Genomic DNA, 57,671 nt, shown 5'->3' with positions numbered 1-57,671 from the left:
CTTTGTCATACATCTCCTGAACGATGATACTGCGTTCAGCCGACTTCGCCAGCGCCGTCAGCGGGTTATCAAAGAACGAGCGATACACGCGGGCGTTGATCGGATAGATGTCATGGCCCGGGATCAGCACGGTGGCGTTAACTGTCATCACCATCTGATACTCCGCGGTACGACCGTTCTGGAAGACCGAGGCGGTATCCTGAGAAATACTCGAGCTGCCGATACGCAGCGACGGAATATCCTGACGAACCGAGCTCGCCTCGACAATCTCCACGCCGTTCAGACGCAGCTGGTTACGCACCGCGCGCGTCAGTGGGCCGTTCGGATCGCCGGAATTAAGGATTAATGTATGCATTTGCTCCGGCACCTGCGTGGTATTGCGCAGATGCCAGCCGCAACCGGCGGTGAGCATCACCGCCAGGCCTACAAACAGAGTAATCAGATGTCGCACGCTTCCTCCTGCGCTTAGCCCACAACCAGGTTAAGCAGTTTACCCGGTACGTAAATCACTTTACGCACGGTCACGCCGGCGAGGTATTTCGCCACCAGATGTTCCTGAGCGGCGCGCTCGCGCACCTGCTCTTCGGTCGCGTCAGCCGCCACGGTGATTTTACCGCGCACTTTACCGTTGACCTGAACGACGACCAGCGTCGTATCTTCCACCATCGCGCTGTCGTCCGCCTGCGGCCACGGCGCGTTGTCGATATCGCCTTCGCCTTTCAGCTCCTGCCAGAGCGTAAAGCTGACGTGCGGGGTGAACGGGTTGAGCATACGCACCACGGCCAGCAGCGCTTCACGCATTAAAGCACGATCCTGCTCGCCTTCCTGCGGCGCTTTCGCCAGTTTGTTCATCAGTTCCATGATGGCGGCGATAGCGGTGTTAAAGGTCTGACGGCGGCCGATATCATCGGATACTTTCGCGATGGTTTTATGAACGTCGCGACGCAGCGCTTTCTGATCGTCGTTCAGCGCATCGACATTCAGCGCTGGCGCGTCACCGAGCGACGTGTGCTCGTACACCAGACGCCAGACGCGTTTCAGGAAGCGGTTTGCGCCTTCTACGCCGGACTCCTGCCATTCGAGCGTCATATCCGCCGGAGAGGCGAACATCATGAACAGACGCACGGTATCCGCACCGTAACGCTCAACCATCTCCTGCGGGTCGATGCCGTTGTTTTTGGACTTCGACATTTTGCTCATGCCGGTATACACCAGCTCATGGCCCGCGGCGTCGCTCGCTTTCACGATGCGGCCTTTCTCGTCGCGCTCGACGATGGCGTCTTTCGGGGAAACCCAGTTACGTTCGCCATTCGCGCCCACGTAGTAGAACGCGTCCGCCAGCACCATTCCCTGACACAGCAGCTGTTTCGCCGGTTCGTCAGAGTTCACCATGCCCGCGTCACGCATCAGCTTGTGGAAGAAGCGGAAGTAGAGCAGGTGCATGATGGCGTGTTCGATGCCACCGATATAAATATCGACCGGCAGCCAGTAGTTGGCGGCTTTTTCGTCCAGCATGCCTTCTTTGTACTGCGGGCAAGTGTAGCGCGCGTAGTACCAGGAGGATTCCATGAAGGTGTCGAAGGTGTCGGTTTCACGCAGCGCAGGCTGACCGTTAACGGTGGTTTTCGCCCATTCCGGGTCTGCTTTAATCGGGCTGGTGATGCCGTCCATGACCACATCTTCCGGCAGGATAACCGGCAGTTGATCGGCAGGCGTCGGCATAACGGTGCCGTCTTCCAGGGTCACCATCGGGATTGGTGCGCCCCAGTAACGCTGGCGGGAAACCCCCCAGTCGCGCAGACGATAGTTCACTTTGCGCTCGCCCACGCCTTTCGCGGCGAGTTTGTCGGCAATGGCGTTAAAGGCGGCTTCAAAATCAAGACCGTCAAACTCACCGGAGTTGAACAGCACGCCTTTTTCGGTGAGCGCTTGTTCGCTCAGATCCGGCGCGGTGCCTTCTGCGGTCAGGATAACTGGCTTAATCGGCAGGCTGTATTTGGTCGCGAATTCATAGTCGCGCTGATCGTGACCCGGAACGGCCATGACGGCGCCGGTGCCATATTCCATCAGCACGAAGTTCGCCGCCCATACCGGGATAGCTTCGCCGGTTAGCGGGTGAATCGCTTTCAGGCCCGTATCGACGCCTTTTTTCTCCATCGTCGCCATATCGGCTTCAGCAACTTTGGTGTTGCGGCATTCGGCAATGAAATCGCCCAGCGCCGGGTTAGCGGCTGCCGCGGCCTGCGCCAGCGGATGACCCGCCGCCACGGCCAGATAGGTGACGCCCATAAAGGTGTCCGGACGGGTGGTATAAACCGTCAGCTTTTCGTCGCTGTTCTGGACGTCAAAGGTGATTTCTACACCTTCAGAGCGGCCAATCCAGTTGCGCTGCATGGTTTTAACGGTGTCCGGCCAGTGATCGAGCTTATCGAGATCGTTTAACAGCTCGTCGGCATAGGCGGTGATTTTAATAAACCACTGCGGGATCTCTTTACGCTCGACTTTGGTATCGCAGCGCCAGCAGCAGCCGTCGATAACCTGTTCGTTGGCAAGCACGGTCTGGTCGTTCGGGCACCAGTTCACCGCAGAGGTTTTCTTATACACCAGGCCTTTTTTGTAGAGCTCGGTGAAGAACTGCTGTTCCCAGCGGTAATATTCCGGCGTACAGGTCGCCAGCTCGCGGCTCCAGTCATAGCCGAAGCCCAGCATTTTGAGCTGGTTCTTCATGTAGTTGATGTTGTCGTAGGTCCACGGGGCCGGCGCGGTGTTGTTTTTCACCGCCGCACCTTCCGCCGGCAGGCCGAAGGCGTCCCAGCCGATGGGCTGGAGCACGTTTTTACCGAGCATACGCTGGTAGCGCGCAATCACATCGCCGATGGTGTAGTTACGAACGTGGCCCATGTGTAGTCGGCCAGAAGGATAGGGAAGCATCGACAGGCAGTAATACTTCTCTTTGCTCTCGTCTTCGGTCACTTCAAATGTGCGCTTCTCTTCCCAGTGAAGCTGTACTTTGGATTCTATCTCTTCCGGGCGATATTGCTCTTGCATGGCAGCCAGTAGTCCTGTTTTCAATACAGCTACAAATGTAGCCTTAACGTGTGTTATTTCAGATCCGCATAGCATAGCCGATTAGACCGCCGCACAACAGCCTTTCAGCGGAGGGGGCGCGAATAAGGAAATACAGGCTTTTACACGGCGCTGTGCGCTGGCTGACAAAGCGCTGCGGGATTAACGTCTACAATAAGAAGAGGTTACCCATTCAGGAGGAAAAGGCGATGAACAAGGTTGCGCAATATTACCGTGAACTGGTGGCCTCGCTCACCGAACGCGTCCGCAACGGGGAGCGGGATATCGATGCGCTGGTGGAGAGTGCAAGACGGCATATTGCCCGCACCGGCGAACTTACCCGCACGGAAGAAGAGGAAGTCACCCGCGCGGTGCGACGCGATCTGGAAGAGTTCGCCCGCAGCTATAAGGAAAGCCAGGAAGAACTCACAGACAGCGTCTTTTTCCGGGTAATCAAAGAGAGTGTCTGGCAGGAGCTGGCGGATATTACCGATAAAACCCAGCTGGAGTGGCGCGAAGTGTTCCAGGATCTCAACCATCACGGTGTTTATCACAGCGGCGAGGTAGTGGGCCTTGGCAACCTGGTGTGCGAAAACTGCCATCACCATCTGGCCTTTTACACGCCGGAAGTGCTGCCGGTTTGCCCGAAATGCGGCCATAACCAGTTCCAGCGTCGGCCGTTTGAGCCTTAATAAAACAACGCGCGGGCCGAAGCCCGCGCTGTTGTCGTGCTGTTTTAGTGAAGGATTTTCGCGAGAAAGTCTTTCGCACGTTCCGATTTCGGGTTCGCGAAGAACTCTTCTTTTGGCGAATCTTCCACAATCTTGCCTTCATCCATAAAGATAACGCGGTGCGCCACTTTACGCGCAAAGCCCATCTCATGCGTCACCACCATCATCGTCATCCCTTCCTGCGCCAGCTCTACCATCACGTCCAGCACTTCGTTGATCATTTCCGGATCGAGCGCGGAGGTGGGTTCGTCAAACAGCATCGCGACCGGGTCCATGCAGAGCGCGCGGGCAATCGCCACACGCTGCTGCTGGCCGCCGGAAAGCTGCGCCGGATATTTATTGGCGTGCGCGGATAACCCGACGCGCTCCAGCAGTTTCAGCCCTTTTTCACGGGCGGCGGCTTTGTCGCGCTTGAGCACTTTGACCTGCGCGAGCGTCAGGTTTTCGATAATAGAGAGATGCGGGAACAGCTCGAAGTGCTGGAACACCATGCCGACGTGTGAGCGAAGCTGCGCCAGATTAGTTTTTCTGTCGTTGACTTTCGTGCCGTTGACGACGATTTCGCCCTGCTGAACGGGTTCAAGGCCGTTGACGGTTTTAATCAGCGTCGATTTGCCGGAGCCGGAAGGGCCGCACACCACCACGACTTCGCCTTTGTTCACCGCCGTGGAGCAGTCGGTAAGCACCTGAAAGTGACCATACCATTTTGAAACGTTTTTCAGGGTAATCATTATACAGTCCTTTTCTTCAGCCAGCTGACCAACAGCGATGCGCTTAAACTAATGACAAAATAAACGGCGCCTGCAAACAGGATCATCTCCACCTGGGTGCCGTCGCGCTCGCCGATGGTGGACGCGGTGCGGAAGAAATCCGCAAGGCTCAGCACATAAACGAGCGAGGTATCCTGAAAGAGCACGATGCCCTGAGTGAGCAGCAGGGGCACCATGGCGCGAAACGCCTGCGGCAGGATAATTAGCTTCATGGATTGCCAGTGCGTCATCCCGAGCGCCAGCGCGGCACTCGACTGGCCGCGGGATATGCTCTGAATACCGGCGCGGATAATCTCCGAATAATAGGCGGCTTCAAACATCGAGAACGCCACCATCGCGGAGATCAGACGGATATCGGTTTTCGGCGAAATCCCCAGCACGTCCTGTAACAGCCCCGGCACAATCAGGTAAAACCACAGCAGCACCATGACCAGCGGGATAGAGCGAAACACGTTCACGTAGGCGGTGGCAAACCAGGCCAGCGGCTTAAATGCGGAAAGCCGCATCACAGCCAGCAGCGTGCCCCAGACGATACCGAAGATAACGGCAGTGACGGTGATTTTTAAGGTAATGACCAGGCCCGCCAGCAGATAAGGCATGGAGGGAACGATGGAGCTCCAGTCAAATTCGTACATTATTTGCTCCCCATGTTGCCCGGCAGGCGAACCTTACGTTCCACCAGATTCATCACCAGCATAATGACCGCATTGATAAAGACATAAGCGAGGGTGATGGCCGTAAAAGACTCCCAGGCGTGCGCGGAGTAGTCGAGCAGTTTGCCAGCCTGCGCCGCCATATCCACCAGACCGATGGTGGAGGCGATGGCCGAGTTTTTCACCAGGTTCATCATCTCTGAGGTCATTGGCGGCACAATCACGCGGTAGGCGTTCGGCAACAGCACATACCGGTAGGTTTGCGGCAGCGTCAGCCCCATCGCGAGACCGGCGTTTTTCTGGCCGCGCGGCAGCGACTGGATAGCGGCGCGCACCTGCTCGCAGACGCGGGCGGCCGTAAAAAGCCCGAGGCAAATCATCGAGGAGAGGAAAAACTGCACATTCGGATCGAGCTCCGCTTTAAACCACATGCCGAGATTTTCCGGCAGCAGTTCCGGCACGACCAGATACCAGGTAAAGAACTGGACGATCAGCGGAACGTTACGGAAAAGCTCGACATAGCAGGTGCCGATGCCGGAGAGAAAACGGTTCGGTACGGTGCGCAGAATGCCGAACAGGGAGCCAACGAGGAAGGCGATTATCCAGGCGCTTATCGACAGCGCGACGGTCACCTGGAAGCCACTCCATAGCCAGCCTAAATAGGTGGTGTTGCCGAACGGCGCATCCTGCAAAAAGATGCCCCAGTTCCAGTCTATAGACATAACGTACTCCGAAAAAAAAGAAGGGTAGCAGCGCTACCCCCTAAGATTGATGAGAAGCCTCTTTGTTCGCGCCGGTTGGGGAACGGCCAACCGACGTATAGTCTGTCCGGGCTTGCTTCTTCAATCATGAGGGCAGGGTGACCCGCCCCTTAATGGTTGTAATTAGTTAAGCGCTTTATCGTTAGGCTCTTTGAACAGGGCTTTCATGTCGTCAGAAAGCTCAAAGTTCAGGTTAAGGTTTTTCGGTGGGATCGGGTTTTTAAACCATTTATCAAACCACTTCTCTGCGTCGCCTGAGGTCTGTGCTTTGGCGATGGTCTCGTCTACCAGCTTTTTGAAAGACTCGTCGCCTTTACGCAGCATGCAGCCATAGGCTTCTTTGGACTGCGGCGTGCCGACGATTTCCCAGTTGTCCGGTTTCTTCGCCTTCGCGCGCTCGCCAGCCAGCAGGGCGTCATCCATCATAAACGCCACCGCGCGGCCGCTTTCCAGGGTACGGAAGGAGTCGCCGTGATCTTTGGCGCTGATGATGCGCATGTCCATTTTCTTCTCGTCGTTCAGCTTATGCAGCAGCACTTCTGACGTCGTGCCGGAAGTCACAACGACCGCTTTGCCTTTCAGATCCGGGAAGTCTTTAATCGGGCCGCCTTTTTTCACCAGCAGGCGGGTGCCCACGACGAAAATGGTGTCAGAGAAAGCCGCCTGTTTCTGGCGCTCCAGGTTGTTGGTGGTGGAGCCGCATTCGAAATCAAAGGTGCCGTTTTGCAGCAGCGGGATACGGTTCTGCGAGGTAATCGGGATCATTTTGACCTGCAGATCCGGCTTGTTGAGCTGTTTCTTCACGGCTTCAACGATAGCGTTGGAATAATCCTGCGAATAGCCGACCACTTTTTGCTGGTTGTCGTAATAGGAGAAAGGAACTGAGGATTCGCGATGGCCGACAACAATAACGCCGTTCGCTTTGATTTTATCCAGCGTGCTTTGACCGCTGCTTGCGTCTTCCGCATGGGCCAGACCTGCGCTCAGACCCATTACCAGCATTGCTGCGGTCAGTTTACGTAACTGCATATCCAACTCCTTTATCGCGGCGTCAGAAACGCCATTGATACCCAATTGTGAATGTGTGTTGTTATATCCTGCCGTCCCGCCAGCAGCGTTAGTACCGTGTTGGTACCATTTAGCCTGGCTGGATGTAAATAATTTGCTGTGAATTTGTTTATTTTTGCGAAGCGCGCCGCACCAATGAGAGGCAAAAATGCGGTGTTGCACTAAAGTGGTGCCGCAAAAGATCGCTGCTGGTGCATCTAACACGCCTGCGCCGCCCGATTAGGCGTTTCAGCTAAATCATTGGGTTAACTAAAGCAAAGGGTGTGCCAGAAAAGGAAAAGGCCAGCATAGCTGACCTTTTTAGGGGAAATGGAGCGGTAATTTACGAACGTCTGAGTCTGCCGAGGCTCATCAGCACAGAGATGAAACCGCCCAGCGCGACGATAATCCAGATAGTGGCATTGCCAAAACGGGCATACGGCGTCAGCCCGCTGGTGGGCGTAACGGAGGCGTTTAAGACCTCACGGGTGAACTGCGGGATGATCGACTGAACATTACCGTTAGCGTCAATGACCGCCGTGACGCCGTTATTGGTGCTGCGCAGCAGCGGACGCGCCAGCTCCAGCGCACGCATACGCGCCATCTGGAAGTGCTGCCACGGGCCGATAGAGTGGCCAAACCACGCGTCGTTCGAGATAGTCAGCAGGAAGTCAGTATCCGGGCGGAAGTTATCACGAACCTGTTCGCCGAGAATAATTTCGTAGCAGATCGCCGCCGTGAGCTTCATGCCGTGTGCCTGTAACTGCGGCTGCATATACGGGCCGCGGCTGAACGAGGACATCGGCAGATCGAAGAACGGCGCGAGTGGGCGCAGAATCGATTCCAGCGGCACGAACTCGCCAAACGGCACCAGATGGTTTTTATGGTAGCGGTTGGCGGAGTTATAGCTGTACGGCGTACTGGCACCGAGGGTAATGATGGTATTGTACGTGTCGTAACGGTTTTTCTCGTTAAGACGCGCATCCACCACGCCGGTAATCAGCGTCGCGTCGTTATCGCGCAGCACGGTGTCGAGATCGTGCAGGAACGGCTGCTGGTTGCTCTCTAAATCGGGAATGGCGGATTCCGGCCAGATAATCAACCCGGCTTTACCGAGCTGCTCGCGCGTGGCGTTAAAGTAAATCCGCAGCGTGTTCATCAGCTCGCGCTCATCCCATTTCATCGACTGTGGAATATTGCCCTGCACCAGCGCGACGTTTATCGCGCGTTCGGCATGCGGCTGATACCACTGGATATAGCGCAGCGGGAAGGGCAGCGCGAACAACACGAGCGCGCAGACGGCAGGCTTCCAGGCGCGATGCACGATCGCCAGCACCAGCAGGCCGCTCACTGCCATCAGTAAAAAGGTGATGGCTTCAACGCCCATCACTGGCGCCAGGCCTTTCAGCGGGCCGTCTATCTGGCTGTAGCCAAACTGCAGCCACGGGAAGCCGGTCAGCACCCAGCCGCGTAAAAACTCGGTGAGATGCCAGACGACCGGCGCGGCAATCGCCAGGCGCAGCCAGCTGGTTTTCGGCCACAGGCGCGAGAGGACGCCTGCGAAAAGACCGGTATAGAGCGACAGATACGCGGCAAGCAGGACGACCAGCGCCACGTTGACGGGCCCCGGCATGCCGCCGAACTGGGCGATGCTGACATAGACCCAGTTCACGCCGCTGCCAAACAGGCCAAGCCCCCAGAAGAAACCAATCCAGGCGCTTTGCATCGGGCGACGGTTAAGCGTAAGCCCCTGTAAGCCCATCAGCGAAATAAGGGCGGCGGGCCAGAAATCGTAAGGGGAAAAGGCCAGCGTTCCGCTGGCACCAAAAAGCAGCGCCAGCAGCAGACGCACGCGCTGGCGTTCAATCATTGAGGCAAGAGCCATTCCATTAGTCTTCCAGTTTAGGCTGCGGCGAGTTTTCCGGCATTCTGACGTGGACCTGGATAATACGACGGCTGTCCGCCATGGCAACTTTAAACTGGTAACCATCGATGTCGATGGTTTCTCCGCGCGCAGGCAGATGACCGAACGCCTGCATCACCAGACCGCCGATGGTGTCGACTTCTTCATCGCTGAACTGGGTGCCGAAGGTATCGTTAAAATCTTCAATGGACGCCAGCGCGCGCACGGTCCAGGTGTGGCGGCTGAGCTGACGGAAATCGATATCTTCTTCGTCGTCGTATTCATCTTCGATTTCGCCGACGATGAGCTCAAGAATATCTTCGATAGTCACAAGCCCCGATACGCCGCCGAATTCATCAATCACGATAGCCATGTGATAACGCTGTGAGCGGAACTCTTTCAGCATCCGGTCAACCCGTTTGCTTTCCGGCACGACAACCGCCGGGCGCAGCACTTTATCCATGCTGAAGGCTTCGGCATCGCTGCGCATAAACGGCAGCAGATCCTTGGCCATCAAAATCCCTTCTATGTGATCTTTGTCTTCGCTGATCACCGGGAAACGTGAATGCGCCGATTCGATAATGACGTCAAGACATTCATCAAGGCTCTGGTTGCGTTTCAGGGTGACCATTTGAGAGCGGGGGATCATGATGTCGCGCACGCGCTGGTCGGCGATATCCATTACCCCTTCGAGCATGTCGCGCGTATCCTGGTCGATAAGCTCGTTCTGCTCGGAATCACGGATAAGCTCTAGCAGTTCGTCACGGTTTTTGGGTTCACCGTGGAACAGCTGGCTTAAGAGGAGGGAGAAAAATCCCTTTTTGTTAAGTGAGTCGCTACTGTGTGAGTTGTCGTCGCTCATGGCGTTAATTCAGGGTTCTCATGTTGGTTTATGTCTCGCTCGTGGCGGAAAACTCACGCCACGGCGGTAGAAATCACTGGCGGCAGCGGGCTGCCGCACAGATTACGCTTTCTCGGCAATGTACGGATCGTCAAAGCCCAGGGCAAGCATTATCTCGGTTTCGATGCCTTCCATCTCTTCGGCTTCGTCATCCTCGATATGGTCATAGCCCAGAAGATGCAGACTGCCGTGCACCACCATATGCGCCCAGTGGGCTTCCAGCGGCTTTTCCTGTTCACGCGCTTCGCGCTCGACCACCTGGCGACAGATAATCAGATCGCCAAGCAACGGCATGTCGATGCCGGGCGGCGCTTCGAACGGGAACGACAGCACGTTGGTGGGTTTGTCCATACCGCGATAAGTCAGGTTTAAATCATGGCTTTCCGCTTCATCCACCAGACGCACCGTGACTTCTGATTCTTCCTGAAACTGCGGCACAACGGCATTCAGCCATGTCTGAAACTGCGCCTCGTCCGGTAAACCGGTGGTGTCTTCGCAGGCCACCTGCAAATCAAGGATCACCTGACTCATTTACTCTCCTGCGCGCCCGCGGCCAGCGCCTGGGCTTCACGTTTACGTTCCGCGGCCTGTTCGGCTTTGCGTTTCTGGTCAGCCTCTTCCCACGCTTCATAGGCGGTGACGATGCGCGCGACAACCGGATGGCGCACCACGTCTTCGCTGTGGAAGAAGTTAAAGCTGATCTCTTCGACTTCCGAAAGCACTTCAATGGCGTGACGCAGGCCGGACTTCAGGTTTCGCGGCAGGTCAATCTGCGTGACGTCGCCGGTGATCACCGCTTTGGAGTTAAAGCCGATACGGGTCAGGAACATTTTCATCTGTTCGATGGTGGTGTTCTGGCTCTCATCGAGAATAATGAACGCGTCGTTAAGCGTACGGCCGCGCATGTAAGCCAGCGGCGCGACTTCAATCACGTTGCGCTCCATCAGCTTTTCCACACGCTCAAAGCCGAGCATCTCAAACAGCGCGTCATAGAGCGGACGCAGGTAGGGGTCGACTTTCTGGCTGAGATCGCCTGGCAGGAAGCCCAGTTTTTCACCGGCTTCCACGGCCGGACGGGTCAGCAGAATACGGCGAATCTCCTGGCGCTCCAGCGCGTCCACGGCGGCCGCGACCGCAAGATACGTTTTACCCGTACCGGCAGGGCCGATACCGAAGGTGATGTCGTGGTCGAGAATATTCGCGATGTACTGCGCCTGGTTTGGCGTGCGCGGTTTAATCACGCCGCGTTTGGTCTTGATATTGACCGCTTTGCCATACTCCGGCACGCTTTCGGCGCTCTGCTCAAGCACGCGAAATTCTTTAATGGCCAGATGAATTTGTTCCGGCTCAATCTCTTTGATTTCGCCGCGCATCGGGGCGGTATCGACGTACAGATGGCGCAGAATATCCGCCGCCGCGCTGACGCAAATCGTGCGGCCGGTCAGTTTAAAGTGGTTGTCGCGACGGGCGATTTCGATGCCGAGGCGGCGTTCAAGTTGTTTGATGTTGTCATCAAAGGGTCCACAGAGGCTAAGCAGACGAGCGTTGTCTGCCGGTTCCAGCGTAAATTCACGAGTTTCGATATTCAAACTTGTCCTCTTGGTCACTCAGGGCCAGTTAAGGTGAGTAAAAATGCCTGCTGATTTTCTCAGGGCCTGAGAGAAATTATTCACGGCGAGGGAAAAAGGCGCAAGCGACAACCCGGATATTTGGGTGACGCCTTCAGAATACAAGCACGGATGGTGTAAAAATAAGCGTATGCCGCGCCGGGGCGGCATACGTGAGAGAACGGATTATGGCTGGAAAATCCCGACGCCGAGTTCGTTTTCTTTGCGGGTGCGGGCGATGATCGATTCCGGCGATTCCACCACGCGCAGGCCCATCTCGTCTTCGGTGCGGATAACCTTGCCGCGCAGCGAATTCGGGAACACTTCCGTGATTTCCACATCGACGAATTTACCCACCATATCCGGCGAGCCCTCGAAGTTCACCACGCGGTTGTTTTCGGTACGCCCGGAAAGCTCCATGATGCTCTTACGCGACGTGCCTTCCACCAGAATGCGCTGGGTTGTGCCGAGCATACGGCGGCTCCACGCCATCGCCTGCTGGTTGATGCGCTCCTGAAGGATGTACAGACGCTGTTTTTTCTCCTCTTCCGGCACGTCATCCACCATGTCGGCGGCAGGCGTACCCGGACGCGCGGAGAAAATAAAGCTGTAGCTCATGTCGAAATTCACCTCGGCAATCAGCTTCATGGTCTGTTCGAAATCCTGCTGGGTTTCGCCAGGGAAGCCGACAATGAAGTCGGAGCTAATCTGAATATCCGGACGCGCGGCGCGCAGCTTGCGGATAATGGCTTTATATTCCAGCGCCGTGTGGGTGCGTCCCATCATGTTCAGCACGCGGTCGGAGCCGCTCTGTACCGGCAGATGCAGGAAGCTCACCAGCTCCGGCGTGTCGCGATAGACTTCGATGATGTCATCGGTAAATTCAATCGGGTGGCTGGTGGTGAAGCGGATGCGGTCAATACCGTCAATCGCCGCGACCAGACGCAGCAGGTCGGCGAACGTGCCGGTAGTGCCGTCGTAGTTTTCGCCGCGCCAGGCGTTTACGTTCTGGCCGAGCAGGTTAACTTCACGCACACCCTGGGCGGCGAGCTGGGCGATTTCCAGCACGATGTCGTCGCTCGGACGGCTCACTTCTTCACCGCGGGTATACGGAACCACGCAGTAGGTGCAGTATTTATTGCAGCCTTCCATGATGGAAACGAACGCCGTCGGGCCTTCCGCGCGCGGCTCAGGCAGGCGATCGAACTTTTCGATTTCCGGGAAGCTGATGTCCACAACCGGGCTGCGCGTGCCTTTCACCTGGTTGATCATTTCCGGCAGGCGGTGCAGGGTCTGAGGCCCGAAAATGATGTCAACGTAGCGGGCGCGATCGCGAATATGGTCACCTTCCTGAGACGCTACACAGCCGCCCACGCCGATAATCACATCCGGGTTCTTTTCCTTTAACGTTTTCCAGCGACCTAACTGATGGAAAACCTTCTCCTGTGCCTTCTCGCGGATTGAGCAGGTATTCAGCAGCAGAATATCTGCTTCTTCCGCCACGTCGGTCAGCGTAAAGCCGTGCGTGGTTTCCAGCAGATCGGCCATCTTCGATGAATCGTACTCATTCATCTGACAGCCCCAGGTTTTAATATGGAGTTTTTTTGTCATTGACTTGCCATTGCTCAGTTAAAGCCACTCATTTTGGCCGCGTATTGTAATGCTTTGACGGGTTCGTGACCAGTGGCGAGGCAAAGACGTCAGGCGGCGAAAAATCCGGTAAACTGAAGGGAGATTGCTTAAGGATGAAATGACCATGACAAATCAACCAATTGAAGTCGTCGTTGTCGGCGGGGGCATGGTGGGTGCCGCCGCCGCGCTTGGGCTTGCGCAAAATGGCTTTCAGGTCGCCGTCGTGGAACATGCCGCGCCGCCGCCGTTTTCACCGCAAAACCCGCCGGACGTGCGGATCTCGTCGATCAGTTGCGCGTCGGTGGATCTGCTGCGCGGGCTGGGCGTCTGGCAGCAGGTGCTTGAGATGCGCGCGCATCCTTATCGCCGCCTCGAAACCTGGGAGTGGAACGATGCGCGGGTTGAATTCAGCGCCGATGAACTGCAACTGCCGGAGCTGGGCTATATGGTAGAAAACAGCGTGCTGCAACGCGCGCTGTGGGAGGCGCTGGAGGCGCATCCGGCGGTGCAACTGCTGTGCCCGGCGACGCTCACGCAGATGACGCCGTCGCAAAACGGGTATCAGCTCACTCTCACTAATGGCGACACATTACAGGCGCGCCTGGTGATCGGTGCGGACGGTGCCAGCTCGCAGGTACGTAAATGGGCAGGTATCGGCGTTAACGCCTGGCAGTATCAGCAGTCATGCCTGTTGATTAGCGTGGAATGCGAGCAGCCGCCCGGCGACAGCACCTGGCAGCATTTTACCCCGAACGGGCCGCATGCGTTTTTACCTCTGTTTGATAACCGTGCGTCGCTCGTCTGGTATGACCGCCCGGCACGTGTTCGTCAGCTTCAGGCGATGACCATGACACAGCTTGGGCGAGAGATTGCCGCCGCATTTCCTGCCCGGCTTGGCCGCGTGACGCCGGTCGCCTGCGGCGCGTTTCCGCTGGTGCGTCGCCATGCGCTGCGTTATGTGCTACCGGGCGTCGCGCTGATTGGCGACGCCGCGCATACCATTCATCCGCTGGCGGGGCAGGGGGTGAATCTCGGTTATCGCGATGTGGACGCGCTGCTGAAAGTGGTGATAGATGCCCGCAATGCGGCGGAAGACTGGGCTTCCGGTGCGGTGCTTAAGCGCTATCAGCGTCGTCGTATGCCGGATAACCTGCTGATGCAAAGCGGTATGGATCTTTTCCATGCTGGGTTTACTGCGAAACTGAAACCGCTGCGCGTGCTGCGCAATCTTGGGCTTATTGCCGCCCAGCGCTCAGGCGTGCTGAAACGCCAGGCGCTGCGGTATGCGCTCGGTTTATGACGCCTTAGTTACAACATGCTTTAAGGTGCATTAAGGGTTGATAACCGGGGCGTTGTCGTCGTTGTCGCCTTACAGTGAAAATTTGCTTATTTAAGAAGCCTGCCTGTGCAGGCTTTTTTATGGGGATTGCGTGTCTGAATGGCAACGTGACTTTGTTGTACGTATAGACAGGAAGAGGAAACGCAGAAAAGAAAAAAGCCTGCGAGAGCAGGCTTTTAAAGAGTGGCTGGGGTGCAGGGATTCGAACCCCGGAATGGCGGAATCAGAATCCGCTGCCTTACCGCTTGGCGACACCCCAACAAAATGTTGGTGCTGAATTGTTAGTTAAAGGAAGAAATAAATAACCTTTAACCAGCGCGTTTAGCTTCTTGCCAACCGCTTCTTCAAAGTGGCTGGGGTGCAGGGATTCGAACCCCGGAATGGCGGAATCAGAATCCGCTGCCTTACCGCTTGGCGACACCCCAAGAAACTCTTGCGAATTTTACTTCGCGCTATCCCGCATAAAAAATGCAAGACGCTTTAAATATGGTGGCTACGACGGGAATCGAACCTGTGACCCCAGCATTATGAGTGCTGTGCTCTAACCAGCTGAGCTACGTAGCCAAAGTGTACTGCTTTACCAGACATAACGACTGGCTGGGGTACCTGGATTCGAACCAGGGGATGCCGGTATCAAAAACCGGTGCCTTACCGCTTGGCGATACCCCAACGACTGCTGCGTAAAACGCAAAAGTCGAAGAAATATGGCTGGGGTACCTGGATTCGAACCAGGGAATGCCGGTATCAAAAACCGGTGCCTTACCGCTTGGCGATACCCCATCCGTGCAACGCAATTACGAAGTGGTGCGGGAGGCGAGACTTGAACTCGCACACCTTGCGGCGCCAGAACCTAAATCTGGTGCGTCTACCAATTTCGCCACTCCCGCAAAAAAGATGGTGGCTACGACGGGAATCGAACCTGTGACCCCATCATTATGAGTGATGTGCTCTAACCAGCTGAGCTACGTAGCCATCTTTTTTCGCGTTACCTTATCGGCGTTGCGGGGCGCATTATGCGTATTGGGCCTGGAAGCGTCAACACCTTTTTTGGCGAAAATCGACGTAAAGTGACTGTTTGACTAGCTTGCGAACAGCTTGATGCAATATTCGGCGATTCCAGGCGAATTATCCACTAATTCAATAGAAACAGCGTCCCTGGCCGCGCATCTTTACACCCATAAAAAACGGGCCCGAAGGCCCGTTATTCTTTTGGCAGCGCTTACTTGTAAGCAGACTGGTGTACGCCCACCGCGCGGCCTGACGGATCGTTCATGGTTTTAAACGCTTCGTCCCATTCGATGGCTTTCGCAGAAGAGCAGGCGACAGACGGGCCGCCAGGCACGCACTCCGCCGCACTCGGCACCGGGAACAGCTCTTCGAAAATTTCGCGGTAGAGATAAGCTTCTTTTGAGGCTGGTGTGTTGTACGGGAAGCGGAAGCGCGCAGTTTCCAGTTGCTGATCGGAAACCTGTTTTGCCGCCACTTCTTTCAGCGTATCAATCCAGCTGTAGCCCACGCCGTCGGAGAACTGTTCTTTCTGACGCCACGCCACGCTCGCCGGCAGATAAGACTCGAAACATTCACGCAGGATATGTTTTTCCATCTTGCCGTTGCCGCACATTTTATCCTGCGGGTTAATGCGCATCGCCACATCAAGGAATTTCTTATCGAGGAACGGCACACGCGCCTCAACGCCCCAGGCTGACATCGCTTTGTTGGCACGCGCACAGTCAAACATATGCAGCGCCTGCAGCTTGCGCACCGTTTCTTCGTGCAGCTCTTTCGCGTTCGGCGCTTTGTGGAAGTAGAGATAGCCGCCGAACACTTCGTCTGAACCTTCGCCGGAAAGCACCATTTTAATGCCCATCGCTTTGATTTTACGGGACATCAAATACATCGGCGTTGACGCGCGAATCGTGGTCACGTCATAGGTTTCGATGTGGTAAATCACATCGCGGATCGCATCCAGGCCTTCCTGCACGGTAAAGTGAATTTCATGATGTACCGTGCCGAGATGGTTGGCGACTTCCTGCGCGGCTTTCAGATCCGGTGAACCTTCAAGACCTACGGCAAACGAGTGCAGTTGCGGCCACCAGGCTTCGGAGCGTTCCTGATCTTCCACGCGGCGCGCTGCGAATTTCTTGGTAATGGCCGAAATAATGGAAGAATCGAGACCGCCAGAGAGTAGTACGCCGTAAGGCACGTCAGACATCAGGTGGCTTTTGACCGCATCTTCCAGCGCCTGGCGCAGCTCGGCTTTGTCCGTCACGTTATCTTTTACCGTGTCATACTCAAACCAGTCGCGCTGATAGTACTGGCGAATTTCGCCGTCCTGGCTCCAGAGATAGCTGCCCGCCGGGAACTCTTTAATGGTGCGACACACCGGCACCAGCGATTTCATTTCTGAAGCGACATAAAAGTTGCCGTGCTCATCGTGACCCATATAGAGCGGAATGATGCCGATATGGTCACGGCCAATCAGGTATGCGTCTTTTTCGCTGTCATAGAGCACAAAAGCGAACATGCCCTGCAGTTCGTCCAGAAATTCCGGCCCTTTTTCTTTATACAGCGCCAGGATGACTTCGCAGTCAGAGCCGGTCTGGAACTGGAAACGATCGCCATATTCCGCGCGCAGCGCCTGGTGGTTGTAGATTTCACCGTTAACGGCCAGCACGTGCGTTTTTTCAGTGTTGTAGAGCGGCTGCGCGCCTGCGTTGACGTCCACGATGGAAAGACGCTCATGCGCGAGAATGGCTTTGTCGCTGGCGAACACGCCGGACCAGTCCGGGCCGCGGTGACGCATCAGGCGCGACAGCTCAAGCGCTTTTTTACGCAGTTCGACCGCGTCGGTTTTGATATCCAGAACACCAAAAATAGAACACATAGAGAACTCCGTTAACCCTGGCGGTAATGTTGTGTTGTCTGTCTGCGAGGCGTTGCGGTTTATGCAATTTTTTCGCTTCGGCCTCTGTCGTTGTTTAAGAAAATGCCGCAAAGCGTGCAGGTTGTGCAAGCGTTTTAGCGTTCAGACCATAAATAGTTCAATGAGCGTTAGCGATAATTTAAAAATGGTCAGTAAAGCAGGGCGGTTTTTAGCGAATCGGCAAAAAAAGAGCACTTTTGCTAAACGAGGGGTTTGTCTGAAGGGCAAAAAAAACGGCCATCGTTAATGGCCGTCAGGTTCAGATTACGTCGATTTCGGCGACGGAAGGATAAATCCAGCTCGGCCGGAACGGCATGGCGTCGATGTCATTTATCGTCGAAACGCCCGACAGCACCAGAATCGTCTCCAGGCCTGCCTGGAAACCGGCCAGAATATCGGTGCGCAGATTATCGCCCACGATCACGGTATGTTCGGAGTGGGCCTGCATTTTGTTGAGCGCTGCGCGGATTATCCAGGGGCTTGGCTTGCCGACATAAAACGGCTTACGCCCGGAAATTTTCTCAATGCCCGCGCACAGCGCGCCGCAGGCCGGGTAAAAACCGCGCCCATGGGTGTCCGGGTTAGTGGCGATAAAGCGCGCGCCGTTGGCGACGAAAAAGGCGGCCTTATGCATCATCTCCCAGTTATAGGAGCGGGTTTCGCCCACGATAACGAAATCGGGATTGATATCGGTAATGGTAAAGCCCGCTTTATAAAGTTCGTGAATTAATGCCCCTTCGCCGACGACATAGGCCTTTTTACCTTCCTGACGACGCAGAAAATCGGCGGTGGCCATCGCGGAGGTGTAAAACACGCTGTCCGGCACGTCGATCCCGGCGGAGGCAAAGCGGTTGGCCAGATCCTGGCCCGTCTGTGACGGGTAGTTGGTCAGCAGAACCAGCGGAAACCCTTTCTCAAGAATGCGGGTCAGAAATTCGCTGGCGCCGGGCACCGCAACGTTATCGTGCATCAGCACGCCATCGATATCGCAAATTACGTTCTGAATGGTCATGGACTACTCTGGCTCAGGGAACAGAAAGGCGTAACTATAGCGCAAACCGCTACAGTCACTCGTTAACTTTCCAGCAAACGCTGTAATAACAATCCGTTAAGCATGGCGCGTTTTACCAGGGCAAACGCGCCGATAGCCGAGCGGTGATCGAGTTGCGAAGGCACGACCGGCAGATTTTTACGAAATGCTTTCAGCGATTGCGTGTTGATACAGCTTTCGATAGCGGGCAGCAGCACTTTCTGCGCTTCAACGATTTCACCGGCGATCACCACTTTTTGTGGGTTAAACAGGTTGATAGCGATAGCGATAGTTTTACCGAGCTGACGACCGACGCGCTCGATAACTTCGCAGGCCAGCGCATCGCCCCGGTTCGCGGCTTTGCAAATCGCTTTGATATTGCACTCATCGGGCGTCAGGCGGCTCTGATAGCCCTGTTCAAGCAGCTGGCGCACGCGCTGTTCAATCGCAGCGTTTGCGGCGACGGTTTCAAGGCACCCGAAATTGCCGCAGTGACAGCGCTCGCCAAGCGGATCGACCTGAATATGGCCAATCTCGCCGACGTTGCCGTTACGGCCAATGAATATGCGGCCGTTCGAGATAATGCCCGCGCCGGTGCCGCGGTGAACGCGCACCAGAATGGAATCTTCACAGTCGCGCGTTGCACCGAAATAGTGCTCCGCCAGTGCCAGGCTGCGAATGTCGTGACCGACAAAACAGGCGACGTTAAAGCGCTTTTGCAGCGCGTCCACCAGCGGCCAGTTTTCCACATTAATGTGCGGCATATAGCGAATAACGCCGCTTTCCGGATCGACCAGACCCGGCAGGATCACCGACACGGCGATAAGCTCGCGGATTTTACGCTGCCAGGTGTCAATAAACTGCGCAATGGTGTTCAGGAGCGCATGTTCAAGCGTTTCCTGGGTGCGTTCGGGCAGCGGAAAATGTTCTTCGGCCAGCACTTTACTGCTGAGATCGAACAGCGTCAGCGTGGCATCATGGCGGCCAAGCCGCACGCCAACGGCCTGAAAATGCCGGGTTTCGGTAACGATGGAGATAGCGCGGCGGCCTCCTGTCGAGGCCTGCTGATCGACTTCTTTAATCAGACCGCGCTCAATAAGCTGGCGGGTAATTTTGGTGACGCTGGCGGGCGCAAGCTGGCTCTGTTCGGCTATCTGAATGCGCGATATCGGCCCCTGCTGGTCGATAAGACGGTAAACCGCCGCGCTGTTAAGCTGTTTTACGAGATCAACGTTGCCAATTTGAGCCTGTCCGCCAGTCGTCATGCCTTTATTTACTCAGTAACGACCTCGTTACCATTAACGATGGTCTTGATGATTTTATAGTCGCGGGTAAAAGCGGTAAGGTTCGCCACTTTGCCCGCTTCAATGCTGCCAAGCCGGTGCGCCACACCCATGGCGCGAGCTGGATAAAGCGTCGCCATACGCAGCGCTTCATCCAGCGCGATATTGACATGCTCAACCAGGTTGCGCACGCCTTCTATCATGGTCAGCGCCGAGCCGCTCAGGGTGCCGTTTTCATCAACGCACAGGCCGTTGCGGTAGTATATTGTTTTGCCAGCAAAAATGAACTCATCAATATTGGCACCTGCAGGCGCCGTCGCGTCCGTCACCAGACACAGCTTGTCGCCTTTCACTTTTTTCGCAAGGCGCACGTTTGCGAAATCGACATGCAGGCCGTCAGCGATAATGCCGCACCAGACGTCCGGCTCGTCAAAAATAGCGCCCGTCAGCCCCGGTTCGCGACCAGTTATATAAGGCATGGCGTTGAACAGATGCGTGGCGAAACGAATACCCGCGCGGAAGCCTTTTTTCGCTTCTTTAAGCGTCGCGTTGGAGTGCCCGGCGGAAACCACAATGCCGGCAGCGGTCAGTTTTTCGATAACGTCCGGCGCGACGCGTTCCGGCGCGAGGGTGATTTTAGTAATGACATCGGCGTTGTCGCACAGGAAATCGACCAGCTCTGCGTCCGGCTGGCGCACGTAATCCGGGTTATGCGTGCCTTTTTTAACGATATTCAGCCACGGGCCTTCAAGATGCAGGCCCAGCGCCTGGTTCTGATGACGCGACAGGTATTCGCGCATCACGCGCACGCCCTGTTTCATCAGCGCGTCGCTACAGGTAATGAGTGTTGGCAGATAGCTGGTGCAGCCCGATTTCTCGTTGGCTTTTTGCATGATTTCCAGCGTTTCAATCGATACCGCTTCAGCGGTGTCGTTAAACTGCACGCCGCCGCAGCCGTTGAGCTGCACGTCGATAAAACCGGGGGCGATAATGGCGCCGCCCATGTCGCGCTGCTCGATACCTGCCGGCAATTCAGCCAGCGGGCAGAGGCGCTCAATCAGGCCATCGGCGATGATAATCGCGTGGTCATCCAGAATGTCGTGGCCGGTGTAAATCCGGCCGTGGGTTAATGCGTACATAATGCCCCCGGTAACCAGTCCTTAAAGATCTTTGATATTTTCAGCTTCGAGCTCGGTGAAGTATTTCAGCGTCTTCACTTTCAGTTCCATTGTGGAAGGCTCATCGCATACGATAACCGCTTTCGGGTGCAGCTGCAGACAGCTAATCGTCCACATATGGTTGACGTTGCCTTCAACCGCCGCCTGCAGCGCCTGCGCCTTAACGTGGCCCAGCACCAGAATCATCACTTCCTGCGCGTCCAGCAGCGTGCCGACGCCCACAGTGAGCGCGTATTTTGGCACCTGATTGACATCGCCGCCAAAGAAACGCGAATTCGCCACACGGGTGTCGTGCGTCAGGGTTTTGATACGCGTGCGGGAAGCCAGAGAAGACGCGGGCTCGTTAAAGGCGATATGACCATCGTTGCCGACGCCGCCCATAAAGAGATGAATTTTGCCGTAAGCGCGAATTTTTTCTTCATAGCGGCGGCATTCTGCGTCAATATCCGGCGCGTTGCCATCCAGCAGGTTGATATTTTCTTCGGGAATATCAACGTGGTCGAAGAAATTGCGGTACATGAAGCTGTGATAGCTTTCCGGATGATCTTTTGGCAGGCCAACATATTCATCCATGTTAAAGGTCACGACATGTTTGAAACTGACCTGGCCTGCTTTATGCATCTCAATCAGCGCCTTGTAGGCTTCAAGCGGCGTGCCGCCAGTCGGCAGACCAAGAACGAAAGGGCGGTCGGCGGTGGGGTTGAAATCGTTAATGCGCTTAACAATATGGCGGGCGGCCCATTTGCCTACCTGCTGCGGCGTAGCCAGCGGAATCAGTCTCATTGTTCACCTCGGAAGTTAGAAAACAGGAGCGGATTAAACGACGCACAGTGTAAGGGTATACCCGTTCGCTGAAAGCGGGAGAAATCCGTCTCGATTTTTTGAATGATAAAATAAGTTTTCGACTCAGGCCATAGGAAAGGAAGCGCAATAATAATATTTGGTGATAAAAATCACAGAAAAGACGCGTTTAATTTGCGAGGCGAATTAATTTTGCAGACACTCTGGGTTGATGCAAAGTGTCGCCGCGTTTCAGAGTTAGTAGCACAATAAAAACACTGCTTAGCTGGAGCCTCATCGGGGTCTCATAGGGGGAAAAAGTGAGTATTTTAGGTTATTTACAACGAGTAGGCCGGGCGCTGATGGTGCCTGTGGCTACGCTGCCTGCGGCAGCCATTCTGATGGGGGTCGGTTACTGGCTTGACCCGACCGGCTGGGGCGGCGGCAACGCGCTTGCGGCTTTCTTCATTCAGTCCGGTTCCGCAATCATCGACAACATGGGCGTGCTGTTTGCAGTCGGCGTCGCATACGGTATGTCAAAAGATAAAGACGGCGCTGCGGCGCTGGCGGGGTTTGTCGGGTTCCTGGTGCTGACGACGCTCTGCTCGCCAGCGGCTGTCGCCATGATTATGAAGATCCCGGCCGATCAGGTGCCTGCCGCCTTCGGTAAAATCAAAAACCAGTTCGTGGGCATTATGGTGGGGATCATTGCCGCCGAACTGTACAACCGCTTTAGCGCCGTTGAGCTGCCGAAAGCGCTGTCCTTCTTCAGCGGCCGCCGTCTGGTCCCGATTCTGACATCTTTCGTGATGATTGTTGTTGCGTTCATCATGATGTACATCTGGCCAGTCGTGTTTGGCGGTCTCGTTGACTTTGGCGAGCAGATCCAGAAGCTCGGTTCAGTCGGCGCGGGCGTTTACGCATTCTTTAACCGTCTGCTGATCCCGGTGGGCCTGCATCACGCCCTGAACTCCGTGTTCTGGTTCGATGTGGCAGGCATTAACGATATCCCGAATTTCCTGGGCGGCGCGCAGTCTATCGAATCCGGTAAAGCCGTGGTCGGTATCACTGGCCGTTATCAGGCGGGCTTCTTCCCGATTATGATGTTCGGCCTGCCGGGCGCGGCGCTGGCGATTTACCACTGCGCGCGTCCTGAAAATAAAGCCAAAGTGCTGGGGATTATGATGGCGGGCGCTTTCGCCGCATTCTTTACCGGCATTACCGAGCCGCTGGAATTCTCCTTTATGTTCGTGGCGCCGGTGCTGTATGTCATTCACGCGGTATTGACGGGTATCTCCGTATTTATCGCGGCGACGATGCACTGGATTGCCGGTTTCGGCTTCAGCGCGGGGCTGGTGGATATGGTGCTGTCGTCCCGTAACCCGCTGGCGACGCACTGGTACATGCTGATTCCTCAGGGGCTGGTCTTCTTCGTCATCTATTACGTGGTGTTCCGCTTTACTATCACTAAATTCAACCTGATGACGCCTGGCCGTGAGCTGGCCGTTGCGGGCAGCGAAGCAGACGGTGTGGACGTTAACGTCAGCGATGAGAAAGATCTCGACGCAGCAGGCCTTGCGCGTCAGTACATCGCGGCGGTGGGCGGCTCCGATAACCTGACGGGTATCGATGCCTGCATCACGCGTCTGCGTCTGAATGTGAAAGATTCCGCGCTGGTGGATGAAGCGATGGCTAAGCGCCTTGGCGCGACGTGCGTGATTCGCCTTAACAAAACCAGCGTGCAAATCATCGTCGGCTTCGTGGCAGAAAAAATCGCTAACGCGATGAAAACCACCGGTCATGTCGATGCCTCTGCGCCAAAAGCGCAGACCGCAGCGCCTGTCGCACCGGCCGTGAAGCCGCAGGCGGTCGCTAACGTAAAAACCATCGCCGCGCTGGTATCGCCGGTGACGGGCGAAGTGGTCGCGCTCGATGCGGTGCCGGATGAAGCCTTCGCCAGCAAAGCGGTCGGTGATGGCGTCGCCATCAAGCCCACCGATAAGCTGGTGGTGGCACCAGCGGCCGGGACTATCGTGAAAATCTTCAACACTAACCATGCCTTCTGCCTGGAAACCGAGAACGGCGCAGAGATCGTGGTGCATATGGGGATTGATACCGTCGCGCTGAACGGCCAGGGCTTTAAACGCCTGGTGGAAGAGGGCGCGCAGGTGACGGCGGGCCAGCCGGTGCTGGAGCTTGATCTGGATTATCTGAACGCCAATGCGCGCTCAATGGTCAGCCCGGTGGTGTGCAGCAACATCGACGATTTCGGCGGTCTGGTTATTCAGGCGCAGGGCGCGGTGGTCGCAGGCCAGAGCGCGCTGTATGAAATTAAAGGCAAGTAATCGCTTCTGAGTCGTTATGCCTGAACGGCGGGGAAACACCCCCGCCGTTTTTTTTTGCCTTTTTTTGGGGCTGGCGCGCACCGCGTAACGCCATGTAGGGTAGCGGTCACTGAGATTAAGGAGAATCACATGCGTCAGGTTATTTTTGTCCTTTTCGCCGCCGTGCTGTTAAGTGGCTGCATCCCGCGCTACGCGACCCACCGGCCCGCGCTTGACGTCGATATACAGAACGAGCAGGGCGAGCCCATTCCTCATGCCACGTTCTGGCTGCAAACGCACCGCATGCCGCCGGGCTATTACCCGCCGCCGGAGAAATTCACCGCAGATAATAACGGCCATGTTTCCGTCTCGCGCGTTTCGGAGTGGGAAAACATGATCTTCTTTCTTCACGGCACGATGATCTATTCCTGGAGCTGGTGCGTTGAGGCGCCAGGCTACCTGCCGCGTGAAGGGGATGTCGAGTCCTTAAGGCCACAAGTCAAATTACTCAAAGCCAGAACGCCCGAGCGTTGTCGGCTGGCGCAGTATGCTGAAGCCCGCCAGTAACATGCGGTGCTGCGCGGCGGGATTTTCTGTAACTAAAGGTTGTTTCCCGCCTCTGCTTATAAGATCATACGCCGTTAAACGATGTTGACGCTTTGAGGAATATGCGATGAGTGAGGCAGAAGCCCGCCCGACTAACTTTATTCGCCAGATTATCGATGAAGATCTGGCGTCTGGAAAACACACCACGATTTGCACCCGCTTTCCGCCGGAGCCGAATGGCTATCTGCACATCGGCCACGCGAAATCTATCTGCCTGAACTTCGGCATCGCGCAGGACTACCACGGCCAGTGCAACCTTCGCTTTGACGACACCAACCCGGTCAAAGAAGATCTGGAATTTGTCGAGTCGATTAAAAATGACGTGCAATGGCTGGGTTTCCACTGGTCTGGCGACGTGCGCTACTCCTCTGACTATTTCGATCAGCTTTATAACTATGCAGTTGAGCTTATCAACAAAGGCCTGGCCTACGTTGACGAACTGTCGCCGGAGCAGATCCGCGAATACCGCGGCACGCTGACCGCGCCTGGCAAAAACAGCCCGTTCCGCGATCGCAGCGTGGAAGAAAACCTGGCGCTGTTCGAGAAAATGCGTGCCGGTGGGTTTGAAGAGGGCAAAGCGTGCCTGCGCGCGAAAATCGATATGGCCTCGCCGTTTATCGTGATGCGTGACCCGGTGCTGTACCGCATTAAGTTCGCCGAGCATCACCAGACCGGCAACAAGTGGTGCATCTACCCGATGTACGACTTTACCCACTGCATCTCCGATGCGCTGGAAGGCATCACCCATTCGCTCTGTACGCTGGAGTTCCAGGACAACCGTCGTCTGTATGATTGGGTGCTGGATAACATCACCATTCCGGTTCACCCGCGCCAGTACGAATTCTCGCGCCTGAATCTGGAATATACGGTGATGTCCAAGCGTAAGCTGAACCTGCTGGTCACCGATAAGCACGTCGAAGGCTGGGACGACCCGCGTATGCCGACGATTTCCGGCCTGCGCCGCCGCGGTTATACCGCCGCGTCCATCCGTGAATTCTGCAAGCGTATCGGTGTGACCAAGCAGGATAACACCGTGGAAATGGCGGCGCTGGAAGCCTGCATTCGCGAAGATCTCAACGAGAACGCGCCGCGCGCGATGGCGGTTATCGATCCGGTGAAACTGGTTATCGAAAACTACCCGCAAGGCCACAGCGAAATGGTGTCGATGCCTAACCATCCGAACAAACCGGAAATGGGCAACCGCGACGTACCGTTTAGCGGCGAAATCTGGATCGATCGCGCGGATTTCCGTGAAGAAGCCAACAAGCAGTACAAGCGTCTGGTGCTCGGTAAAGAAGTGCGTCTGCGCAACGCGTATGTGATTAAAGCCGAGCGCGTGGAGAAAGACGACGCGGGTGAAATCACCACTATCTACTGCACCTACGATGCCGAAACGCTGAGTAAAGATCCGGCGGACGGTCGCAAGGTCAAAGGCGTGATCCACTGGGTCAGCGCGGCGCATGCGCTGCCGGTTGAAATTCGTCTCTATGACCGTCTGTTCAGCGTGCCAAACCCGGGGGCGGCGGAAGATTTCCTCACGACCATCAACAAAGACTCGCTGGTCATCAAGCAGGGTTACGCTGAGCCGGGCCTGAAAAACGCTGAAGCGGGTAAAGCCTGGCAGTTTGAGCGTGAAGGTTATTTCTGCCTCGACAGCCGCCATGCAAACGGTGACAAACTGGTGTTCAACCGCACCGTTGGCCTGCGCGATACCTGGGCTAAAATCGGCGAGTAATACCTTGCCTGTTACAAGACGCCGCCTCTGTGCGGCGTTTTTTTTGCCTTTCTATTCAAAGCGTTAACAGCATTAAAATATTCGCGACGCGAATTAATCTACATGTTCCCTGTTAAACGCAAACCCGTCATAAAACCTCATGTTGCTATTTTCATCTGCTGATACGCATGAAATCGCTTTCATTTTATAGCTTTAACTAATTCCTCTTCTTTTATCCGCATTAAAAGCTGTCTTCTGAAAATGTTTCAAAATGAAAATTATTTTGTGCACTGTGTCATAAAGCCACGAAAATTCAGGGGATTTAGATTGATAATTCGCGTCGCGAAAAATAGTCTTGAGGGGCTGTTTCGGGGGTTCTCCTTCAGCACTTTTATTTTTTTATTTCATTCGTTTTATGCGCCATATGCGCTGCGAATTTTTTTACGTCAAAGAGGAATTTCACATGCGTTCGTTGAGATACAAACGTAGTGGCGTCGCGCTGGCTGTCGCCAGCGTTACCGCACTGGGTGGCCTGTGTAGCCCGCCCGTTCACGCCGCAGGCTTTATTGATGACTCTACATTAACCGGCGGCATCTATTACTGGCAGCGCGAGCGCGACCGTAAAGATGTCGTGGAAGACAAATATAAAACCAACCTCTCACACTCCACCTGGAACGCGAACCTGGATTTCCAGTCAGGGTTTGCCGCCGATATGTTCGGGCTCGACATCGCCGCATTCACGGCCATCGAAATGGCGGAAAACGGCGACAGCGGTCACCCGAATGAAATCGCGTTCTCCGCAAGTAACAAAGCCTACGACGAAGACTGGTCCGGCGATAAAAGCGGCATCAGCCTTTATAAAGCTGCCGGTAAATTTAAATATGGCCCGCTCTGGGCGAGGGCTGGCTGGTTGCAGCCCACCGGTCAGACGCTGCTGGCGCCGCACTGGAGCTTTATGCCCGGTACGTATCAAGGGGCTGAAGCGGGCGCGAATTTTGACTACGGCGAGGCGGGCGCGCTGAGCTTCTCGTACATGTGGACCAACGAATATAAATCGCCGTGGCATCTGGAGATGGACAAGTTCTACCAAAACGACAGAACCACGCGGGTTGATTATCTCCACTCGATCGGCGCGAAATACGATTTTAAAAATTCGCTGGTGCTCGAAGCGGCTTTTGGCCAGGCGGAAGGGTATATCGATCAATACTTCGCGAAAGCGAGCTACAACTTCCCGCTTGCGGGTAACCCGCTCTCCACCAGTTATCAGTTCTATGGCGCGCGTGACAAAGCCAGTCACGGCACCGTCAATGATATTTACGACGGCACCGCGTGGCTCCAGGCGCTGACGTTTGGCTATAAAATTGGCCAGGTCGATCTGCGTCTGGAAGGTACCTGGGTGAGCGCTGAAGGGCAGCAGGGCTATTTTCTGCAGCGCATGACGCCCACTTATGCGTCTTCCAATGGACGGCTGGATATCTGGTGGGATAACCGCTCCGATTTTAACGCCGATGGCGAAAAAGCTGTGTTCTTCGGCGCGATGTATGACCTGAAAAACTGGAACCTGCCTGGGTTTGCGCTGGGCGCGTCATACGTTTATGCCTGGGATGCGAAACCCTCCACGCTGCCGACCACCGACGGCTATTACGATCCCAGCTACCGCCTCAAAGAATCCGCTTACAGCCTCGATGCGGTTTACACCCTGCAGGACGGCCGCGCCAAAGGCACGATGTTTAAGCTGCATTTCACCCAATACGACAACCATTCCGACATCCCGAGCTACGGCGGCGGTTACGGCAACATCTTCCAGGACGAGCGCGACGTGAAATTTATCGTCACGGCGCCGTTCACGATTTTCTGATTGCGCAGGGGCGCGCAGATGCGCCTTTCATCAAGGGCAGTGAAAAGGAGAAGTCGATGAAAAAGTTACAGGTCAGTATGTTAGCAGGAGCGGTGATGGGGCTTTTCACCGGTGCCAACGCACAGGCGTCAACGACAGATAGCATCAGCCAGTTTGGGCTTAATTACACCATTACTGACAACCAGGCCGCACAACACGGTACAGACTGCGCCGCGCTTGGCGCTGACTGGGCGTCATGTAATAAAGCCGTCATCACGCTGACCAACCCGGGCGATGCGGTGACCGACAAAAACTGGACTATCTGGTTTCACAGCATTCGCCAGATCCTGAAAGTCGATAACGATCAGTTTAAAGTGACCCATGTGATGGGCGATCTCCACAAGCTTGAACCGACGGATAAATTCACCGGCTTCCCGGCGAAATCGTCGGTGGAGATCCCGATTATCAATGAATACTGGCAACTCTTTATCACCGACGTGCTACCGCGCTGGTATGTCACGGCGGATGACGGCGCGCCGAAGGTTATCGCCAGTACCGATACCGAAACGCTGACGGATTTTGTCAGCCCGCTGAACGATCAGTGGAAGCGCACGCCGGATGATAAAAATATCCTGATGACCGCCGAAGCGCGGTTTGATAAAAACAGCGATGTCAAAACACTGAACGCAGAGCGCCTGCGCGGGCAGATCGTGCCCACGCCGCAGCATGTGAAGATTCACGGGCAAAATGTTTCTCTCGAAAAAGGCGTTCAGCTCGATATTGCCGCGCTGGATAAACCCGCACAGGAGGCGATTTTCGCCCGTTTCGCGCTGCTCGGTATAAAAACTGATGCAGGCTACCCGGTACGCACAGCCATTGCCAGCCACGCCTTTAGTGGTAAAGAGGCGGTATCCGGCGCATATCAGCTGCATATCGGGCCAAAAGAGACGACGATTACCGGCTATGACCGCGCGGGCGTCTTTTACGGGCTGCAATCGCTGCTGTCGCTGATCCCGGCTGAGGGCGCGAAGCAAATCGCCACGCTCGATGCGCAGGACGCGCCGCGTTTTGATTATCGCGGCATTCAACTCGATGTGGGACGCAACTTCCACACCAAAGCCGCTGTGCTGCGCCTGCTTGACCAGATGGCGGCCTATAAGCTCAATAAATTCCACTTTCATTTGAGCGATGATGAAGGCTGGCGTATTGAAATACCGGGCTTGCCGGAACTGACCGATGTAGGGGCGAAGCGCTGTCACGATCTCAGCGAAAAAACCTGCCTGCTGCCGCAGCTCGGCTCCGGGCCAGATACGAACAACAACGGCAGCGGCTACTTCACCCGCGCGGATTATATAGAGATTGTGAAATACGCCGCCGCCCGCCAGATAGAAGTGATCCCGGAAGTCGACATGCCCGCACATGCCCGCGCGGCGGTGATTGCGATGGAAGCGCGCTACGACAGGCTGCAGAAAGCGGGTAAAACCGAAGAGGCGAACCAGTATCGCCTGCTCGACCCGAAAGATACGTCCGTTACCACTGGCGTGCAGTACTACAACCGCACCGGCTATCTCAATCCGTGCCTCGACTCCTCGCGCCGCTTTGTCGATAAAGTGATTGGCGAGATCCAGCAGATGCACAAAGAGGCCGGACAGCCGCTCACCACCTGGCATTTTGGCGGCGATGAGGCAAAAAATATCTACCTCGGCGCGGGTTATACCGATAAAGCGAAACCGGAAGCCGGGAAGGGGATTATCGATCAGAGCCGTCAGGATAAGCCCTGGGCGCGCTCGCCGGTGTGTCAGAAAATGGTGCAGGACGGTGTCGTCGCTGATGTCGAGCACCTCTCCAGCTATTTTGGCGTGGAAGTGAGCAAACTGGTCAAAGCGCATGGCATCGACACCATGCAGGCGTGGCAGGACGGGCTTAAGGACGCGAAAGACGCGAGCGCTTTCGCCACCTCGCACGTCAACGTCAACTTCTGGGATACGCTCTACTGGGGAGGCTTTGATACAGCGAACGACTGGGCGAATAAAGGTTTCCGCGTGGTGGTTTCTAACCCCGATTACGTCTACCTCGATTTCCCGAACGAAGTGAATCCGGCGGAGAGCGGCTACTACTGGGGCACTCGCTTTAGCGACGAACGTAAGATTTTCAGCTTCGCGCCGGATAACCTCCCGCAAAACGCCGAGACATCGGTCGATCGCGATGGCAACGCGTTCAGCGCTAAGTCGGACAAACCCTGGCCAGGCGCGTATGGTCTCTCGGCGCAGCTCTGGAGCGAAGTGGTGCGTACCGATAAGCAAATGGAGTACATGATGTACCCGCGTCTGTTGGCTGTAGCTGAACGCGCCTGGCATCGCGCGGCCTGGGAGCAGGATTATCAGGCTGGTCGCGAATATAAAGGCGGCGAAACCCATCAGGTGGATGTAAAAGCGCTGCATGATGACTGGACGCGCTTTGCGAACCTGGCGGGCAGCCGTGAGCTGCCGAAGCTTGAAAAAGCGGGCGTGCAATTCCGCCTGCCGGTGCCGGGCGCGCGCATTCACGACGGCGTGTTGCAGATGAACGTCAGTCTGCCAGGTGTCGGCATGGAATACTCGACTGATGGCGGCGCGCACTGGCAGCGCTACGATGATGCGAAGCCGCCACGCGTGACGGGTGCCGTACAGGTACGAAGCGTGAGCAGCGACGGTAAACGTTACAGCCGCGTGGATAACGTACAGCCCTAACGCAATAAAAAGCCAGCCTCCGGGCTGGCTTTCTTATGAGCGGGCGCTCTCTCTACAGCGATTCAGGCAGATGGTGAACCGCAACCAGTTTGCCTTTGCTTATCTCAATATTTTTCGCACCGCGCAACTGAGAAAGGGTTTTCATCACCATGCTGCGGGAAAGATTGGTTTTTTTAACGATATAGTCGGCCACGTTAATCCGGTTACGCATGAACTCATCCATTGTCGCGAGACAATCGATATTCGCTTTAATCATGCTGTAGCTGTTTCGTCCCATCATAATTTCTTCGCGATAGCAAAGCATATTAATAAACCATGAGGACAAAATAAGCAGATGTAACTGGCAGTGATTTTTCTCAATTTCCTGAATGAAATAATCAAAAGGAATTAACTGGTAATGGCATTCGGAATCAGCCTGTAATTTGGCGAATTGAGTTTTGCCTAAATTCCTCGCCAGTCCCAGCACAGAGGGTGCGCTGCTTTTTTCCAGCAACAGCCTGTCACTCTGGCGCATCAGAGAGAACTGACCGCCACGAATGATGCAGATCTCCCCGTCCCGAAGCGGGATCAGCGTATTTTTCTCTGCACGAGACCAGTTGCCGTAGCTATTAAAAATATCCGCAATACGGTAAATCTCAGCAAGCGGTTTAGGGGGTAAGACCATGTTGGTTACCTTAATAAAATAAAATTAAATCGTTGCTGTATCTTAATGGATGCTTTTTTATGGCTGCAATAAGGGGCAGAGAACAGAAAAGGAAAAACAGGGATAATCTCATCTCTAACCGATTGAGTGATAAAGATATTTATCTTTTCTGAATTTCGATTTAAAAAAATATATGTGGTTTAATTAAGCATTGTGCGCTGTATTAAAACACTCTAGTTTTCAAATTTTATCTAAAAAAATACATCTATATTTTTGTTAAAGGGGTTTCAGGCAATAAAAAGGCCGACAAATGTCGGCCTGGGATAATGCAGTATAGCGAGCGTTATTTCCCGCCAGCCTCGTGGGCGTGTTCATTTTCGCGGCAGTCGCCATCGGCGCAGTGACCGTACAGATAGAGGCTGTGGTTGGTCAGGCGGATGCCGTGGCGCGTGGCGATTTCACGCTGACGCGCTTCAATAGAATCATCACTGAATTCGATCACTTTGCCGCAATCGAGGCAAATCAGGTGATCGTGATGATGCTGTTGCGTCAGCTCGAAAACGGATTTACCGCCTTCAAAGTTGTGACGAGTGACGATGCCGGCATCGTCGAACTGGTTAAGTACGCGATAGACCGTGGCAAGGCCAATCTCTTCACCCATGTCAATCAGACGCTTATAGAGGTCTTCCGCACTGACATGATGATTGACCGGTTCCTGCAGCACTTCGAGGATTTTTAATCGAGGAAGCGTGACTTTCAGGCCGGCCTTCTTTAATGCGGTATTGTTGTCAGTCATGCGGAATCTGTCCTGTTGCTTAACGACTCGCTCCGGAAGGGAGCGATACATCGGATACGCCGAAGATGAATGCGTCTCATTATAGAACTGACATGCCTAAATGAAAACCGCAAGCGTCCGGCAAAAAAGGGCTTAAAAATCGTGGGCCAGCCAGCGTTTTTCACGTGGAGAGCCTGATAATTAAGAAAGCCATTGTACAGCGTAGTGAGGGAAAGTTAAAAATTTGTAGCAATTATTTTCATTGCTTTTATCTATCAAACGGCGCGGAACGGTGCCCGCGCCGCTTATCATCAGGCGTTGATGATTTCCTGCAGATGCAGCTCTTCGGACACCTGTTTGACCCATTTTTCAACGCGTTCCGCGGTCAGTTCCGGCTGGCGGTCTTCGTCAATCGCGAGACCAACGAAGTGGTCGTCATCAGCGAGGCCTTTAGAAGCTTCAAAGTGGTAACCTTCGGTCGGCCAGTGGCCAACAATGGTCGCACCGCGCGGCTCGATGATGTCGCGAATGGTGCCCAGCGCGTCGCAGAAATATTCTGCGTAATCTTCCTGGTCGCCGCAGCCGAAAAGCGCCACCAGCTTGCCGTTAAAGTCAATTTCTTCGAGCGTCGGGAAGAAATCGTCCCAGTCGCACTGCGCTTCGCCGTAGTACCAGGTCGGGATGCCAAGCAGAAGAATATCGAATGCTTCCAGATCCTCTTTGCTGCTTTTAGCAATGTCATGCACTTCAGCAACGTCAGTCCCGAGCTGTTTCTGGATAATTTTTGCGATATTTTCGGTATTGCCGGTGTCGCTGCCGAAAAAGATGCCTACGATTGCCATAAGAAGAATAACCTCTTGAATCTAAATGTGATGGTGCTGGCATAACGCCCACAGATAGGGCAATCATAGCAGAACAGAAGAAGGTGCGGAAACGCTATCAGGCGCCGGGTGCACTCTCTGCTACATTGCCCGGTCCTTTTGGGTAAAATTCAGACCAGACCTTACTCCTGCAAGGCTTTCAGCTGCGCAAGCAGCATCGCTTCTATCAGCTCGCTGCGGCTAATATTGCGCGCCTGCGCGAGATGGTTCAGCGCGTCTACCGCGTCGGCGTTCAGCTTCAGCTCCACGCGCTTAAGCCCGCGAACTTTGTCACGCTTAAGCTGGTTGCGCTTATTGATGCGCAGCTGTTCGTCGCGCGACAGCGGATTGGTTTTCGGTCTGCCCGGACGGCGTTCATCCGCGAAGAGATCGAGCGTTGTGCGGTCCGTTTGTTCTTTTGCCATGGTATGAGTATAGACAGGGGAAACAGGCTGCCGTGGCGGAGCCCGGCGGTATTTCAGCGCGCCATCATACATCAGGGAGCGAAGCGCGCCAACGCATCCAGCGCGCGACGGCGCCGGTCGGTCTGTTTTTAATCAGTTTCCAGAAAACGACGAATCGCGCGCAGCACCGCCTGCGGTTTTTCGGCATGCACCCAGTGGCCTGCGCCCGCAATCACATGCGCGCGGGCTTTGGGGAACTGTGAGAGCAGCGCCTCGCGGTGCGCTTCTTCCACATAAGGCGACGCGCCGCCGCGAATGAACAGCGCCGGGCCGTGCCAGGCAGGCACCGTTTCCCAGCCGACGATATGCGAATACTGATTCCACAGCACCGGCACATTAAAGCGCCACTCGCCATCGATAAACGATTTCAGCAGAAACTGCACCACGCCCTCCTCGCGGATATGCTGGCGCATAATCTCCGCCGCCTGCTGGCGTGAGGTAACGCCCGCGTCGCTCACCGCGTTCACCGCATTGAATATTTCATCGTGACGGCGCACCTGATAATCCACAGGCGCTATATCAATCGCCACAAGCTTTTCAATGCGCTCCGGCGCGAGGGCGGTCACCGCCATTGCCGCTTTGCCGCCCATTGAATGACCGATAAGAATCACCTTATTCAGCCCCTGCGCATCCAGCGTTTCGAGAATATCCTGCGCCATCGCCGGATAATCCATCGTCTCGCTGCGTCCGGAAAGCCCGTGGTTTCGCAAATCAACCTGCACAACGTCATGATCGTCCACCAGATCGCGAGCCAGCACGCCCAGGTTATCCAGGCTGCCAAACAGCCCGTGAATTAACACAATCGGTGTATTTTGAGTCGGTTGTTGCGCAGATTGCGTGCGGGTATTTAATTTCATGGCAAAGTTCTTTTTTGGCGACTGACAGGTTAGGTTATCATGTTGACCATTCTGCCGCCCGGCTGCAAGGTTCCAGTTAATTCCGACTTTTGCGGCCTTCCTGGTTTGACGCTATCCGCTGTTGGGTTTTAACTTTATACTCCCAACGACTTGTATTCAGAAAAGATATCGCACTGGATTAAGATGAAAACGATTGAAGTTGATGACGAGCTGTATCGCTACATTGCCAGCCACACCCTGCATATTGGCGAAAGCGCGTCCGACATTTTACGGCGCATGTTGAAATTTTCCGCCTCCTCGCCATTAGCCGCTACACCCGCCAAAGCAGAGACTCCCGCCCCTGTTGCGCCCGCCGCTGAGCCTGAAAAGCCAGTGAACCCGGCGCGCGACCGCGTGCGAGCCATGCGTGAGCTATTGTTGTCGGATGAATACGCCGAACAAAAACGCGCGGTCAATCGTTTTATGCTGGTGCTGTCTACACTCTATTCACTGGATGCAAACGCATTTGCCGAAGCGACCGAGTCGTTACACGGCCGTACCCGCGTCTATTTCGCCGGTGACGAGCAAACGCTGCTGCAAAGTGGCAACCAGACGAAACCCCGCCACGTGCCGGGCACACCGTACTGGGTGATTACGAATACGAATACAGGCCGCAAATGCAGCATGATCGAACACATCATGCAGACCATGCAGTTCCCGGCGGAATTGATTGAGAAGGTTTGCGGCACCATTTAACTCTTGCGTCAGAAGGACCAGGCCATGGCAGTCAATAACCGTGCGGGACAGCCTGCACAACAGAGTGATTTAATCAACGTCGCCCAGCTCACCGCGCAGTACTACGTGCTGAAGCCGGAAGTGGGTAATGCGGAACACGCGGTGAAATTCGGTACGTCCGGCCACCGTGGGAGCGCCGCGCGTCACAGCTTTAACGAGCCGCACATTCTGGCGATAGCCCAGGCGATCGCCGAAGAGCGTGCGAAAAACGGCATCACCGGGCCGTGCTATGTCGGTAAAGATACGCACGCGCTCTCCGAGCCTGCGATTATCTCCGTGCTGGAAGTGCTGGCCGCCAACGGCGTCGATATCATCGTGCAGGAAAACAACGGTTATACGCCGACGCCTGCGGTCTCGAATGCCATTCTTGAGCATAACAAACGCGGCGGCGCGCAGGCCGATGGCATCGTCATCACCCCGTCGCACAACCCACCGGACGATGGCGGCATCAAATACAACCCGCCTAACGGCGGCCCGGCAGACACCAACGTCACCAAAGTGGTCGAAAACCGCGCCAACGAACTGCTGGCGAACGGCCTGAAAGAGGTGAAACGCATCTCTCTGGACGAGGCCTGGGCGAGCGGCCGCATTCAGGAAAAAGACCTGGTGCAGCCGTTTATCGAGGGGCTTGCAGAAATCGTCGATATGGCCGCTATCCAGAATGCGGGCCTGAAGCTTGGCGTCGACCCGCTCGGCGGCTCCGGGATCGAATACTGGAAGCGCATCGCGGAGCACTACAAGCTCAATCTCACCATCGTTAACGATCAGGTGGATCAGACTTTCCGCTTTATGCACCTCGATAAAGACGGCGCAATCCGCATGGACTGCTCGTCGGAATCGGCGATGGCCGGTCTGCTGGCGCTGCGTGACAAGTTCGACCTGGCGTTCGCGAACGACCCGGATTACGACCGTCACGGTATCGTCACGCCTGCGGGCCTGATGAACCCGAACCACTATCTGGCGGTGGCGATCAACTACCTGTTCCAGCATCGTCCGCAGTGGGGCCAGGATGTGGCCGTTGGCAAAACGCTGGTCTCCTCGGCGATGATCGACCGCGTGGTGGATGCGCTGGGTCGTAAGCTGGTGGAAGTGCCGGTTGGCTTTAAGTGGTTTGTTGACGGTCTCTACGACGGCAGCTTTGGCTTTGGCGGCGAAGAGAGCGCGGGCGCATCTTTCCTGCGCTTTGACGGCACGCCGTGGTCCACTGATAAAGACGGCATCATCATGTGCCTGCTGGCGGCGGAAATCACCGCAGTAACCGGTAAAAACCCACAGCAGCACTATGACGAACTGGCCGCGCGTTTCGGCGCGCCGAGCTACAACCGTCTCCAGGCTTCCGCGACCTCCGCGCAGAAAGCGGCGCTCTCGAAGCTCTCTCCGGAAATGGTCAGCGCCAGTACGCTGGCGGGCGACCCCATCACCGCGCGTCTGACTGCCGCTCCGGGCAACGGTGCGGCTATCGGCGGCCTGAAAGTGATGACCGAGAACGGCTGGTTCGCGGCGCGTCCTTCCGGCACCGAAGACGCGTACAAGATCTATTGCGAAAGCTTCCTCGGTGAAGAACACCGCAAGCAGATCGAGAAAGAAGCGGTGGAAATCGTCAGCGAAGTGCTGAAAAACGCCTGAATGCGCTCCTGAACAGGAAACGCGAAAAACGGCAACCTTCGGGTTGCCGTTTTGTTTTCATCGTCATGCCGCTCATTAACTGTGTTTATTGGTCAGCTCAAAGCGCGGCGACACCAGCCCGTACAACGTCCAGCCCATAAAGGTGACTATCGCGCCATACAGCATCGCCTCTTCGCCGGATGAGTAGAGCGCGTAGAAGCTGTAAATCGCCCCGAGCAGCGCCACCAGATTTGCCGGTTTCGCCTTACGCGGCGGCACGTTCGCCACCTGCTGAATAATCACCAGCGCCGCCATCGACAGAATATACGGGATGATATTGGTCACCACCGCCAGGTTCACCAGCACGTTAAACTGCTTGTTAAGCGAAGGGCTGATGGTCATCAGCGACAGCCCGCTCTGGATAATCACAATCGTCAGCATCCCTTTGACCGGCGCTTCCGCGCGGCTCAGGTGGGAAAAGACTTTCGGGAAATAGCCCTCATCGGCGGAGGAGCGGAACACCTGGGCGATGGTGAACTGCCAGCCGAGCAGCGAGCCGCAGCAGGACATCACCATCAGCGCCATAATGATTTTCCCGACGCCCGGCGTAAACATCTGCGCGAATGCCAGCCCGAACGGCGCGGTGGAGTGGGCCAGATCCAGGTTCGGCACAATGCCCGCAATCACATTGGTCGAGACGATATAAATCACCGCCGCGCCCAGCGTGCCGCCGAGCACCGCAATCGGCACGTTGCGCTCCGGGTTTTCCACCACTTCCGTATTGGCGCAGGCCGATTCCAGCCCCAGGAAGGCCCACAGCGTCATGGCGATTGACGAACCGACCGCACCGAAAAACGGCACGTGATGCGGGTTCCACGAGGCGGCATACAGTGTCGGGCTGAACCAGAACCAGCCGATGACCGACAGCCCGACCACCGGAATGATCACCCCCCAGACGGTCACGCTGCTGAGCTTGCCGGTAATACGCGCGCCGCCGAAATTAGCGACGGTGCAGATCCACAGCACGCCGATAGTGGCGATCCCGGTTTGCACCGGCGTTAAGGCCGCGCCGAACAGCTCGCTGCCGTAGCCGACCGCCGAAATAGCGATGGCCACGTTGGCGATAAGCAGCGACACCCCGTAGGTGTAGTTCGCCATAAAGTTGCCGGATTTGCCGAAGGCGTACTCTGCGTAGCCGCCCATGCCGCCCGATTTACGGCTGTACATCCCGCATTTGGCAAACGCCCAGGCGAGCGCTGTCGAGCCAACGGCGGTCACAAGCCACGAGATAATCGAAATCGTCCCCACTTCGGCGAGTTTGGTCGGCAGCATGATAATACCGGAGCCCATCATGTTGACCATGGTCAGGATAGTCAGCGGCACAACGCCCATTTTGTTGGATTTGCTCATCATAACGCTCCTTCTGTACGGGGTTGCGAGGCAGGTTTTTCACTGACCACGTAACACCAGACCTGACGGCGACCATCGCAGGTTTCGACATAGACGCCCTGCAACTCCGGCGCGAAGCCCGGCAGCAGGTTGATCCCGTCTTCCAGCGCCTGAAAGTAATGCAGCGCCGCGCCGCCCCAGATTTCGCCGGGCACCACGCACAGCACGCCGGGCGGGTAGGGGAGCGCGCCCTCCGCCGCGATACGGCCTTCGGCCTGTTCAAGCCGTACCAGTTCAATATTGCCTCGAATAAACGCCTGGTGGGCCGCCTGCGGACTCATGGCGACGCGCGGGAAATGCGCTTTACGGAACATCTCTTTTTGCAGCTGTTTAACGTTACGGCTGGCGTAAAAGTCGTGCATCTCCTGGCAGAGCTGGCGCAGCGTATAGCCTTCATAGCGCGCCTGGTGCTGTTTAAAGAGCGAGGGCAGCACGTCGACGAGCGGCGCGTCGCGCTCCAGCAGCGCTTCAAAGCGCGCCAGTTGCGCCACCAGCTGTTGCAGCTTGCTCATCTCCTCGGCGGGCGTCAGCAGGAACAGAATCGAGTTGAGATCGCATTTCTCCGGGATGATGTTGTTTTCGCGCAGGTAGCTTGCGAGCACGGCGGCGGGCACGCCGAAAGCCTCATACTCGCCGGTTTCGGTATTAATCCCCGGCGTGGTGAGCAGCAGTTTGCACGGGTCGACGAAGTACTGGTGCGGCGCGTAGCCCTCAAAGGCGTGCCAGCGCTCGCCAGGCTCGAAGTGGAAAAAGCGCAAATCAGCCGCTATCTCCTGCGTCTCATATCTCTGCCACGGGCGGCCATCGACGGTCGTCGGCACAAACGGGCGAATGGCGCGGCAGTTTTCAAAAATCATCTTGCGGGCGTCAATGCCCTGTTCCACGCAGCGCATCCACATCCGGCGTCCGGCCTCGCCCTCGTGCATCCGCGCGTTAATGTCCAGGGCCGCGAAGAGCGGGTAAAACGGGCTGGTGGAGGCGTGCATCATGAAGGCGTTATTCATGCGCTTATGCGACACATAACGCGGCTGGCCTTTGATATGGCTGTCTTTTTTATGGATTTGCGAGGTCTGCGAAAACCCGGCCTGCTGTTTATGCACCGACTGCGTGACGAGAATGCCCGGATCGTTTTCATTAAGCGTCAGCAGCAGCGGCGAGCAGGGCGCCATCATCGGAATAAACTGCTCATAGCCGACCCACGCGGAATCAAAAAGCAGGTAATCGCACAGCGGCCCGAGCGTATCCACAACCTGACGGGCGTTATAAATCGTGCCGTCATAGGTGCCGAGCTGAATAACCGCCAGGCGGAACGGGCGCTTTTCTGCGGCCCGTGCCGGAGCCACTTCCCGCACCCGCTCGCGCAGGTAACGCTCGTCGAAACAATGCGCGTCGATCCCGCCGATAAACCCGTACGGGTTACGCGCGGTTTCCAGATAGACCGGCGTCGCGCCCGCCTGCAACAGCGCGCCGTGATGGTTCGATTTATGGTTATTACGGTCAAACAGCACCAGATCGCCCGGTGCCAGCAGCGCATTAAGCACCACTTTATTGGCTGAAGAGGTGCCGTTCAGCACAAAGTAGGTTTTATCGGCGTTAAACACCGCTGCGGCGTGCTGCTGCGCGAGGCAGGGCGCGCCTTCGTGGATTAACAAATCCCCCATCGCCACGTCAGCGTTGCACAGATCGGCGCGAAACAGCGTATCGCCTAAGAAACTGACGAACTGATTCCCGGCGGGGTGGCGGCGGAAAAAATCACCGCCCTGATGGCCTGGGCAGTCAAACGCGCTGTTGCCCTGGCTGACGTAATCCACCAGCGCGCGAAAGAACGGCGGGCGCAGCGCGGTTTCATATTTCTGTGCGGCGGCCTCAAGCTGGCGACCATAGTGTTCGCGGTACGTTTCACTGTCTTCGAAGACGCCCGCAACGCGTGGCAAATACTCCGCCGGCACCCGCTCTTCAGGCTGGCATACCACAAACACCGGAATACCAAATCCGGTCATTTCTATTTCATCGATAAGACCCAGGTAAATATCGCTGACGGTCATCACCGCCGCGGCGATATCAATATAGTCAGATTCGTGAATATTTATCGTCGTGCGGTCTGTTGAAAAACAGTCCGGGCATAAACGACTGACGCCAATTTTTAATGCTTGCATGATGTTTCCTTATTTCAGGCAAAGCAATCCCGCCACTTTTCCTCGCGGAAAATTGCTCAAGATAAATGTCGGGCAACATATTCCCGCTGCCTCTAAAAGGCAGTAGAGAAGATTTGCTCTTTTTGGGCCAGACAACCCCCACCCGGCGTTATGCCGGTATTACAAAGGGTTGTGGCAAAAGCGCGCGCGCATCCCCAGGCGGTCACCTGTTAATGAACAGCGTTAGGCTCTTTCTCAGGAATAAGCGGCGCGCAGCAGCGCAATACGCTAGCGGGCGTTGAAAAGGTGGAAGTCGAAGCAGTTGCGGTGGGCGAACATCATAATATGGGTCGTCCGCCTGATATGTGGCATAAACCGATTATTATTTTCCATGTGATTATTACCTTTCAGTAATTGAAAGCGTGGTCATTTTATCCATCATGAGAGGTTAATCTGTGAAAAGGATCAACAAAAACGCGCTAAACCAGAAATAAATAGTCGTCATTTATGCATAATGTAGAGTAGATCGCTGTCGGTTGTAAAGATGTAAGTCTCTGGTTAATAAACGGTGTTCATTTTATTTGGGCAGAAAACCCTTCTTATTTCGATGAAACAGAAAATAAAAAATGAATAAAAATAAGGGAGGAGTGAAAAGCTATTCAGAATAAAAAGCGGGGATATTTAAAACCGCGCCAGGCGTGACGCGGCGTCAGCGTTAAAGCATAAACCGGTAGCCGATGCCGGTTTCAGTCAACAGATGGCGCGGGCGCGCCGGATCGCTTTCGAGCTTCTGGCGCAGATGGCCCATATAGATACGCAGATAGTGGCTGTGCTCGACCGCGTTCGGCCCCCACACCTGGCTTAACAGCTGTCGCTGGGTCAGTACCTTGCCAGGGTTATTCAGCAGCACACCCAGCAGGCGAAACTCAATTGGCGTCAGGTGGATCTCCTCCGTGCCGCGCGTGATGCGTCTTGCGGCCAGATCGACTGTAATGTCGGAAAAGCGCACCACCGGATCGCTCTGGCTTGCACTCCCGTGGCGGCGCAGGGCCACGCGCAGCCGCGCCTGCAACTCGCCGATGCCGAACGGCTTCGCGAGAAAATCATCGGCACCGGCATCGAGCGCCGCGATTTTGTCCTGCTCGTCGCTGCGCGCCGACAGAACAATCACTGGCGTCTGGCTCCACTGCCGATAGTCGCGGATAAAATCGATGCCGTCGCCGTCCGGCAGCCCGAGATCGAGGATCACCAGATCGGGCTTGCGGGTGGCGGCTTCAATCAGCCCGCGCTGGAGGGTTTCGGCGTCATAGACGCGCAGCCCTTCGCTCTCAAGCGCGGTGCGCAGAAAGCGGCGGATCTCTTTTTCATCTTCGACTATCAGAACGCTAATCACATGACCTCGTGGATATCCAGTTCCGGGGGCGTTTCGTTAGGCAGCAGCACATGAAAACTCGCGCCGCCTTCCGGGCGGTTACGGGCGTAAATCTCGCCGCCGTGCACCTCGACAATCGCCTGACAAATGGCAAGCCCCAGACCGACGCCGGGGATAGCGGATTCTTTATTGCCGCGAGCGAATTTAGCAAAGATAGCCTGTTCCTGACCAGCCGGAATACCAGGCCCATTATCCCAGACTTCCAGATCGAGCCGGTCGTCGCGCCAGCTCGTGCGCACGCCTGTCTGCGCCCGTGGCCCTGCGTATTTTGCGGCGTTCTCCAGAAGGTTAATCAGCACACGCTCAAATAGCGGCCCGTCAACATGGATGAGGGTGAGCGGATCGCTAAGGCTGAGTTCGATATGTCGCCCACCGAGACCCGGCTCCAGCATCTTGAGCGCGCTGCCCACCACTTCTTCCACCGTCAGCCACTCTTCGCGCAGGTTAAAGCCGCCCGACTGAATGCGCGCCATATCCAGCAAATTATTCACAAGCCTTGTGGTGTTCAGTACATGCTGGCGGATTTCGCTCGCCTGGGGCGCGTGATTTGAGCCTTCGGCTGCCAGATCGAGCGTCAGGATCTCCGCCTGGCCGAACAGCACCGTCAGCGGCGTGCGCAGATCATGGGAGAGCGCCGCCAGCAATGAATTGCGCAGCTGTTCGCGCTCGCTGGCGAGCCGCGCCTGCTCTTCGCTTTCGGTCAGAAAGAGCCGCTCAAGAGCACTTGCCACCAGTAACGTGAAGGTTTCCAGCAGCCGCTGCTGCTCGGGGATCATCAACTGGCGCAGGTTACCGGGCTCGACAATGACCAGCCCGAGCGTTTTCCCGGCGGTGCGCAGCGGCAAAATTTGATACGGCACGCCGGGCAGGGTGTCGGTGCCCGCGCCGGCAGGCAAGCCTTTATCGAAGCTCCAGCGGGCAATGGCTTCATCCCACGGGGTGATTTCCGCGAGCGGCTGCGGCGCTTGCAGTTTGCCGTGTTCGTCCGGCAGCAGCAGCAGGCCGCGGGCGTGAAAGGTGGAGGTGATAAACTGCTGGCTGGTGGCTGCGATATCGCGCGCGCTGCGCCCCACCGCCAGCGCTTTGGACATTTCGTAAAGATGGCGGGTGCGCTGCTCGCGATAGCGCGCGATGCGCGCCTGGTAGCGCACGCCTGCGGTCAGGTTGCCGATAATCAGCCCGACGCTCAGCATCACCGCGAAGGTCAGCAGATACTGGACGTCAGAGACCGCCAGCGTGCCGCGCGGCGCGATAAAAAAGAGATCAAAGCTCACCACGTTGATGACGGTCGCCACCACCGACGGCCAGCGGCCATAAAACAGCGCCACCAGCACCACGCCCAGCAGATAGACCATCACCAGGTTGGCGGCGTCAAACGCGATAAGCCACTGGTGCGCCACCAGCGTAATCAGCGCGCAGAGCGCTACCGCCACCGCGCAGCCGCGCAACTGTACCCGCCATTTCTCCATAAACGGGCGGTTATCGGCGGCTTTGGCGGTGGCAGGCGTCGGCTTGTCGTCCAGCGCGACAATCAGTAAATCGAGATCCGGCGCGTGGCGCGCGAGCCGCTCGGCGAACGTATCCTGGCTCCACCAGCGGCGTTTATTGCGCCGCCCGATGACGATCTTGCCGAGGTTATACTCCCGGGCGTAGCGCAGCACGGCTTTCTCCTCGACCGGGTCGGCGAGGGTGGCAGTCTCCGCGCCCAGCTCCTGGGCGAGATGCAGGGCGCTCAGAATCGCGCGGCGTGATGTTTCCGGTAGCTGGTGCAGGCGCGGCGTCTCCACATACACCGCATGCCAGACGCTGCCAAGCCGCGCCGCCAGACGCGCGGCGGTGCGCACCAGTTTTTCGTTGCCCGCGCCCTGGCCGATGCACAGCAGGATGGCGTCGCGCGTGTGCCAGACTTTCTCCTGGCCCTGGCGGTCGCGCCAGGCGCGCATCTGGTCGTCCACGCGGTCGGCGGTACGGCGCAGCGCCAGCTCGCGCAGCGCGATAAGATTGCCTTTGCGAAAGAAATGCTCAATGGCGCGCTCCGCCTGGCCTGCGATGTACACTTTGCCTTCATGCAACCGCTGGCGCAGATCGTCCGGCGGCAGATCCACCAGCACGATTTCATCCGCCGCATCGAAAATCGGGTCGGGCACGGTTTCGCGCACCTGAATGCCGGTGACGCCGCCCACCACGTCGTTGAGGCTCTCCAGATGCTGCACGTTCACGGTGGTAAAGACGTCGATGCCCGCGTCGAGCAGCTCATCGACATCCTGCCAGCGCTTCGGGTGGCGTGAGCCAGGCGCGTTGCTGTGCGCCAGCTCGTCCATCAGGATCAGCGCCGGGTTACGCGCAAGCGCCGCGTCGAGATCGAACTCCTGCACCACGCGGCCCCGGTGATGAATACGCTTAAGGGGCTGGATAGCCAGCCCCTTAAGTAACGCCGCGGTCTCCTGGCGGCCGTGGGTTTCCACCACGCCCACCAGGATATCGAGCCCCTGCGCCCGCAGGCGCTGAGCCTCCTGTAACATGGCGTAGGTTTTCCCTACGCCTGCGCAGGCGCCGAAGAAGATTTTGAGTTTTCCGCGCGTCCGGCCCTGCGTCTGTATCAGCAGGCGGTCCGGGTCGGGGCGCATCGGCTCTTCGGTCATGAGGGTTCCTTACGGTTGCAGGGCGTCCAGCGCCATATTTAGTTTCAGCACGTTAACCACCGGCTGGCCGAGGAAACCCGCGAGAGGGGCGTCGGTGTTTTCACGGATAAGGCGTCCCACTTCCGCTTCAGAAATGCCGCGGGCCTGCGCCACGCGCGGGGCCTGCCAGAAGGCGGCGTCCGGCGTTATGCCGTAATCGAGACCGCTCGCGGAGGCGGTGACCAGCTCCACCGGCACCGCCGCGCGGGCGTCCGGGTTGGCGGCGCGCAGCGCCTGAACGCGCGCCTGAACTTCTTTATCCAGCGCCGGGTTGCTGGCGGCAAGGTTACTGCCGCCGGAAGCCATGGGATTATAAGGCGCTTCGGCCGTCGCGGAAGGGCGGCCCTGGAAATATTTCGCCTCGCTGAACGCCTGGCCAATCAGGCGCGAGCCGCGCACTTCGTCATGCTGGCGGATAAGCGAGCCTTCCGCCTGGTCCTTAAACCACCACTGGCCGAGCACCGTGGTCGCCAGCGGATAGACGCCGCCGGTAAGTATCGTCAGGAAAACCAGCAGGGTGAGGGCGGGACGTAACATAGCCATAATGATTCCTTTTAAACCAGACCAGACAGCGTTAACACAAGGTCGATAAGCTTGATGCCGATAAACGGCACCACCAGCCCGCCCAGACCGTAAATCCACAGGTTGCGGCGCAGCATCGCCGCCGCCGCGAGCGGCTTGTAGCTCACGCCTTTCAGCGCCAGCGGGATGAGAAAGACGATGATCAGCGCGTTAAAAATAACGGCGCTAAGAATCGCCGACGCTGGCGAGTGCAGATGCATCACGTTCAGCGCGTTAAGCTGCGGGTACGTCGCCGCGAACGCCGCCGGGATAATGGCGAAATATTTCGCCACGTCGTTGGCGATGCTGAACGTGGTTAGCGAGCCGCGCGTCATCAGCATCTGTTTGCCGATGTGTACCACTTCGATGAGCTTGGTGGGGTTAGAGTCGAGATCCACCATGTTGCCCGCTTCTTTCGCCGCCTGGGTGCCGGAGTTCATCGCCACCGCCACATCGGCCTGCGCCAGCGCCGGGGCGTCGTTGGTGCCGTCGCCGGTCATCGCCACCAGCCGTCCTTCGGCCTGGTACTGGCGGATCAACGCCAGTTTCGCTTCCGGCGTCGCTTCGGAGAGAAAATCGTCCACGCCCGCTTCGGCGGCGATGGCGGCCGCCGTCAGCCGGTTATCGCCGGTGATCATCACCGTCTTGATGCCCATTTTGCGCAGCTGCGCGAAGCGCTCTTTGATGCCGCCTTTGACGATATCTTTCAGCGCGATAACGCCGAGCACCTGCGCGCCTTCGGCCACGACCAGCGGCGTACCGCCGGTGCGCGCCACGCCTTCCACGAGCGTGTCGACCTGCGCCGGGAACTGGCCGCCGTTGGCTTCCACGTGGCGGCGAATGGCGTCCACCGAGCCTTTACGGATCATCCGGTCCTGCACGTTGATACCGCTCATGCGCGTCTGGGCGGTGAAGGGCACAAAGGTAGCCTGCAAATGCTGTACGTCGCGCTCGCGCAGGTTAAAGCGCTGCTTCGCCAGCACCACAATGCTGCGGCCTTCCGGGGTTTCATCCGCAAGCGAGGCTAACTGAGCGGCGTCGGCCAGCGTTTTTTCATCCACGCCGGGGGCGGGCAGGAAGTCAGACGCCTGACGGTTACCGAGCGTGATGGTGCCGGTTTTATCGAGCAGCAGCACGTCCACATCGCCCGCGGCTTCCACCGCGCGGCCGCTGGTGGCGATAACGTTCGCGCCAAGCATCCGGCTCATGCCCGCCACGCCGATGGCCGAGAGCAGCCCGCCGATGGTGGTTGGGATCAGACACACCAGCAGCGCCACCAGCACCGTCACGCTGACCGCCGTCCCGCCGTATTGCGAGAACGGGTAGAGCGTGGCGGTCGCCAGCAGAAAGACAATCGTCAGCGCCACCAGCAGAATGGTCAGCGCGATTTCGTTCGGCGTTTTGCGGCGCTCTGCGCTCTCGACCATCGCAATCATACGGTCAAGGAACGTCTCGCCGGGGTTGACGCTGCACTGGATAACCAGCCAGTCGGAGAGAATACGCGTGCCGCCGGTCACCGAGGCGAAATCGCCGCCCGATTCACGGATAACCGGCGCGGATTCGCCGGTAATGGCGCTCTCATCCACCGACGCGCCGCCTTCGATCACTTCGCCGTCGCACGGGATAATATCGCCTGCTTCCACCAGCACGATATCGCCTTTGCGCAGGTCAGCGGCGGGGATGTGATCCATCTGGGCATCATGGTGCGGCGCACGCAGTTTGCGGGCGAACGCGGTCTTTTTCACACCCTTGAGGCTGTTGGCCTGGGCTTTGCTGCGGCCTTCGGCCAGCGCTTCGGCGAAATTCGCGAACAGCACCGTAAACCACAGCCACAGGCTGATGGCAGCGGTAAACAGCGCCTCGCCAGGCAGTTTTCCGGCGGCGATCGCCAGGGCGATCAGCGTGGTCAGCAGGCTGCCGACCCAGACGATAAACATGACCGGGTTGCGCCACTGGGCGCGCGGACTCAGTTTTTTAAGAGCATCGAAAAGCGCCTGACGAACCAGCGAGGATTCAAACAGGGCCAGTTGCTTGCGACTCATGGATAGCGACTCCGCAATGGTCATTTCACAAGAGAAAGATGTTCCGCGACCGGGCCTAAGGCGAGGGCGGGGATAAACGTCAGGGCGCCCACCAGCAGCACCGTACCCGTCAGCAGGCCGATAAACAGCGCGCCGTGGGTGGGCAGCGTGCCGGGGCTTGCGGGCTGTGCTTTTTTGGCGGCGAGCGAGCCGGCTATCGCCATCACCGGGATAATCACCAGGAAGCGGCCAAACCACATGCAGAACGCCAGCAGCAGGTTCCAGAACGGCGTGTTGGCGCTAAGGCCGCCGAAGGCGCTGCCGTTGTTATTGGCGGCGGACGACACCGCGTAGAGCACTTCGCTGAAGCCGTGAATGCCGGGGTTGAACATGCCCGCCCGGCCCGCGTCGGTCATCATGGCGAGCGCGGTGCCGAGCAGCACCAGCGCAGGCGTCACCAGAATCGCCAGCGCGGTCATTTTCATCTCGCGCACGTCGATTTTCTTACCGAGGTATTCCGGCGTGCGGCCAATCATCAGGCCCGCGATAAACACGCCCAGCAGCACGAACAGCAGCATCCCGTACAGCCCGGAGCCGACGCCGCCGAAAACCACTTCGCCAATCTGCATCAGCCACATCGGGATCATGCCGCCGAGCGCGGTAAAGGTGTCATGCATGGCGTTTACCGCGCCGCAGGAGGCTGCCGTGGTGACGACCGCAAACAGGCTGCTCGCGAGAATGCCAAAGCGGCTCTCTTTGCCTTCCATATTGGCGGCGCTGTCGGCACCGAGCGTCAGGAAGTGCGGGTTGCCGGTGGTTTCAGCCCACATCACCAGCGCCACGCAGACCACGAAAATCACTGTCATTGTCCAGAGAATGGCGCGGCCCTGGCGTGCGTCGCCCACCGCATCGCCAAAGGCGAAGCAAAGCGCCGCCGGGATCAGGAAAATAGCCAGCATCTGCACGACATTGGTGAGCGCGGTCGGGTTCTCAAAGGGGTGCGAGGAGTTGGCGTTAAAGAAGCCGCCGCCGTTGGTGCCAAGCATCTTGATCGCCTCCTGCGACGCCACCGGCCCCATCGGCAGCATCTGCCGCGCGCCTTCCAGGGTGGTGAACGGCTGGTAGGCTGAGAAGTTCTGAATCGCGCCTTGCTGAATAAAAAACAGGGCGATAATCAGCGAAATGGGCATCAGCACCCACAGCGTGACGCGGGTGAGATCCTGCCAGGCGTTGCCAAGCGTGGTCGCCGACTGGCGCGCAAAGGCGCGGATCAGCGCGAACGCCACCGCAATACCGGTCGCCGCCGAGAGGAAATTCTGTACCGCGAGGCCCGCCATCTGGCTGAAATAGCTGACGGTGCTTTCACCCGCGTACGACTGCCAGTTGGTATTGGCGACGAAACTCACCGCGGTATTGAGCGCCAGATGCCAGGAGAGCCCCGGCAGGTTCTGCGGGTTCAGCGGCAGCACGCCCTGGCACATCAGGATGGCGAACAGCAGTACCAGCCCGAGCGTGTTAAACAGCAGGATAGCCAGCAGATAGCGCTTCCAGTCCATTTCCTCCTGACGAATGCCGAGCACGGCCCAGAGCGCGCGCTCCACGCCGCCCACGCCCGGCAGGGCTTCGCCGTTAATCAGCCGGGCCAGCAGGCTGCCCAGCGGTTTCGCCAGCGCCATCAGCACCAGCAGGAAACTGGCGATAAGTAAAAATGCGGACGCCGCCATCAGAACGCCTCCGCATTAATCAGGGCATACACCAGATAGCCCAGTAACAGGAAAACCAGCACGATGCCGGTTATCAGGCCTGCACTCACAATCCACCTCCAGTGGGGTTTTTTGAATATGTGCAGAGGGTAGGGATTCGGGCGTAAAGGTTTCGCAAAAATCGCGAAGCGGGGTATAAAAAAAATATAAAAATGGCAAAAGCCATGATTTAACTGCGGGTTAGTATTTATTTAACCGTTTTGTAACTTATTTACGATATCAATTGTAAAGATGGTAAGAATTCGCCCTAAAAGCTGGTCGGATGAGTAGTAAAATTACAGGCAAAGCGATACAATTTTAACCAGCTCACAAAATCCGGTTTCCGGCCTTGATTGCCGGGCATGTTAAGTAAGGGGGAAAAACCTATGTCTTTATATAAAAAATATCCTGCGCATCAGGTCTTCCTGCGTCGCGCGTTAGTGCTCCTGGTCGGCATTGCGGCCCTGCCGGTGATGCTGTTCTGGAAAGACCGTTCGCGTTTTTACAGCTATCTGCATCGCGTGTGGTCGAAAACCAGCGATCAGCCGGTCTGGATGGCGCAGGCGGAACAAACCGCCAGCTATTTCTACTGATTCGCGCGACTCCCTGAAAAACCGCTCACACAGAGCGGTTTTTTTATGCCTGCGATACGCTGCGCCGCTGCGTTTTTCGCTGTCATCAGACTGGTGTTAACAGGCCGCCTCTGGCTACACTGAGAGTGTATAAAAATGAGGATGGCCGAATGAGTATAAAAATCCCTGTTGGCATTAGCGCCTGTCTTTTAGGGGAAAATGTGCGTTTTGACGGCGGCCATAAACGGCTTGCCTTTGCGGTGGAAGAGCTGGCTCCCTGGGTGAAATATGAGCCTGTCTGCCCGGAGATGGCGGTCGGCCTGCCGGTGCCGCGCCCGGCGCTGCGCCTGGTGAAAACCGACGACGGCCTGGCGCTGCGCTTTAGCGATAAGCGCGAAGGGGATTTAACCGCCGAGATGCAGACCTTTTCGCGCGAGCGCGTTAGCCGTCTCGATCACCTGTGCGGTTATATCGTCTGCGCCAAATCGCCAAGCTGCGGCATGGAGCGCGTGCGCGTCTACGATGCGGACGGTAAAAACAACCGTAAAGCTGGCCGCGGCCTTTATACCGAAATCCTGATGAACGCGCTGCCGTGGCTGCCGGTGGAAGAGGACGGGCGTCTGCATGACCCAGCCATTCGCGAAAACTTCGTCGAGCGCATCTATACGCTGCATGAGCTTCACGCGCTGCGCGCCGAAGGGCTGACGCGCGGTAATCTCATCGCCTTCCACAGCCGCTACAAACTGCTGCTGCTGGCGCACTCGCAGCCGCTCTACCGCGAGCTGGGGCGCTTTGTGGCCGCTATCGACCAGTGGGATTCGCTGGAGGCGTTTTTTGAGGAATACCGTCTGCGCCTGATGACGCTGCTCTCCATTCATGCGACCCGCCGCAACCACACCAACGTGCTGATGCACGTGCAGGGGTATTTCCGCAACCAGCTCAACGGACGTCAGCGCCAGGAGCTTTCCACGCTTATCGACCGCTACCGCCAGGGCACGCAGCCGCTGCTGGCACCGGTGACGCTGCTTAAGCACTACATGGCGGAATACCCTGACGCTTATCTTGATCAACAACGCTACTTCGAGCCGTACCCGGAAGCGCTGCGCCTGCGCTATGGCCGTTAAACAAGGAGTGTTATGACCACGCATCTGGTCTGGTTTCGCGCGGATCTGCGCGTCAACGACAATCTGGCGCTCGCCGCCGCCTGCCGTGACCCCGACGCGCGGGTCATCGGCCTGTTTATCGCGACCCCGCAGCAGTGGCGCGATCACACCCTCGCGCCGCGTCAGGCGGCGTTTATTCACCAGAATCTGGAAGCCCTGCAACAGGCGCTGGCGAAGCGTGGCATTGCGCTGTTTACGCGCGAGGTACCCGATTTCGCCGCCGCTGTTGACGCGCTGGCCGCGTTTTGCGATGAGCAGCAGGTCTCGGCGCTCTTTTACAACTATCAGTATGAGCTGAACGAAGCCCGGCGCGACGCCGCCGTTGAGCGCAGGCTGGAGGGCCGCGTCGCCTGTCAGGGTTTTGACGACAGCGTGATGCTGCCGCCCGGAAGCGTCGTCACCGGCAACGGCGAGATGTATAAAGTGTTCACGCCTTACAGCCGGGCGTTTTTACGCCGTCTCGGCGAAGGATTACCGGCCTGCGTCAGTGCGCCGAAGCCGCGTCACGGCGGCGCGATAACCGACGTGCCTGGGCTTGCGCCGTTCGATTACCCCTGTGAGACGCCGGACGCGCTGCTGTTCCCGGCGGGCGAAGAGGCCGCGCTTAAACGCCTGCGGGAGTTTTGCCAGACGGCCGCGGGCGACTACCCGGAAAAGCGCGATTTCCCGGCGATTCGCGGCACCAGTTTATTATCGGCGTATCTCGCCATCGGCGTGCTGTCGCCGCGCCAGTGCCTGCATCGTCTGTTAACCGAACACCCGCGCGCGCTGGAAGGCGGCAGCGGGGCGGTGTGGCTGAACGAGCTTATCTGGCGCGAATTTTACCGACACCTTATCGTCGCCTGGCCGCACCTGTGCCGCCATCAGCCGTTTATCGACTGGACGGCGCGGGTGGCGTGGCAGCAGAACGACGCCCATTTTCAGGCGTGGTGCGAAGGCAACACGGGGTATCCCATTGTCGATGCCGCCATGCGCCAGATGAATGCCACCGGCTGGATGCATAACCGCCTGCGGATGATCACCGCGAGCTTTCTGGTCAAAGACTTACTGGTCGACTGGCGGCGCGGTGAACGCTATTTTATGTCGCAATTGATTGACGGCGATTTTGCCGCCAATAACGGCGGCTGGCAGTGGGCGGCCTCCACCGGTACCGACGCCGCGCCCTATTTCCGTATCTTCAACCCCACCACGCAGGGGCAGCGGTTTGACGCTGAGGGCGAGTTTATCCGCCGCTGGGTGCCGGAACTGAGCCATATTCCCGGCAAGGCGGTGCATGAGCCGCATCTGTGGGCGAAGAAAAACGGCAAGGCGCTGCGTTATCCGCAGCCCATCGTCGATCATAAACAGGCGCGCGTCGCAACGCTCGCGGCGTATGAAGCGGCCCGCAAGGAATAAGAGAGAGACCATGAAAAACAGCGAACTGGAACAACTGATCAACGACAAACTCAACAGCGCGACGTTCAGCGATTACGCCCCGAACGGCTTGCAGGTTGAGGGGCGCGACGAGGTGCGCAAAATCGTCACCGGCGTCACCGCAAGCCAGGCGCTGCTCGACGAAGCGGTGCGCCTGGAAGCCGACGCGGTGATCGTCCACCACGGCTATTTCTGGAAAGGCGAATCGCCCGTGGTGCGCGGCATGAAACGCAACCGTCTGAAAACGCTGCTCACTAACGACATTAACCTCTACGGCTGGCATCTGCCGCTTGATGCGCATCCGCAGCTTGGCAATAACGTCCAGCTCGCGCAGTTGCTCGGCATTGACGTGAAGGGCGAGATCGAGCCGCTGGTGCCGTGGGGCGAGCTGTCGATGGCGGTATCAGGCCCGGAGTTCGCCTCCTGGCTTGAAGCGCGTCTGGGACGGCGTCCGCTGTGGTGTGGCGATACCGGGCCGGATCTGATTAAGCGCGTCGCCTGGTGTACCGGCGGCGGACAGAGCTTTATCGACAGCGCGGCGCGTTTCGGCGTGGACGCCTTCATCACCGGCGAAGTGTCTGAGCAGACCATCCACTCGGCGCGCGAGCAGTCGCTGCACTTCTACGCGGCAGGCCACCACGCCACCGAGCGCGGCGGCATTCGCGCGCTCAGCGAATGGCTGAATGAAACCACCGATCTGGATGTGACCTTTATCGATATCCCGAACCCGGCTTAATCAACACAAGAGAGGAAAACGTGCAGCGAGCCTGTTGTTATCTGTTAGGCGAAAGCGCCGTGGTACTGGAGCTGGAGCCGCCCGTCACGCTTGCCAGCCAGCAGCGCATCTGGGGGCTGGTGCAGCGCCTCGCGGACGTGCCCGCCGTGGTGGAAGTCATTCCCGGCATGAATAACATTACCGTGATGCTGCGCGAGCCGGGCACGATGGCGCTGGATGCTATCGAGCGGCTGCAACGCTGGTGGGAGGAGAGCGAGGCAATTCTCCCCGAAGCGCGGCGCATTGAAATCCCGGTGGTGTACGGCAAAGACGCCGGGCCGGATCTGTCAGTGGTCGCACACCACGCCGGGCTCAGTGAAAAGCAGGTGGTCGAAATGCATGCACAGGTCGATTACGTGGTCTATTTCATCGGCTTTCAGCCAGGCTTTCCGTACCTCGGCGGGCTGGTGCCTGAGCTTGCCACGCCGCGCCGCGCGGAGCCACGCCTTCAGGTACCCGCAGGCTCGGTCGGCATCGGCGGCAGCCAGACGGGCATCTATCCGCTGCCTACGCCTGGCGGCTGGCAGATTATCGGCCACACCTCGCGCGCGCTGTTTGATCCGCACAGTAATCCGCCGGGCCTGCTCGCACCCGGCGATACCGTGCGCTTTGTGCCGCAAAAGGAGGGCGTATGCTGAAGATTATTCGTGCGGGCATGCACGCCACGATTCAGGATGGCGGCCGTTTTGGGCTGCGCCAGTACGGCGTGAGCCAGTGCGGCGCGCTGGATGGCCCGTCGCTGCACATCGCCAACCTGCTGGTGGGCAACGATCCTGATGCGGCGGCGCTGGAGATAACGCTCGGCCAGTGCGTGGTGGAGTTTACTGAAGACACCTGGTTTGCGCTCACCGGCGCGGGCTGCGACGCGACGCTTAACGAACGCGCCGTCTGGACCGGCTGGCGGCTGCTTGCCCGCGCGGGCGAGCGCCTGAGCCTCAAACTGCCGCGCCGCGGTATGCGCAGCTATCTGGCGCTCGCGGGCGGTTTCGACGTGCCGGAAGTCATGGGCTCGCGCAGTACCGATGTGAAAGCGGGCCTCGGTGGTTTTGAAGGACGTCCTCTGCGCGACGGCGACGTCCTGCCCGTGAATCCGCCCACGCGCCATTTCCGCGAGGCGCGCGGCGTGAAGCAACTGCTGTGGGGCAACCGCATTCGCGCGCTGCCGGGGCCGGAGTACCACGAATTCAGCGAGGCGTCGAAAGAAGCCTTCTGGCGCACGCCGTGGCAGCTAAGCCCGCAGAGTAACCGCATGGGTTATCGCCTGCACGGCCACGTGCTGGAGCGCACCACCAGACGCGACCTGGTGTCTCACGGTCTGCTGCCGGGCGTGGTGCAGGTGCCGCACGGCGGCCAGCCCATCGTGCTGATGAATGACGCCCAGACCACCGGCGGCTACCCGCGCATCGCGTGCGTGATCGACGCCGATCGCTATAACCTCGCGCAGCTGCGCCTCGGCGAGCCGATTCACTTCGTGCCGTGCTCCATCGAAGAGGCGCTGGAAGCGCGCAGCGACCGGGCGCGTTATCTGCAACAACTGGCATGGCGGCTTAATGATGAAGATTGATCTCAACGCCGATCTCGGCGAGGGCTGCGGCAACGACGCGCTACTGATGCCGCTCATTAGCTCGGCCAATATCGCCTGCGGCTTCCACGCGGGCGATGCGCAGACCATGCGCGAGAGCGTGCGGCTGGCGCTGGCGCACGGCGTGGCGATGGGCGCGCATCCGGGGTTCGCGGATCGTGAAAACTTTGGGCGTACGGCGATGCAGCTGCCGCCGGAGACGATTTACGCCGAGACGCTCTATCAGATCGGCGCGCTCGCGGCTATCGCCCGCGCCGAAGGCGGCAGGCTGGCGCACGTGAAGCCGCACGGCATGCTCTATAACCAGGCGGCGAAAGACGCCGCGCTTGCCGACGCCATCGCGCAGGCGGTGAAGGATTTCGATGCGTCGCTGATTCTGGTGGGGCTGGCGGGCAGCGAGCTTATTCGCGCGGGCGCGCGTTATCGGCTCGCCACGCGCGAAGAAGTCTTCGCCGATCGCGGGTATCTGGCCGATGGCGCGCTGGTGCCGCGCAGCGAGCCGGGCGCGTTGATTGAGGATGACGACGAGGCGGTGTCGCGCACGCTGATGATGGTGCAGGAAGGGCGGGTGCGCAGCCGTGACGGCGCGTGGGCGGCGGTGAATGCCCAGACGGTCTGCCTGCATGGTGACGGCGCGCACGCGCTGGCGTTCGCGCGCCGGTTACGCGAGGCGTTCGACGCGCGCCAGATTCAGGTCAGCGCGTAACTCAGAGCGATGCCGCCGCCCGCGCGGCGGTGTCGTAAAGCGAGGCAATCGTGCGCAGCAATTGCGCCGTTTCGCCAATCGCCGCGCCCGGTATTCCGCTCTCGACCTGAATCGCGATAAGACACGCCTCGCGCACGTCGCGGTATTTCATACACAGCGCTTTACCTTCCTCTGTCGTCGAAAAATAGAGCTCTTTACCTACCTTTTCACTGGTGACATACCCGGCTTTGACCAGCTTTTTCAGCGCGTAGGTCACGATGTGCGTGTCTTCCACGTTGAGCACAAAGCAGATATCCGCGAGCTTTTTCTTGCGGTTGCGGTGGTTGACGTGATGCAACAGCGAGACATCAAACGCGCCCATATCCGGCTCGCCCGCTGCCGTCATGCAGCGCACCATCCATTTGTTAAAGGCGTTGCTGGTCATGATCAGCGCGTATTCCAGCTCCGATAATTCCGCGCAACGCTCCGACACCAGATGGCGGGACGACACAATGCGCCCGTCAGCAATATCGTCGTTATCAGTTGATACAACCGCTTTTTTCCGGCTCATGGCATCCCTTACGCTTTTGGGGGTATTGGCAAAAACTATAAAACGTCACCGACAAAATAAAAACATTTTATTGATAAATTGTTTACATAATTTCACCGTTCAGATATAGCTTTTTGGTCAGGTTCTGCACGTTCACAGCGCCTCTCACACAACAACGTTCGCCGCAATGCCCACGCTTCGCCACTGGCGAAGGAGCAGAATAGCCTTCGGCGTGCAACGCTCACTTTGGAAAGGGTAACAATGTATGGACGGTTCCTCTCTGTTGCCGCTCATCGGTATTCCGGTGGTGGTTATCGGTTTCGCGCTGCGTTTTAACCCGCTGCTGGTGGTGGTGGTCGCCGGGCTGACAACCGGGCTCACGGTCGGCATGGATTTCGGCATGCTGCTGGAAACCTTCGGTGAAAAGTTCGTCAACAGCCGCTCGCTCGCGACCTTCATTCTGATCCTGCCGGTGATTGGCCTGCTGGAGTATTACGGCCTGAAAGAGCGCGCCCAGGCGTGGGTGGCGAAAATCGCCAGCGCCACTTCAGCGCGTATTCTGATGCTCTATTTCGTGGTGCGTGAAGGCACCGCGGCGCTCGGGCTGATGTCGCTTGGCGGCCACGCCCAGACCGTGCGCCCGCTGCTGGCACCGATGGCCGAAGGGGCGGCGCTCAATGAATATGGCGAGTTGCCTGCGCATATTCGCGACAAAATCAAAGCCCACGCCGCCGCCTGCGACAATATCGCGGTGTTTTTCGGTGAAGATATTTTCATCGCCTTCGGCGCGGTGCTGCTGATTGACGCGTTCCTGAAAGAGAACGGCATTCCCGGTATCGAGCCGCTGCACATCGGCCTGTGGGCCATTCCGACCGCGATTGCGGCGCTGATTATTCACATGGCGCGCCTGCTGCGCTTAGACGCCAGCATTCGCCGCGAGGTGTTGGCCTGGCGCGCAGAGCAGGGCAATCAGGAGGCCGCGCAATGAGTACGTTGCTGACCATTAACCGCGTCTACTACCTGATTGGTTTTATCGTCATGCTGCTGGTGGTGATGACGCTTCGCGATCGCGGTAATCCGAAACGCTTTACCACCGCGCTGTTCTGGTTCCTGTTCGGCGGGATTTTTCTCTTCGGCGATCTGCTGGTGCAGGAGCTGGGCCGCTCGCTGGCCTACCGCATTATCGGCGGCGCGGTGATTGTTATCGCGCTGCTGGCGGGCTTTGGGCTGGTCGGGAAGGGGCACTATAAAATGTCCACCGAGGAGGAGCGCGAGGCGTCGTCTCGCCGTCTGGGTAACTGGCTGTTTCTGCCGGCGTTGCTTATCCCGGTGGTGACGGTGATTGGCACGCTGTTTTTAAAAGGCGTCTCGGTGGGCGGCGTGTTCCTGTTGGATCAAAAACAGCTGACGCTCGCCGCGCTGTGCGTGGCGTGTGTCGCGGCGCTGCTGGTGGGCTGGTGGCTTACGCGCGGCACGCCGCTGCATGCGATTCGCCAGTCACGCCGACTGGTGGATACCATCGGCTGGGCGGTAATTTTGCCGCAGATGCTGGCGATGCTCGGCGGGGTGTTTGTCGCCGCCGATACCGGCACGGCGGTGCAGCGCGTGGTGAGCCTGTTCGTCGACCCGGAAAACCGCTTCATGCTGGTGGTTATCTACTGCATCGGCATGGCGCTTTTCACGATGATCATGGGCAACGCGTTTGCGGCGTTCCCGGTGCTGAGCGCGGGCATCGCGCTGCCATTGTTGATTAACCATCACCACGGCGACCCGGCACCGCTGCTGGCTATCGGTATGTATGCAGGCTACTGCGGCACGCTGATGACGCCGATGGCGGCGAATTTCAATATCGTTCCCGCCGCGCTGCTGGAGCTGAAAGACAAATATCAGGTGATAAAAATTCAGATCCCGACGGCGCTGACGCTGCTGGTGGTGAACGTTTTCCTGATGTACTTCATCGTATTTCGCTAAGGCCCACTAAGGAGCTGTTATGACACTGACACAACCCCAGGCCGACGCCTTTGCCCGGATGCCTCTGACCTATCTGCGCCAGGAGTATCCGAACCACATCATGCATCTGATGAATGATGACGCCGACGCGCTGCCGCCGCGCGAGCT

General features: G+C 57.4%; 50 protein-coding genes and 7 tRNA genes (2 of these 57 running past the window's edge). 19 read left to right on the top strand and 38 right to left on the bottom strand.

Annotated features, from left to right (window positions below):
- Together lptE and leuS are read right to left on the bottom strand one after the other, a co-directional pair.
- Window positions 1–451, bottom strand: partial view of an LPS assembly lipoprotein LptE gene (lptE, locus tag G6041_RS09535; protein ID WP_041460574.1) — the 5' portion only. Its footprint begins 146 nt before the window's first position; the window shows 451 of its 597 coding nt (coding positions 1–451); the start codon lies at window positions 449–451; its stop codon lies off the left edge, out of view.
- A 14-nt stretch (window positions 452–465) separates the two neighbouring features.
- Window positions 466–3,048, bottom strand: coding sequence for a leucine--tRNA ligase (gene leuS / locus G6041_RS09530; protein WP_007848251.1), 2,583 nt, complete (start codon window positions 3,046–3,048; stop codon window positions 466–468).
- A 227-nt stretch (window positions 3,049–3,275) separates the two neighbouring features.
- Between leuS and G6041_RS09525 the strand changes: the two genes are divergently transcribed.
- Window positions 3,276–3,758, top strand: a complete 483-nt coding sequence (locus G6041_RS09525) for a zinc ribbon-containing protein (protein ID WP_004387200.1) — start codon at window positions 3,276–3,278, stop codon at window positions 3,756–3,758.
- A gap of 44 nt (window positions 3,759–3,802) precedes the next feature.
- Here G6041_RS09525 and G6041_RS09520 read toward each other — a convergent pair whose 3' ends face one another.
- From G6041_RS09520 to miaB, 9 genes are all read right to left on the bottom strand, one after another.
- Window positions 3,803–4,528: an amino acid ABC transporter ATP-binding protein gene (locus G6041_RS09520; RefSeq protein WP_012125367.1), complete on the bottom strand. Its 726-nt coding sequence runs from the start codon at window positions 4,526–4,528 to the stop codon at window positions 3,803–3,805.
- Window positions 4,528–5,202, bottom strand: a complete 675-nt coding sequence (gene gltK / locus G6041_RS09515; RefSeq protein ID WP_004387196.1) for a glutamate/aspartate ABC transporter permease GltK — start codon at window positions 5,200–5,202, stop codon at window positions 4,528–4,530. Before gltK ends, G6041_RS09520 begins: the two co-directional genes overlap by 1 nt.
- A complete protein-coding gene (locus G6041_RS09510) occupies window positions 5,202–5,942 on the bottom strand; it encodes an amino acid ABC transporter permease (RefSeq protein ID WP_007781806.1) in 741 nt (246 codons plus the stop codon). Before G6041_RS09510 ends, gltK begins: the two co-directional genes overlap by 1 nt.
- Before the next feature lie 162 nt (window positions 5,943–6,104).
- Window positions 6,105–7,010, bottom strand: coding sequence for an amino acid ABC transporter substrate-binding protein (locus G6041_RS09505; RefSeq protein WP_004387194.1), 906 nt, complete (start codon window positions 7,008–7,010; stop codon window positions 6,105–6,107).
- A 361-nt stretch (window positions 7,011–7,371) separates the two neighbouring features.
- Complete coding sequence (gene lnt, locus G6041_RS09500; RefSeq protein ID WP_012125365.1) at window positions 7,372–8,913, bottom strand: apolipoprotein N-acyltransferase; 1,542 nt, start codon at window positions 8,911–8,913, stop codon at window positions 7,372–7,374.
- Window positions 8,914–8,917: 4 nt separating this feature from the next.
- Complete coding sequence (gene corC / locus G6041_RS09495; protein ID WP_004387191.1) at window positions 8,918–9,793, bottom strand: CNNM family magnesium/cobalt transport protein CorC; 876 nt, start codon at window positions 9,791–9,793, stop codon at window positions 8,918–8,920.
- 102 nt (window positions 9,794–9,895) lie between these two features.
- Window positions 9,896–10,363: an rRNA maturation RNase YbeY gene (gene ybeY / locus G6041_RS09490; protein WP_007900519.1), complete on the bottom strand. Its 468-nt coding sequence runs from the start codon at window positions 10,361–10,363 to the stop codon at window positions 9,896–9,898.
- Window positions 10,360–11,421: a PhoH family protein gene (locus G6041_RS09485; RefSeq protein WP_004387189.1), complete on the bottom strand. Its 1,062-nt coding sequence runs from the start codon at window positions 11,419–11,421 to the stop codon at window positions 10,360–10,362. Before G6041_RS09485 ends, ybeY begins: the two co-directional genes overlap by 4 nt.
- A 204-nt stretch (window positions 11,422–11,625) precedes the next feature.
- Window positions 11,626–13,050 carry a tRNA (N6-isopentenyl adenosine(37)-C2)-methylthiotransferase MiaB gene (miaB, locus tag G6041_RS09480; protein ID WP_004387188.1) on the bottom strand — a complete coding sequence of 475 codons (1,425 nt, stop codon included), beginning with the start codon at window positions 13,048–13,050 and terminating at the stop codon, window positions 11,626–11,628.
- 145 nt (window positions 13,051–13,195) lie between these two features.
- Here miaB and ubiF point away from each other — a divergent pair, with 145 nt between their 5' ends.
- Window positions 13,196–14,371, top strand: a complete 1,176-nt coding sequence (ubiF, locus tag G6041_RS09475) for a 3-demethoxyubiquinol 3-hydroxylase (protein WP_094301146.1) — start codon at window positions 13,196–13,198, stop codon at window positions 14,369–14,371.
- 223 nt (window positions 14,372–14,594) lie between these two features.
- On the opposite strand, the gene G6041_RS09470 is transcribed toward ubiF, so the two are convergent.
- The 12 genes from G6041_RS09470 to nagB form a co-directional block, all read right to left on the bottom strand.
- Window positions 14,595–14,669: transfer RNA gene (locus tag G6041_RS09470), tRNA-Gln, on the bottom strand.
- A 91-nt stretch (window positions 14,670–14,760) separates the two neighbouring features.
- Window positions 14,761–14,835: transfer RNA gene (locus G6041_RS09465), tRNA-Gln, on the bottom strand.
- A 62-nt stretch (window positions 14,836–14,897) separates the two neighbouring features.
- A tRNA-Met gene (locus G6041_RS09460) sits at window positions 14,898–14,974 on the bottom strand.
- A gap of 30 nt (window positions 14,975–15,004) precedes the next feature.
- A tRNA-Gln gene (locus tag G6041_RS09455) sits at window positions 15,005–15,079 on the bottom strand.
- 36 nt (window positions 15,080–15,115) lie between these two features.
- Window positions 15,116–15,190: transfer RNA gene (locus G6041_RS09450), tRNA-Gln, on the bottom strand.
- Between the two features lie 22 nt (window positions 15,191–15,212).
- A tRNA-Leu gene (locus G6041_RS09445) sits at window positions 15,213–15,297 on the bottom strand.
- A gap of 8 nt (window positions 15,298–15,305) precedes the next feature.
- A tRNA-Met gene (locus G6041_RS09440) sits at window positions 15,306–15,382 on the bottom strand.
- Window positions 15,383–15,629: 247 nt separating this feature from the next.
- Window positions 15,630–17,294 (bottom strand): asparagine synthase B, encoded by a 1,665-nt coding sequence (asnB, locus tag G6041_RS09435; RefSeq protein WP_004387186.1) that lies wholly within the window; start codon window positions 17,292–17,294, stop codon window positions 15,630–15,632.
- A 298-nt stretch (window positions 17,295–17,592) separates the two neighbouring features.
- Window positions 17,593–18,345, bottom strand: a complete 753-nt coding sequence (locus tag G6041_RS09430; RefSeq protein ID WP_004387185.1) for an HAD-IIA family hydrolase — start codon at window positions 18,343–18,345, stop codon at window positions 17,593–17,595.
- Window positions 18,346–18,407: 62 nt separating this feature from the next.
- The gene (gene nagC, locus G6041_RS09425; protein WP_004387184.1) at window positions 18,408–19,628 is read right to left on the bottom strand and encodes a DNA-binding transcriptional regulator NagC; all 1,221 of its coding nucleotides are present in this window, start codon (window positions 19,626–19,628) and stop codon (window positions 18,408–18,410) included.
- 8 nt (window positions 19,629–19,636) lie between these two features.
- On the bottom strand, window positions 19,637–20,785 hold the full coding sequence (gene nagA / locus G6041_RS09420; RefSeq protein WP_012125362.1) for an N-acetylglucosamine-6-phosphate deacetylase: 1,149 nt from the start codon (window positions 20,783–20,785) through the stop codon (window positions 19,637–19,639).
- 21 nt (window positions 20,786–20,806) lie between these two features.
- Window positions 20,807–21,607 (bottom strand): glucosamine-6-phosphate deaminase, encoded by an 801-nt coding sequence (nagB, locus tag G6041_RS09415; RefSeq protein ID WP_007670385.1) that lies wholly within the window; start codon window positions 21,605–21,607, stop codon window positions 20,807–20,809.
- A 317-nt stretch (window positions 21,608–21,924) separates the two neighbouring features.
- Between nagB and nagE the strand changes: the two genes are divergently transcribed.
- From nagE to G6041_RS09390, 5 genes are all read left to right on the top strand, one after another.
- Complete coding sequence (gene nagE / locus G6041_RS09410) at window positions 21,925–23,949, top strand: N-acetylglucosamine-specific PTS transporter subunit IIBC (RefSeq protein WP_166491658.1); 2,025 nt, start codon at window positions 21,925–21,927, stop codon at window positions 23,947–23,949.
- A 129-nt stretch (window positions 23,950–24,078) separates the two neighbouring features.
- The gene (locus tag G6041_RS09405) at window positions 24,079–24,495 is read left to right on the top strand and encodes a lipoprotein (protein ID WP_012125360.1); all 417 of its coding nucleotides are present in this window, start codon (window positions 24,079–24,081) and stop codon (window positions 24,493–24,495) included.
- Window positions 24,496–24,601: 106 nt separating this feature from the next.
- A complete protein-coding gene (gene glnS, locus G6041_RS09400) occupies window positions 24,602–26,269 on the top strand; it encodes a glutamine--tRNA ligase (protein ID WP_004387180.1) in 1,668 nt (555 codons plus the stop codon).
- 442 nt (window positions 26,270–26,711) lie between these two features.
- A complete protein-coding gene (gene chiP / locus G6041_RS09395; RefSeq protein ID WP_041460726.1) occupies window positions 26,712–28,106 on the top strand; it encodes a chitoporin ChiP in 1,395 nt (464 codons plus the stop codon).
- A gap of 56 nt (window positions 28,107–28,162) precedes the next feature.
- Window positions 28,163–30,814, top strand: a complete 2,652-nt coding sequence (locus G6041_RS09390) for a beta-N-acetylhexosaminidase (protein ID WP_012125357.1) — start codon at window positions 28,163–28,165, stop codon at window positions 30,812–30,814.
- 52 nt (window positions 30,815–30,866) lie between these two features.
- On the opposite strand, the gene G6041_RS09385 is transcribed toward G6041_RS09390, so the two are convergent.
- The 5 genes from G6041_RS09385 to ybfF all read right to left on the bottom strand — a co-directional run bounded on the left by G6041_RS09385 (window position 30,867) and on the right by ybfF (window position 34,413).
- The gene (locus G6041_RS09385; RefSeq protein ID WP_007865711.1) at window positions 30,867–31,478 is read right to left on the bottom strand and encodes a helix-turn-helix domain-containing protein; all 612 of its coding nucleotides are present in this window, start codon (window positions 31,476–31,478) and stop codon (window positions 30,867–30,869) included.
- A gap of 322 nt (window positions 31,479–31,800) precedes the next feature.
- Complete coding sequence (gene fur, locus G6041_RS09380; RefSeq protein ID WP_004387176.1) at window positions 31,801–32,253, bottom strand: ferric iron uptake transcriptional regulator; 453 nt, start codon at window positions 32,251–32,253, stop codon at window positions 31,801–31,803.
- Window positions 32,254–32,543: 290 nt separating this feature from the next.
- Window positions 32,544–33,074: a flavodoxin FldA gene (fldA, locus tag G6041_RS09375; RefSeq protein WP_004387175.1), complete on the bottom strand. Its 531-nt coding sequence runs from the start codon at window positions 33,072–33,074 to the stop codon at window positions 32,544–32,546.
- 161 nt (window positions 33,075–33,235) lie between these two features.
- Window positions 33,236–33,517 (bottom strand): LexA regulated protein, encoded by a 282-nt coding sequence (ybfE, locus tag G6041_RS09370; RefSeq protein ID WP_004387174.1) that lies wholly within the window; start codon window positions 33,515–33,517, stop codon window positions 33,236–33,238.
- Window positions 33,518–33,645: 128 nt separating this feature from the next.
- Window positions 33,646–34,413, bottom strand: a complete 768-nt coding sequence (gene ybfF / locus G6041_RS09365) for an esterase (RefSeq protein WP_012125355.1) — start codon at window positions 34,411–34,413, stop codon at window positions 33,646–33,648.
- Window positions 34,414–34,596: 183 nt separating this feature from the next.
- On the opposite strand from ybfF, the gene seqA reads away from it, so the two are divergent.
- On the top strand, window positions 34,597–35,148 hold the full coding sequence (gene seqA / locus G6041_RS09360; protein ID WP_004387172.1) for a replication initiation negative regulator SeqA: 552 nt from the start codon (window positions 34,597–34,599) through the stop codon (window positions 35,146–35,148).
- A gap of 24 nt (window positions 35,149–35,172) precedes the next feature.
- Window positions 35,173–36,813 carry a phosphoglucomutase (alpha-D-glucose-1,6-bisphosphate-dependent) gene (gene pgm / locus G6041_RS09355; protein WP_166491657.1) on the top strand — a complete coding sequence of 547 codons (1,641 nt, stop codon included), beginning with the start codon at window positions 35,173–35,175 and terminating at the stop codon, window positions 36,811–36,813.
- Window positions 36,814–36,888: 75 nt separating this feature from the next.
- On the opposite strand, the gene potE is transcribed toward pgm, so the two are convergent.
- The 9 genes from potE to kdpF all read right to left on the bottom strand — a co-directional run bounded on the left by potE (window position 36,889) and on the right by kdpF (window position 48,884).
- Window positions 36,889–38,202 (bottom strand): putrescine-ornithine antiporter, encoded by a 1,314-nt coding sequence (gene potE / locus G6041_RS09350; RefSeq protein ID WP_041460572.1) that lies wholly within the window; start codon window positions 38,200–38,202, stop codon window positions 36,889–36,891.
- A complete protein-coding gene (speF, locus tag G6041_RS09345; protein ID WP_012125352.1) occupies window positions 38,202–40,397 on the bottom strand; it encodes an ornithine decarboxylase SpeF in 2,196 nt (731 codons plus the stop codon). The genes potE and speF overlap by 1 nt, the downstream gene beginning before the upstream one ends.
- Window positions 40,398–40,664: 267 nt before the next feature.
- Window positions 40,665–40,769: a leader peptide SpeFL gene (speFL, locus tag G6041_RS09340; protein WP_015386889.1), complete on the bottom strand. Its 105-nt coding sequence runs from the start codon at window positions 40,767–40,769 to the stop codon at window positions 40,665–40,667.
- 322 nt (window positions 40,770–41,091) lie between these two features.
- Window positions 41,092–41,769: a two-component system response regulator KdpE gene (gene kdpE, locus G6041_RS09335; protein WP_004387168.1), complete on the bottom strand. Its 678-nt coding sequence runs from the start codon at window positions 41,767–41,769 to the stop codon at window positions 41,092–41,094.
- The gene (gene kdpD, locus G6041_RS09330; protein WP_012125351.1) at window positions 41,766–44,450 is read right to left on the bottom strand and encodes a two-component system sensor histidine kinase KdpD; all 2,685 of its coding nucleotides are present in this window, start codon (window positions 44,448–44,450) and stop codon (window positions 41,766–41,768) included. Before kdpD ends, kdpE begins: the two co-directional genes overlap by 4 nt.
- 9 nt (window positions 44,451–44,459) lie before the next feature.
- Window positions 44,460–45,032, bottom strand: a complete 573-nt coding sequence (gene kdpC / locus G6041_RS09325; protein WP_012125350.1) for a potassium-transporting ATPase subunit KdpC — start codon at window positions 45,030–45,032, stop codon at window positions 44,460–44,462.
- 11 nt (window positions 45,033–45,043) lie between these two features.
- Entirely contained in the window at window positions 45,044–47,092 is a 2,049-nt protein-coding gene (gene kdpB, locus G6041_RS09320; RefSeq protein ID WP_014729312.1) for a potassium-transporting ATPase subunit KdpB, read from the bottom strand.
- A 20-nt stretch (window positions 47,093–47,112) separates the two neighbouring features.
- Window positions 47,113–48,795, bottom strand: coding sequence for a potassium-transporting ATPase subunit KdpA (gene kdpA, locus G6041_RS09315; RefSeq protein WP_012125348.1), 1,683 nt, complete (start codon window positions 48,793–48,795; stop codon window positions 47,113–47,115).
- Window positions 48,795–48,884, bottom strand: a complete 90-nt coding sequence (gene kdpF / locus G6041_RS21405; RefSeq protein WP_015386886.1) for a K(+)-transporting ATPase subunit F — start codon at window positions 48,882–48,884, stop codon at window positions 48,795–48,797. The genes kdpA and kdpF overlap by 1 nt, the downstream gene beginning before the upstream one ends.
- A gap of 315 nt (window positions 48,885–49,199) precedes the next feature.
- Here kdpF and G6041_RS09305 point away from each other — a divergent pair, with 315 nt between their 5' ends.
- From G6041_RS09305 to pxpA, 7 genes are all read left to right on the top strand, one after another.
- Complete coding sequence (locus G6041_RS09305; RefSeq protein WP_004387164.1) at window positions 49,200–49,406, top strand: YbfA family protein; 207 nt, start codon at window positions 49,200–49,202, stop codon at window positions 49,404–49,406.
- A 149-nt stretch (window positions 49,407–49,555) separates the two neighbouring features.
- Complete coding sequence (locus G6041_RS09300; protein WP_012125346.1) at window positions 49,556–50,509, top strand: YbgA family protein; 954 nt, start codon at window positions 49,556–49,558, stop codon at window positions 50,507–50,509.
- Window positions 50,510–50,521: 12 nt separating this feature from the next.
- Window positions 50,522–51,943, top strand: coding sequence for a deoxyribodipyrimidine photo-lyase (phrB, locus tag G6041_RS09295; protein WP_012125345.1), 1,422 nt, complete (start codon window positions 50,522–50,524; stop codon window positions 51,941–51,943).
- A gap of 10 nt (window positions 51,944–51,953) precedes the next feature.
- Window positions 51,954–52,697, top strand: a complete 744-nt coding sequence (locus tag G6041_RS09290) for a type 2 GTP cyclohydrolase I (RefSeq protein WP_014729309.1) — start codon at window positions 51,954–51,956, stop codon at window positions 52,695–52,697.
- Window positions 52,698–52,717: 20 nt separating this feature from the next.
- Entirely contained in the window at window positions 52,718–53,374 is a 657-nt protein-coding gene (gene pxpB / locus G6041_RS09285; RefSeq protein ID WP_041460571.1) for a 5-oxoprolinase subunit PxpB, read from the top strand.
- Window positions 53,368–54,300: a 5-oxoprolinase subunit PxpC gene (pxpC, locus tag G6041_RS09280; protein WP_012125342.1), complete on the top strand. Its 933-nt coding sequence runs from the start codon at window positions 53,368–53,370 to the stop codon at window positions 54,298–54,300. The genes pxpB and pxpC overlap by 7 nt, the downstream gene beginning before the upstream one ends.
- Window positions 54,290–55,024, top strand: coding sequence for a 5-oxoprolinase subunit PxpA (pxpA, locus tag G6041_RS09275; protein WP_041460725.1), 735 nt, complete (start codon window positions 54,290–54,292; stop codon window positions 55,022–55,024). Before pxpC ends, pxpA begins: the two co-directional genes overlap by 11 nt.
- Before the next feature lies 1 nt (window position 55,025).
- Here pxpA and G6041_RS09270 read toward each other — a convergent pair whose 3' ends face one another.
- Window positions 55,026–55,574, bottom strand: coding sequence for a winged helix DNA-binding protein (locus tag G6041_RS09270; protein ID WP_004386658.1), 549 nt, complete (start codon window positions 55,572–55,574; stop codon window positions 55,026–55,028).
- A 244-nt stretch (window positions 55,575–55,818) separates the two neighbouring features.
- Between G6041_RS09270 and G6041_RS09265 the strand changes: the two genes are divergently transcribed.
- The 3 genes in view from G6041_RS09265 to G6041_RS09255 are tightly spaced (at most 19 nt apart) and all read left to right on the top strand, a layout consistent with a single transcriptional unit that may run on beyond the window.
- The gene (locus G6041_RS09265) at window positions 55,819–56,541 is read left to right on the top strand and encodes a DUF969 domain-containing protein (RefSeq protein WP_004386657.1); all 723 of its coding nucleotides are present in this window, start codon (window positions 55,819–55,821) and stop codon (window positions 56,539–56,541) included.
- Window positions 56,538–57,524: a DUF979 domain-containing protein gene (locus tag G6041_RS09260; RefSeq protein ID WP_012125339.1), complete on the top strand. Its 987-nt coding sequence runs from the start codon at window positions 56,538–56,540 to the stop codon at window positions 57,522–57,524. The genes G6041_RS09265 and G6041_RS09260 overlap by 4 nt, the downstream gene beginning before the upstream one ends.
- Before the next feature lie 19 nt (window positions 57,525–57,543).
- Window positions 57,544–57,671, top strand: the start of a protein-coding gene (locus G6041_RS09255) for a DUF2891 domain-containing protein (RefSeq protein WP_012125338.1). It continues 868 nt past the right edge of the window; the window shows 128 of its 996 coding nt (coding positions 1–128); the start codon lies at window positions 57,544–57,546; the stop codon falls past the right edge of the window.

Origin of the sequence: Cronobacter sp. HA18003 (genome assembly GCF_011605905.1) — a bacterium.
Lineage (GTDB): Bacteria > Pseudomonadota > Gammaproteobacteria > Enterobacterales > Enterobacteriaceae > Cronobacter > Cronobacter sakazakii.
Note: the sequence above shows the minus strand (reverse complement) of the source record. Positions and strands in the feature narration are given on the sequence as shown.

What these genes read in the sequence shown, in the direction of transcription:
- leuS (WP_007848251.1), bottom strand. Translation starts at nt 3,048, where the DNA reads ATGCAAGAGCAATATCGCCCGGAAGAGATAGAATCCAAAGTACAGCTT.
- G6041_RS09525 (WP_004387200.1), top strand. Translation starts at nt 3,276, where the DNA reads ATGAACAAGGTTGCGCAATATTACCGTGAACTGGTGGCCTCGCTCACC.
- G6041_RS09520 (WP_012125367.1), bottom strand. Translation starts at nt 4,528, where the DNA reads ATGATTACCCTGAAAAACGTTTCAAAATGGTATGGTCACTTTCAGGTG.
- gltK (WP_004387196.1), bottom strand. Translation starts at nt 5,202, where the DNA reads ATGTACGAATTTGACTGGAGCTCCATCGTTCCCTCCATGCCTTATCTG.
- G6041_RS09510 (WP_007781806.1), bottom strand. Translation starts at nt 5,942, where the DNA reads ATGTCTATAGACTGGAACTGGGGCATCTTTTTGCAGGATGCGCCGTTC.
- G6041_RS09505 (WP_004387194.1), bottom strand. Translation starts at nt 7,010, where the DNA reads ATGCAGTTACGTAAACTGACCGCAGCAATGCTGGTAATGGGTCTGAGC.
- lnt (WP_012125365.1), bottom strand. Translation starts at nt 8,913, where the DNA reads ATGGCTCTTGCCTCAATGATTGAACGCCAGCGCGTGCGTCTGCTGCTG.
- corC (WP_004387191.1), bottom strand. Translation starts at nt 9,793, where the DNA reads ATGAGCGACGACAACTCACACAGTAGCGACTCACTTAACAAAAAGGGA.
- ybeY (WP_007900519.1), bottom strand. Translation starts at nt 10,363, where the DNA reads ATGAGTCAGGTGATCCTTGATTTGCAGGTGGCCTGCGAAGACACCACC.
- miaB (WP_004387188.1), bottom strand. Translation starts at nt 13,050, where the DNA reads ATGACAAAAAAACTCCATATTAAAACCTGGGGCTGTCAGATGAATGAG.
- ubiF (WP_094301146.1), top strand. Translation starts at nt 13,196, where the DNA reads ATGACAAATCAACCAATTGAAGTCGTCGTTGTCGGCGGGGGCATGGTG.
- asnB (WP_004387186.1), bottom strand. Translation starts at nt 17,294, where the DNA reads ATGTGTTCTATTTTTGGTGTTCTGGATATCAAAACCGACGCGGTCGAA.
- G6041_RS09430 (WP_004387185.1), bottom strand. Translation starts at nt 18,345, where the DNA reads ATGACCATTCAGAACGTAATTTGCGATATCGATGGCGTGCTGATGCAC.
- nagC (WP_004387184.1), bottom strand. Translation starts at nt 19,628, where the DNA reads ATGACGACTGGCGGACAGGCTCAAATTGGCAACGTTGATCTCGTAAAA.
- nagA (WP_012125362.1), bottom strand. Translation starts at nt 20,785, where the DNA reads ATGTACGCATTAACCCACGGCCGGATTTACACCGGCCACGACATTCTG.
- nagB (WP_007670385.1), bottom strand. Translation starts at nt 21,607, where the DNA reads ATGAGACTGATTCCGCTGGCTACGCCGCAGCAGGTAGGCAAATGGGCC.
- G6041_RS09405 (WP_012125360.1), top strand. Translation starts at nt 24,079, where the DNA reads ATGCGTCAGGTTATTTTTGTCCTTTTCGCCGCCGTGCTGTTAAGTGGC.
- glnS (WP_004387180.1), top strand. Translation starts at nt 24,602, where the DNA reads ATGAGTGAGGCAGAAGCCCGCCCGACTAACTTTATTCGCCAGATTATC.
- chiP (WP_041460726.1), top strand. Translation starts at nt 26,712, where the DNA reads ATGCGTTCGTTGAGATACAAACGTAGTGGCGTCGCGCTGGCTGTCGCC.
- G6041_RS09390 (WP_012125357.1), top strand. Translation starts at nt 28,163, where the DNA reads ATGAAAAAGTTACAGGTCAGTATGTTAGCAGGAGCGGTGATGGGGCTT.
- G6041_RS09385 (WP_007865711.1), bottom strand. Translation starts at nt 31,478, where the DNA reads ATGGTCTTACCCCCTAAACCGCTTGCTGAGATTTACCGTATTGCGGAT.
- fur (WP_004387176.1), bottom strand. Translation starts at nt 32,253, where the DNA reads ATGACTGACAACAATACCGCATTAAAGAAGGCCGGCCTGAAAGTCACG.
- fldA (WP_004387175.1), bottom strand. Translation starts at nt 33,074, where the DNA reads ATGGCAATCGTAGGCATCTTTTTCGGCAGCGACACCGGCAATACCGAA.
- ybfE (WP_004387174.1), bottom strand. Translation starts at nt 33,517, where the DNA reads ATGGCAAAAGAACAAACGGACCGCACAACGCTCGATCTCTTCGCGGAT.
- ybfF (WP_012125355.1), bottom strand. Translation starts at nt 34,413, where the DNA reads ATGAAATTAAATACCCGCACGCAATCTGCGCAACAACCGACTCAAAAT.
- seqA (WP_004387172.1), top strand. Translation starts at nt 34,597, where the DNA reads ATGAAAACGATTGAAGTTGATGACGAGCTGTATCGCTACATTGCCAGC.
- pgm (WP_166491657.1), top strand. Translation starts at nt 35,173, where the DNA reads ATGGCAGTCAATAACCGTGCGGGACAGCCTGCACAACAGAGTGATTTA.
- potE (WP_041460572.1), bottom strand. Translation starts at nt 38,202, where the DNA reads ATGAGCAAATCCAACAAAATGGGCGTTGTGCCGCTGACTATCCTGACC.
- speF (WP_012125352.1), bottom strand. Translation starts at nt 40,397, where the DNA reads ATGCAAGCATTAAAAATTGGCGTCAGTCGTTTATGCCCGGACTGTTTT.
- speFL (WP_015386889.1), bottom strand. Translation starts at nt 40,769, where the DNA reads ATGGAAAATAATAATCGGTTTATGCCACATATCAGGCGGACGACCCAT.
- kdpD (WP_012125351.1), bottom strand. Translation starts at nt 44,450, where the DNA reads ATGACCGAAGAGCCGATGCGCCCCGACCCGGACCGCCTGCTGATACAG.
- kdpC (WP_012125350.1), bottom strand. Translation starts at nt 45,032, where the DNA reads ATGGCTATGTTACGTCCCGCCCTCACCCTGCTGGTTTTCCTGACGATA.
- kdpB (WP_014729312.1), bottom strand. Translation starts at nt 47,092, where the DNA reads ATGAGTCGCAAGCAACTGGCCCTGTTTGAATCCTCGCTGGTTCGTCAG.
- kdpA (WP_012125348.1), bottom strand. Translation starts at nt 48,795, where the DNA reads ATGGCGGCGTCCGCATTTTTACTTATCGCCAGTTTCCTGCTGGTGCTG.
- G6041_RS09305 (WP_004387164.1), top strand. Translation starts at nt 49,200, where the DNA reads ATGTCTTTATATAAAAAATATCCTGCGCATCAGGTCTTCCTGCGTCGC.
- G6041_RS09300 (WP_012125346.1), top strand. Translation starts at nt 49,556, where the DNA reads ATGAGTATAAAAATCCCTGTTGGCATTAGCGCCTGTCTTTTAGGGGAA.
- phrB (WP_012125345.1), top strand. Translation starts at nt 50,522, where the DNA reads ATGACCACGCATCTGGTCTGGTTTCGCGCGGATCTGCGCGTCAACGAC.
- G6041_RS09290 (WP_014729309.1), top strand. Translation starts at nt 51,954, where the DNA reads ATGAAAAACAGCGAACTGGAACAACTGATCAACGACAAACTCAACAGC.
- pxpC (WP_012125342.1), top strand. Translation starts at nt 53,368, where the DNA reads ATGCTGAAGATTATTCGTGCGGGCATGCACGCCACGATTCAGGATGGC.
- pxpA (WP_041460725.1), top strand. Translation starts at nt 54,290, where the DNA reads ATGAAGATTGATCTCAACGCCGATCTCGGCGAGGGCTGCGGCAACGAC.
- G6041_RS09270 (WP_004386658.1), bottom strand. Translation starts at nt 55,574, where the DNA reads ATGAGCCGGAAAAAAGCGGTTGTATCAACTGATAACGACGATATTGCT.
- G6041_RS09265 (WP_004386657.1), top strand. Translation starts at nt 55,819, where the DNA reads ATGGACGGTTCCTCTCTGTTGCCGCTCATCGGTATTCCGGTGGTGGTT.
- G6041_RS09260 (WP_012125339.1), top strand. Translation starts at nt 56,538, where the DNA reads ATGAGTACGTTGCTGACCATTAACCGCGTCTACTACCTGATTGGTTTT.